The following is a 57,671-nucleotide window of genomic DNA, read 5'->3' on the forward strand; positions in this document are numbered from 1 at the left end:
TTTTTACCCAAGCTCAAAGACTTGCTCAAACTGCAATCACATCCTTGGCAAAGATGAATTAACACTAAAGATGCGCGAATGGACGTGTCCTGAGTGTCAGTCCAAACATGACCGCGATCTCAACGCCAGTATCAATATTTTAAATAACGCGACTGTTATTTTAACAGTCGCATAACCCCGCTCATTGGTCGGTGAGTTCCATCGCCAATTAAAAAAGTCTGTGGAGTCGTAGTCAGTCTAAGTCTCAAACGAGAGGTAGCGCATGGCATTGAAGCAGAAAGAAAATTTTAAATCTAGCTAGTTAGATATATTTAGTGAGATTTGAGTAATATTTTTGGAACGGTTTTATTAATAGGGATATTTTTAAGTAAATATTTATTTTGTAACTAACGAGTATTTTTTTGAAAAATACTTGTCATATCATCATTTATCCACAGCCATAAACATTTTGGTAATAAGCGCTTATAATAGGCTGTTGTAACCACTTAAAGGTTTAAACGTAACCATACGATTGGCACTTAGCTTTGGTATGTTATTGTCTCCCACAATAAAACAACGTTATCATCAACCGCGCTTGTCATACTTAGGTATAGTCAGTATTCGGTGCCTTTGTATTAATATCACTGTGGACCGATGACATACAAGCATGAGGGTTATCATGCACGCTCATTTACGGTGTACAATCATTTATAGGGCACTACATAACGGTGTGCACCTTTACATTTAGACTTTATAATAGGCTCGTTATATCTAATGACACCTATTGAAGTTCGTCGAACACCAATCGAATACCACGACGTGGTACATTATCGCGTTTAGCAACGGATTGCTTATAGTGAGCAAGGACGTCATTAAGTGAACCGTTATCTCCTCACCATATTTAATAACACCCTGTCATTGCGCAGGGATGACTGATATAAAAGGATCAATAGAGATGAATTATTATAAGGATGCTGACAGCACCGAAACCCAGGAATGGCTGGAAGCTTTTGAATCCGTCATTAAACATGCTGACAAGGATCGCGCTCAGTTTCTCCTAAAAGCGCTATACAATATGTCAGTACAAGAGGGTCTTCCGTTCAATCGTCTGGATACCGCTTATATCAACACTATCGCGGTTGAAGACGAGCCAATGTATCCCGGTGATTTGGCTATCGAACGCAAGATTCGGGCGTTGATTCGTTATAACGCTTTGGCGATGGTGATGCGCGCGAATAAAAACGATGACGATTTGGGTGGTCATTTAGCGACATTTGCTTCTAGTGCCACGCTCTATGAGACCGGCTTTAACCATTTTTTCCGTGCCGCGAGCGATCATTTCGGCGGTGACATGATTTATTATCAAGGTCACTCAGCGCCAGGTATCTACGCACGCTCTTATTTAGAAGGCCGCTTAACTGAAGAGCAGCTCGATAACTTCCGTCGTGAAGTGGGTGGTAAAGGCTTATCAAGCTATCCGCATCCGTACTTAATGCCGGATTACTGGCAGTTCCCGACCGTCTCAATGGGTATTGGTCCCATTATGTCGATCTATCACGCCCACGTGCATCGCTATATGGAAAACCGTGGCTTGCTTGAGAAGGAAGATCGCAAGATTTGGACCTTCTTGGGTGATGGTGAGACCGATGAGCCCGAAAGCTTAGGCGCCATTTCTCTTGCTGGCCGTGAAAAGCTGGATAACTTGATTTGGGTGGTGAACTGTAACTTACAGCGCCTTGATGGCCCAGTACGCGGTAACGGTAAGATCATTCAAGAACTAGAATCGGTATTCCGCGGCGCAGGCTGGCGGGTAATCAAAGTCGTTTGGGGTGGCAAGTGGGATAGTTTACTCGCCAACGATGACACTGGTGTGCTTAAGCACCGCATGGAAGAATCGGTCGACGGTGAGTATCAGTTATACGAAGCGCGCGACCCTGAGTTTGTACGCAAAGAGTTCTTTGGTAAATATCCAGAACTTGAGGAAATGGCTAATGAGTTATCTAATGACGATATTTCAAGCCTAAACCGTGGCGGTCATGATCCAATGAAAGTATACGCCGCCTTCAGTGAAGCCATGAAGACCAAAGGTCAGCCAACGGTTATTTTGGCCAAAACGGTCAAAGGGTACGGCTTGTCTGATCAAGCGCAAGCGGTTAACAAATCGCATCAAATTAAGAAGCTTGATCAAGATGGCTTGATGTATTTCCGCGATCGCTTTGACTTACCATTTACCGATGAGCAGTTAGAGACCCTACCATTTTATCGTCCAGCTGAAGACTCAGCAGAGATGAAATATTTAAAAGGTCGCCGCGAAGCACTAGGTGGTCATTTGCCCAATCGCCGCAGTGGACATATTCCCTTAAATATTCCTGACTTATCTATTTTTGACCGGATATTAAAAGGCAGTAATGGTAAAGAGCAATCGACTACTATGGTATTTGTGCGTCTGCTAGCAGCGATGCTGAAAAACAAAGACATTCAAGATCGCGTGGTACCTATCGTTCCTGATGAGGCGCGTACCTTTGGTCTAGAAGGTATGTTCCGTCAATTAGGTATTTACTCTGCTTCTGGGCAAAAATATACCCCAGAAGATAGCGAAGCCTTAATGGGTTATAAAGAAAGTATAGACGGCAATATGTTAGAAGAAGGCATCAACGAAGCGGGTGCGATGAGTACTTGGATTGCACTGGCAACCAGCTATTCTGTTAACGCGTTACCGATGATTCCGCTGTATATCTACTATTCAATGTTTGGTTTTCAGCGCGTTGGTGATTTGGCATGGGCCGCAGGCGATTGTCAAGCACAAGGCTTCTTACTAGGTGCAACCGCTGGCCGTACCACGCTTAATGGTGAAGGCTTACAACATCAAGACGGTCATTCACAAATTCTATTTAGTGTGGTACCGAACTGTGTCAGCTATGATCCTTGCTTTGGTTATGAGCTAGCCGTAATTATGCATGATGGTTTGCGCCGGATGTATGGTGAAGGCGAGCGCGTCTACTATTATTTGACTTTAATGAATGAAACCTATGAGCAACCTGCCATGCCGGAAGGTGCAGAAGAAGGCATCAAGCGCGGTATGTATCTGCTAGAAGACAATGGTTCAAGCCAAGTGCAATTATTGGGTTCTGGGGTTATTCTACGTGAAGTGCAAAAGGCGGCACGCATCTTACAAGATGAGTTCAATATCACCGCTAACGTCTGGAGCGTAACCAGCTTTAACGAGTTGACTCGTGATGGTATGGCCTGTGATGACTACAATCGTCTGCATCCAATGGATGCAGAAGTCGTACCATGGGTTACTGAGCAAATTGCCCCACACGAAGGTATCGTAGTCGCCGCGACAGATTATATGCGCAATTACTCAGAACAAATTCGCGCTTGGTTACCAGACAATCGTCCTTATACCACGCTGGGTACTGATGGTTATGGTCGTTCTGATACCCGTGAGCAGTTGCGTAGCTTCTTCAACGTTGATGCCGCTCATATCGTTGTGGCAACGCTTAAACGTTTGGCTGATGAAGGCGAAGTTGAGAAGCGCTTGGTCAAAGACGCCATCTCAAGCTTCGGTATTGATGCCGATCAACCACCAGCATGGCAGCAACAGCCTTATTATGATCATTTCCCAGATGCTCCAGCACCTGATAATGTCAGCCCGAATCCTGTCCCTGAGTTTGTCGGTGAAGACGATGACGAAATCAATAGTGAAGGCCGTGCTGAAGACCAAGCCGATGCTGATTTACCCAATGATGATGACGTCGCAGAATAAAACCTATAAGACAAGGCAATCGTAAGATAAGGAGAGTAAGGATGGACATTAAAGCCCCCGATTTGGGTGTCGATAGTGCCGAAGTCAGTGAGATTATGGTGCAGGTTGGCGACGTCATCGCAAAAGACGACAACATCATCTTGCTAGAATCGGATAAAGCCTCGGTCGAAGTGCCGAGCTCGGCTGCTGGGAAAATCACCAAGATTAATATCGCTGTTGGCGATCAAATTAGCGAAGGCATGGTACTTCTTGAGCTGGATAGCGATGCTGCTAGTGATAGTTCAAACAGCAGTGAAAATGCGGACAAAGACAATACAGTAGCGCCTAAAGCTGAAAAGCAAGAACAATCGAGTACCGATAAAGAGACTGAAGTTTCTGATGTCTCTACTGAGGGTGCTAAAGATGAACCAAGTTCGCCCAAACCTAATGACAAGCCTGCTCCTGGAGCTGGAAAAGCAACCACTCATGCGCTACCAGATTTAGGCGTAGATGAAGCAGAAGTGTCTGAAATTTTGGTTAGTGAAGGAGATATGGTCACTGCTGATCAGTCAATCTTGCTGATTGAATCTGACAAAGCTTCAGTTGAAGTGCCGGCTCCAGAAGCAGGTAAGATTGAAAAAATATTAGTACAGGCCGGTGATATGGTTACCAACGGTCAAGACTTTATCATTATCGTTGGTAGTAGCACAGAAGCTGACAGTAGCAATACTAGTAGCAGTACTAATAACAGGTCTGATGCTGATGAGTCTAAGGCCGCTAGCTCTGAACCAAAAGCCAGTACTGACAAAGCACCTGAGTCATCGCAAACGACTGGTGAGCCTAAGCAAGCAGCGGTTAAGTCGACGCCTGCGACCAATAATGCAGTTGCGAACACAGATGGTAATAAGCTGACTGAAGCTCAAGTTAATGAGAAATTAACCGACGTGTATGCCGGTCCCGCGGTTCGTAAGCTTGCTCGTCAGTTGGGTGTAGATATCACCCAAGTGACTGGCTCAGCGCTAAATGATCGTATCTTAAAAGAAGATCTTTTTGCCCACGTCAAAAACAGTCTGACTACCGAGCAAACGGCACCTGCTAGCAGTAGCGTAGTAAGCTCAGGCCTACCAAAACTGCCTGATATGAGTAATGTCGAGATTTGGGGTGAGACGGAAACGCAAGATTTAAGCCGTCTACAAAAAGTGTCGATACCGCAGCTCAACTACAATACTTATCTACCGCAAGTGACGCAGTTTGATTTATCGGACATCACTGAGACTGAAAAGCTACGTGGCGAGCTAAAAGGTGGCATGAAAGCACAGGGTATTGGTTTGACTATTTTAGCCTTTATTGTCAAAACAACGGCCTATGCGCTCACGCAGCACCCACGCTTTAACAGTCATCTAAGTGATGACAATACCCAAGTTATCTTGCGTAAAAGCGTGAATATGGGTATTGCAGTGGCCACGGACGATGGTCTGATTGTACCGGTTATCAAGAATGCGCAGGATAAAGGCATTAAGCAGATTGCCATTGAGATTGGTGAGTTGGCGGTAAAAGCTCGCGATAAAAAGCTAAATACTAAGGATTTACAAGGGGCTAGCTTTACTATTTCAAGCCAAGGTATTTTAGGTGGTACTGCGTTTACACCGTTAGTGAACTTTCCACAAGTGGGTATATTAGGGGCTTCAGAAGCCACTATGCAGCCACGCTGGAATGCGGACAAGCAAGTCTTTGAGCCGCGCCTTATGCTTCCTCTGTCCTTATCTTATGATCACCGTGTCATTAACGGTGCTGATGCTGCTGTATTCACGCGCTATGTTGCCAGCTTATTGGCGGATCCGCGCCGTATCTTACTATAAATTTTTCGGTAAAATTTGTTTGATAAAAGCTATTTAGCAAATTAATACTACTAAAAAGACTGTCTACGGATGGTCTTTTTTTATGGGTCTTATTTAGAGTTTTGAGTTACTGAAATCCTTAAATGAAAAACACAAAAAAGCCAGCATAGAGCCAGCTTTTTTATTCAAAATCTTTGGTTTAAAGTCATTGCTATCTTAGAACTGTTTAACAAAAGCAACGCCATAGACCCAAGGGCTGATATCTATTTCACCAATATCTGCACCATTCAAGCTGGCATCGGTTTTGATGTCCATATAGCGGGCATCAATCCGGAAAGCTTCAGTCGCCGCGAATGGGATATCAAGACCGATGTGGCCGGCTACACCAACGCTATCGTCAAGATCTAAGTCACCGCCAGTAGCGACTCTTTCTTTAAAGAAAGTCGTATAGTTCACACCCACACCAACAAATGGCTTGATGTTCATTGGCATGTTATAGCCGTCAAAATGATACTGTACAGAAAGGGTAGGTGGTAAATGCTGAGTCTTACCTCCAATTTTATTACCGCTAGCATCAGTTAGCGTAAAGTCATGATGAAAAGGAATAGCAGCCAGTAATTCGATACCGACGTTATTCGCAACAAAGTATTCACCAGTAAGCGTTGGACGAACATCACCGTCAACGTCAACAGAATAATCTGTTCCATCTACATTTACAGTACCATTATCGCTTTTAGGGTCAACATAGTGTGCACCAGCAGCAATTGACCAAGTACCAGCAGGGACAGCAAAGGCGGTAGTCATGGTAAGTGCAGCGGCAGCGGCTAAAACTAGGGATTGTAGTTTCATCATTGGTTCCTCAAAGTAATACAAGATTGTCAGTAAATATCAGATGGTGGATAACATCCGTTACTGATAGAAAAAGTTACAGTTATAATATAGCTCGTAACTTCTTAACCCTATTATAGTACAAATACCTTGTTAACAATAGTGAATTAGATATAAACAAGTAACATTGTTATAAAAATTTACAATAGAATAGTGCTTTGACATTTATATGGTGTTGTTTGGTTACTCTCTATATCAATTATGGTGTCGTCTACTTAATATTGAGGTTTAGTACGGAATTTAGGTAGTGTACTTTTGATGCTTGTAGGTAGGATTATAATAAGATTGATTTAATACCTATTACTGATGAATTTTTGGTGGTGTTTCAAAAAGTATGCTGGCATTAGACATAACCATAATTGATAAGTAGTACCCGAATGGAACAGCAATTTTTACATATTAGTTTTGGTATCACGGGGCTACTGTTGCTTGCTTTAGTCTACATTTACTACGCGATTTTTGCATAGTCATTACCACTGTAAATAGCCTATTATCACTAAGTATAAACATAAGAAACGAGACGTATCATAGGCATAAATTTATGCACAGTTGCCGATAAATTTATCATAAATAAATCTGTATTTTAATAACCGAGCCCTATTAACCACTCAATTGATATTATTGTCACGTGTCTGTCCTCACTTACTGTTTTAACTTCTCATGATCTAATTTCTACTCATACAATCACGGTGTTACACCGCATAGGTACGGCATGTTATTCCAATCTATACGGCGCCTGCGTCATTTTGTCTATAATATTTTACAAAATGATGACCATGACACCTTGTTCAGTCGCTACGTCGATTATTTTCTAATTTTTTTAATCATGACCAATGTAGCAGCAGTGATTGGGGAGTCTGTTGATCAGTGGTATTACCCTAATCAAAGCTACTTTACTTGGTTTGAGAATTTTTCTATCGTGGTGTTTTCCATTGAGTATTCACTGCGTTTATGGAGCGTAGCTGAAGCCAAGCCTGATAACACCACCTGGCGGCAACGTTGGGATTGGTTAAAAAGTCCTTCGGCGTTGATCGACTTAATAGCAATCGCCCCTGCATTTTTGAACTTCTTTGTCACTATCGATTTGCGCTTCTTGAGAATTTTGCGTCTATTTCGTATCCTTAAGCTCACGCGCTATTTTGCCTCCATGCGTATCTTATTGGTGGTCATTAGTAAAGAGAGAGGCTCGTTTCAAGCGGTTATTTTTATTTTAATTATCATGATTGTCACCGCATCTAGCGGTATTTATCTAGTGGAGAACCATGCCCAACCAGAAGAGTTTGAATCGATACCGAAAGCCATGTGGTGGGCGGTAGTTACCCTGACTACGGTAGGCTACGGGGATGTGACGCCGATTACCAACGCCGGTAAGATATTGGGGGCGGTTATCACGATATTAGGCGTGGGTCTAGCCGCGCTACCGGCTGGTATCCTAGCCACTGGGCTTGCCAATGAGCTTGCCCAGCGCCGTGATGAGCTCGAGCAGCAGTTTCGTGAGTTTTTGGTCGATGGTGACTTTGATTTGGTACAGAACCAGACCATGGTCGAAAAAATTCGGCGTGAGCTGGGGCTGGATAAAGAGCAGGCACAAGATATTGTGTTACAAGTACTGCGTGAGCAAGCACTCGAGCTGCGTGAAAAAGAAGTGCGAAAAAAGAATTTCTGCCCGCATTGTGGTGAGGCTTTAGACTAGGGCGTGTTGAACATTCGACCATGGCACTGACAGAGACTATTTTTTAGTCGATTCAAGATTAAAAATATCTAGTTTAGTCATTCTAAGCGGATAGTTTTAATGAAGTAGCGGCAGAAAAGAGTCCTGTCCAACTGCGAGCATAGCTCTTGTCTTGCGGACGGGCAAAGCAGTGCTTTGCTTACTCCGTCCTCAGGGCTGATGCTAAAATTGCCCCATACTGTGTAGCAAATCTAGCTAAGGCATCTGCATTATCGTCAATTTGCCTCTTGTCTGGAACCATTTTAGCTATCAGCAGTGCCTATTTGTGAATGTTCAACACGCCCTAAATTGATTTAGGTATAGTTGATTCAAAATAAAAAAGATACGTTTACAACAACGTACTACTGGCAGAAATTTCTCTTGCTTGCTGTGTGACTGCGTCACTCCAGAGGCTTCGAAAATTTCTCCCAGCCATACTGTGTTCGTTTTAAAGTGGCTCAACTATAAACCCCTTGTGGAACAGGCAAGGCACGGGCTAATTCGTGTGCAACTTCTTTTGCCGCCTTGGGTAACTCATTTGCGGAAAGAGGTAAGTTTTGCAGCGTTAGATGCCAGTCGTCAACTTCACGGCGCAAACTGGCTACCCAAACAGTGCTACAGTCACGTGGTAGCTGCTTTAAGTTCACTTCAAAAGCGCGATTGCCTTCATCATCGCTAAGATGGATCTCACCATTATCAACGGCTTTGAATGGTTGCCCAAAGTATGAGCTGGCAATTAAAGAAATATGGCTAATATGTGCCGGAATTTTATCTAAATAAATGCGGATTTGCTCTTGATCTAACGGCGCATGATACATAGCTTGCTCGCCGCGGTCTTTACCGTCTAGGCTATCGCCTTGATGCTTTACCGATTCGCTCTTATCGCGTAATTGCTTAAACCATACTAAGTCGGTTATGGTGCAATTATCATCATACAGTACGCAAGCTAGGTCGATATCAATCGCGCCTTGATTTTCTTTAAAACGCTTCAGCATACCTTTGGGTTCGGTCTTGGTAAATTCATAGTTTAGAGCAAAAAACAAGGTATCAGCCGTTAAGCCAAGCCCGTTTAAATTGTCTGAAAGCAGCGGTAATGAGGTGGTAGTAGTCGGCATAATAGTCCTTTTTAATTCTTAATATGCTTTTTAAGAGGTTTCTATAAGCGATTGCTATAGTCGATTTACTTTAAAAAAGAGACAGTGTGGCTAGGAGAAATTTTTCCCAACCACACCTGATTACTAACGTATCCATTTTATTCTGTATTAACTATATGCGTTATTTCTGTCAGAATATCTAAACAAATAACTATAATGACAGTTCTTCAGCTAATTCTATATCTAATACGACTTGATGAAGCAGCTGTGGTTTGGCATCTAATAGACCTTTACCAAAACCGCGTAACCACCAGACCAGCTGTGAGGTTAAATTGACGGTTGCATTTATAGTCAGGGTATCATCGGTATTTATCGTTACCGTTTGATCCTCGCTTAGCTTACTTTCAGTAAGACTCTTGCCGGCTTTTTTGGTAAATTGCAGCTCGATAGCTGTATTTTTGCCATGGTCGGGCAACTGGCTCAGTAGCGGATGGGTAAAGCCCATGCTGCCAGCGTCCAGATAGCGGTCGAGTTGGAAGTTATCAGGGGTCTGTGCGGTACTATCAAGTACTTCAACACTGGCAAATCGATGTAGAGCAAAGGTACGAATAATAATATCTGGATCATCGGTACGGGTAGCGAGCAAGTAGATAATGACCCCGCGTTGAATGATAGCAATGGGATTTAAGACATACTCGCTGGCTTGTGATTTATTGCTGCGGGTATAGCAGGCTCTGATTTGTAACTGATAAAACAGAGCATGGTAAATATTGTCTTTACTGTCCAAATCAATATGCGGCGCAATCAATGGCTGGGTGGCGGGTTCGATGCGTACTCTGTCAATCCATGAATGAGTTACCTTGCTATTCTTGAGCTGTCGCCGCGCCAAATCAAACCAAGGGAACAGCTCTCCTAAAATAACTGGCGGTAGCAGTTGGGTTAAGTTGGCTTCGACCATGTTAAAGGCGACCGCTTGTGATAGGTTCATATGCGGTAAGCTCTGCAAGGGCGCATCGTCTTTCCAGCGCCAGCCTTGCGGATTGGCATTGTTTTTTTCAATAGGGAAGCGCTTGGCCAGCGCATTTAAGTCTCTTTGAACAGTGCGTAAACTGATATCAAAGCCGGCTAATATGAGCTGCTCATAAACATGAGTAGTACCTACCCAGCGATTTCGCTGTAGCTGTGATAGCACTTGCCATTGACGCGCAGTAGTCGCCGCACCATGTCGACTATCAGGCGTGTCCTCAGAGACGTTATTAGCTGGAGTTGGCAGCGTACCAGACTGCTGCTCGTCATTAGATGGCTGGTTTTGGGGACTATCGGCGTCAGTATTTTGTACAGTCATTAAGAGATAACCTTTATGAAGTCAGTCCTAGTATCGAGTCTTTCTGTTTTTCTTTATATCTGTCAGGCTGATTGTCGTTTGTTTATCATCGCAGAAAAGGGCAGTAGCGTCTAGGGACTATTATTTAAAGTCCTGCTACTCAAAGTCCTATTGCCTAGAGTACTATTAAATCTACCCCAGTCATCAAATCATCACAACACAACAGTAGGGTTAAAAACCAAACTATATTTCTAAGTTATGGCTTTCTATATCGCCTTCTGTATGGTCCTTTGCATCCTCTCGCTCTTTTCTACTTTTATCTTTTTTTCTCTTATCCTCTTTTTTCTGTTTTTTAGCTTTGCGCTTGTTTTTGGCTTTTTTCTTAGATTTTTTATCATCAGCATCATCAGAGGTGTCTTGATTGTCATCCCATAGCGTCAAGCGGCTAAGAACCTTGCCAAACAAGGTTTCTTTGCGGTAGCGCTTTTTCTTAGTCATAGTGTCAATAGGCAACCCGGTCATCAAAGTTAGGGCTTCACTAAGAGTATTCACACCATAAATATGGAAGCATCCTGCCTCAACGGCATCGATGATGTCATCACGTAGCATCAACTGATTGACGTTGGCCATCGGTATGACCACGCCTTGTTGTCCGGTCAATTCTTGCTCACGGCAAGCATCAAAGAAGCCCGCTATTTTTGCATTGATACCGCCAACCGCTTGAACTTCACCCAGCTGGTTCATCGAGCCAGTAATGGCAAAAGCTTGATTGATCGGCACGTTTGCTAAGGCTGACAATAACGCGCAAGCTTCGCTAACGGTAGCACTATCGCCATCAATATGAGCGTAACTTTGTTCAAATGCTAAAGAGGCGCTAAAATTTAGCGCATGATGCTGGCTAAATAGCGCACGTAAATAGCTGGTCATAATCAGCATACCTTTAGCGTGTAAACTGCCGCCTAAATCGACATCGCGCTCAATATCGAGAATATCACCCGCACCTATATTGGGTTGAATCACTGCCGTTAGACGCGCTGGCATACCAAACTCACTATCCGCATAGCTGACCACAGTCAAAGCATTGACTTGACCGACCGCTTGACCTTGAGTGTTGATGAGCTGCTGGCCGTTTTTGAGCTCGTCCCAGTACAGGTCGCGTAAGTAGCCTGAACGCTCATCCATATCGGCAATGGCTTGGGTGACATGGTTGGCATCGACGATATTTTGATTATTGAGACGGGCATGACGATTGGATTCGTGTAGCAGCTTAATTAAGCGGTCACTATGTAGGCTTAAGCGGTCTTGGTCTTCCGCTTGCAAACTTAAATGTTCAAGCAGAGCCGTTTGAGCGCTACTATCAAACGGATAAAGGTTGGCGTAATCGATAATATCGGCCATTTTAGCCACTAGGGCCAGTTCATGCTCGCTGGTGCGAGTGACGTCATCATGAAAATCAGCGCGTACTTTAAACACCGCATCAAACTCTGGCTCTAGCTCTAACAGCTCATAGTATAAATCCGCTTCCCCTAACAAAATCACCTTAATATCAAGTTCTATCGGTGCAGGAGCTAAGGATAAGCTACCTGTTAAAGTCAGCATTTGCTCAAGGCTTGATAGCTTGATTTTGCGTGATTGTAGCGCACGCTTTAGCCCTTGCCAGGCATAAGGATGCTCAAGTAAATGGCTGGCTTCTAATAATAAATAGCCGCCATTAGCACGATGTAAAGCACCAGCACGAATCATACTGACATCGGTGGTGACTGTGCCAAGTTGGGTGATTTGCTCAACATGACCGAGCAAGTTTAAATGGGTGGGTAAGTCTTCAAAGATGACAGGTGCACCGTTTTTAGGCGGATGGCTGACCATGACATTGACGGCGTAACGGCTTGGTGTGGTTGCCAATACGGCTGCAATAAACTCTTCATCATCACCATTCACAATACGCTCAACGTGGGTAACCATATCGGCAAACATCGCGTCAAGACAATCAACGACAGACGGTAGCCTAGCAAACTGCTCACGAATAGGTGTGAACAAAGGCTGTAGCGCACGGCGGGCAATATTACGATGCAGTACTTCTATAGCGTCGTTGGCCTCATCTTCTAGCTGTTCTAATTCTATGGTCAGCTGATTGAGTCGTTTTTGCATATGATTCTTTTGGGCAAAATTATTGAGTTCAGCTTCATAGTCGTTGTTATGTTCAATATTTTTGCTAGAACTTTTCGCTTTATCTATGGTTGTTTGAGTGTTTGAGTGCTTATTACTAGCAGCCTTTTTAGCCTCATTATTAACCCAGTCGTCAACCGTATTGTTGCTTTCTGTTGTCAGTTGACTGGGGTGCACAAAGACCGCTTTATTATCAAATGGGCGAAAGGTCAGCGTCAAGTCATGCTGTTTACCCTCAGCATTTAGCGCCTCGTAAGCGTCACTTTCTTTTTGATGGGTATCGTTTTTTATGATTTCAATTTTGCTTTGATATTGATCACTACGAAAGCGCTGAGTTAGCCGTTTTTTGGCCTGTTGCCATAAGTTATTGACCTGCTGTTGCAACAGCACCGCTTGACCAGCAGGCAGACGCAGGGCCACTGGAGTCCGTGGATCAGTAAAATTGTGCACATAGACCCAATCATCAGGTGTCGGCGCGTCTGCGGCACTACGTTGTAGTAGGCGCCTTATAACGGTACGCTTGCCCAGTCCGTTCTCGCCAGCAGCAAACACATGATAGCCGCTAGCCTTGATATCGAGTGCGGTCTGTAGTGCCTTGAGCGCGCGCTGCTGCCCAAAGCCGATATCTAAATCTGGTGCAGTGCGCGTATCCCTCGGTAGCGTTTTAGAGTCACTATAGCGTTTGAGCCGATCAGCACTTATTTGGCAGCGTTGGTTCACTTCTACAAATATAGGATCAGGGGTAGGCGGCAAGGTTTGCTCAGTTTCAGTTAAGTCAACGGTGGAAGCTAGCATATTTTTATAATCTTTTGGGTTTTGAGTCATATATTCAGGGCTTTGAGTCATAATAGTATTTGGCTACTCGGTCAGATTTTCGTACATGGGCATATAGTGAGTCATCAAAAAATTAGGTATAGTAAATAGAATGATTGGTATCAAATAGCATAATTAGTATTAAGGTAAAAAAGTAAAAATAAACCGTTCATTGTTGGTTTTGAATAGGACTAATAAATAATAAATGACGCCTCTAAGTCGTATTTAAAATATTGTGTTGGTATGTCAAATAGAGGATCAAGCACCGTTTAGCATTATAAGTTTAGTACGACAAAAGACGAATAAGTCATTAATAACCACGAAGATAGTATAAGATGGCGGACATTGGCGCAATCTGCAACTATTCAACGCGCAGTCCTCATGATAAAATAGGCGGTTCACATGCCAAAACGGGATAACTTGTTCTATGTCAGCATCTGCTAAGTCTTCTGTCAACTCTACTAACAGGACGAGTCTCTCTAATATTGACCCGACTGGCTTTGTTAAGCTTAGCACGCAGTTGCCGATGCTTGCTGACATATTAGCTCAGTCAGTGCAAACGTTAGCGCTACCGCTAAGTGACACGCAGCAGCGCACGCTATTGTTGTACTTAGATAAGCTTTTATTATGGAATAAAGCGTATAATTTGACCGCTATTACCGATCCCGTAGAGGCGCTAACCAAACATGTCATCGATTGCTTGGCTATTATAGCGCATTTACCAGCTGGGACTTTGTTAGATATCGGTACTGGTGCAGGGTTACCTGCAGTAATTATCGGGATTTGTCAGCCTGAACGTCATTGTACGGCTTTAGACAGCAATCAGAAAAAGATACGTTTTATCAAACAGATCAGTAGTGAGCTTGGTTTGACCAATGTGCAACCGATTGCTGCTCGGATTGAAGCGCATGACGCTAAGTATGACGTGGTCACTTCTAGAGCCTTTGCCAGCTTGATAGATTTTGTAGAGGCAGGTCAGCCGCGCTTAGCAGATAATGGTTGCCTGTGTGCGATGAAAGGTAAAGAACCGACTTTTGAGGAGTTACAAGCGTTGGATCAAAACTGGCAGATTAAAACTATCAAGCTTAATGTACCGCGTTTAGAGGATAGCCGCCATTTGATTGAATTATCCCATAAAAATGTCTAAGCTATGGTCACCTTAACGGCCACAAAGCTATTAGTAGTCATAAAGCTATGGTCATTAAAGCTATTAATGTTGTCTATTAAAGGCCATTTTATTAAAGATTAAAATTTACGTTGGTGAAATAATAAATTATTCAGAATAAAAAGCGGCTTGAGTTAAAAAGTGAAATAAGTAACGAGCGTTATATTAATTAAATTGAGTGAGTGTATGGAAATCATAGCAATTGCGAATCAAAAAGGCGGCGTTGGTAAAACCACGACGGCGGTAAACTTGACCGCGAGTTTGGCCGCCAAGCGCAAGCGCGTACTACTGATTGACTTAGACCCACAGGGTAACGCCACTACCGGTACCGGTCTTGATAAAAATGACCTTGAGCTGACGGTTACCGATGTGCTACTTGATGGCGTATCGCTTCAAGACGCTATTGTCAAAAGTCCAGCAGGCTTTGATGTTATTGCTGCTAATCGTGAGCTGGCAGGTATGGACATTACTTTAATGGGTCAAACCAATAGCCACGAGCTATTGAAGACGGCTATGGCGGATCTAGTGACTGACCAAGTCAACGGTAAAACAAAGCCTTATGATTATATTATTATGGACTGCGCACCAAGTTTGAACTTACTGACTATTAATGCGTTAGTGACCACTGATGGGGTCATTATTCCGATGCAGTGTGAGTATTATGCGCTGGAAGGTCTAGCAGATTTATCACAGACGATTGAGCGTTTAACGGAGCTGAATCCTAAGCTGTATATACGCGGTGTGGTCAGAACCTTATTTGATGCGCGTAATACCTTAGCCAATGATGTATCCGCTGAGCTCGATGCGCATTTTGGCGATATCATGTACAAAACACATATTCCAAGAAATATCCGTTTGGCTGAAGCACCCGCCCATGGTATGCCGGTATTAGCGTTTGAAAAAAGCTCAAAAGGGGCACAAGCTTATCTAAAGCTAGCTGCTGAGGTCATTAAGCAAAGCCGGTAATAGTATTTTAAAAACGATAGATCAAAAACAGTATTCTGTAAAAAATATGCTAAAAATCGGTTAAACAACGATTAAACAATAAATTATTAAACAGCACATGTGTTAATCTTCGCATTTATTAATTAATACAGTCACCAATAAGCACTCATTAACAATCATTTGGCTTTTATTTTAGCGTTAGAGGATAGGTAATCATGGCGAAGAAACGAGGGTTGGCTGCCAATCGAGGTTTAGATGCCTTACTAGGGTCAATCAAAAAAGAAAAGAAAATTACCGCCTCTGCCTTACAAGATGATACGGTTGCGCATGATGACAGCTTACCGAATGTGGCCTCAGAGTCAATATCAGAAGTGACCTTGGACGCAAATAAGCCTACTAAAAGCAGTCGCGCAATTTCTCGCGAAAAAGCCAGTGACAAATCTTATGAAAAGCTTGCTAAAGAGGCTAGTGGTTCGAGCAGCCGTCCGCCACGATCGGCCCGTAACGGGACTAGGAACCGTAGCAGCGGTATAGACAATAGCGGCAATGAAGATCAAATAAGCTTAGTGCAAATAGAGGTGACGCGACTGCAAGCTGGTAAATATCAACCGCGCCGCGATATGAGCGAAACGGCTCTTGCAGAGTTGGCCTCTTCTATTGAACAGCACGGTGTCATGCAACCAATCGTGATTCGTCCCTTGCTAGCAAACGAAGACAAAAGCGCTGCGATCGTTACTCATGAAATTATTGCTGGTGAACGCCGCTGGCGTGCCGCAAAAATGGCCGGCAAAACGGTCATCCCAGCGATTGAACGTGCGCTATCCGATGAGCTGGCCATTGCGCTGGCATTGATCGAGAATATTCAACGTGAAGACTTATCTGTGATTGAGCAAGCCGCAGCATTACAGCGCTTTCATACCGAGTTTGGTATGAGTCATGCCATGATTGCTGAGGTTGTTGGCAAAGCGCGGACGACGGTATCGAACTTATTACGATTAAATCAGCTACACGATACTGTAAAAGATCATCTGGCGGCTAGTGCGCTGGATATGGGTCATGCGCGGACTCTGCTAGCGTTATCGTCTGAACAGCAGCCTATCATCGCTCAAAAAATTATTGATGGTAACTTAACCGTCCGTGAAGCTGAAAAACTGGTCAAATCAATCTTACAACCCGCTCCGAAGGCTAGCCGTACTGAGCAAGCACAGACTCATGATGCTGAGCGTTTAACTCAGCGTCTGACAGATGTGCTAGGGGCAGAGGTAAAGCTTAAACATAAAAAAGATGGTCAGGGTAGTGTCGAGATATTTTTTCACAATCAAGACGAGTTTGCTGCCTTAATCAAATATCTAGAAGCGCAGGTTTAATGTCTATTTGTCCGTCTGCTTTTATTAGCCTAATGTATTACTCACAATAATAAACAAGTCGCCATAACCCTCTGGGTTTTAAGCGATTTTGTACTATTGTTTTACCAGAATATAAAAGAGAGTAGTTGTTTATGTGGGAGTTGGTAAAAGCGGGCGGATGGCTAATGACGCCTATTGTTGTGTGCTCGATAGTTGCTCTGGTTATTATTATTGAGCGTAGCCATACCTTACAGTTCAATAAAGTCGCGCCGGCTAGATTACGCGACCAGCTGATTACGCGTTTGCGCGAAAACGGTGATATTGGGCGCACGCAGCTGATGAACGTCAAAGAAAAAACCGCACTGGGTGATATTCTGGCAATCGGTTTGCTCTATCGCCAATATGGTCTAGAGTCGATGACCATGCATATGGAGAATCGTGCCAGCGTACAAGTTCATCAGTTAGAAAAGAATATTAATATGCTGGGTACCATAGGTGCGATTGCGCCGCTGCTAGGATTATTGGGGACGGTACTAGGGATTATATCTTCGTTTTTGGCGATTACCGACGGTGCGATGCAGGATCCAACGTTGCTGGCAGCCGGTGTGTCACAAGCCTTGATCACCACTGCCGCGGGCATGATTGTAGCGATACCAGCGCTGGTCGCCTATCGCTATTTTCAGCGTCGTATTATTGATATTAATGCCCAGTTCGAGACTCAAGCAGGGCTTATGATTCAAGATTTATATGATTATCAGCTATTAGATAATGCTCATAAGCCATCCGTACCTATTTCCACTCATAATTCAGCATTGTATAGCGATTCAGACGATAGGCGCTTCAGTGACACAGTAGGTCTAGATTAAAATCCGACGGTTACTTTTTAATAGCTGCCTATTGATGCTGACAGTTGTACTAGACATACCCCATTAGGTATAGTCAGTACCAAATAAAATGGATACACATATGATTTCGTATAGCGGGTAAAAAGTTTTCTAGCTTGCTGTGCGATTGCGGTACTTTTCGAGCCTTCGAAAATTTCTCCCAGCCATAGTGTATTCGTTTTAAAGGCGCTCAACTATACATTGAAGAGACTGCTATGCGCTTTAGAAAACCTACCGTCGAGCCACTTGAAATTAATCTGACCCCAATGATTGATTGCTTGTTGTTTTTGATTATATTCTTGCTGCTTGCGACTTCGTTTAATCATTTTAGCCGCTTAAATATTATCCTCCCTGAAGCTGAGGGTGTGGCACAAATGGAGCAAAAGGACAGTATTGAGGTGGCTGTGCAAGAAGATGGCAGCTATCTGGTCAACGGTATTATTCTCGCTAGTAGTAGTGAGGCTGAACTGACCAACATGCTACAGCAAGAGGCGGGCACCAATCGTGACATGCTGTTTGTTATTGCCGCAGATGCTAACGCGACTCACCAATCGGTAGTGCGGGTGATGGATATCGCTGGTAAATTGGGGTTTTTAAATCTAAATATCAGTACAGTGGTACCACTCGGTCAGACTCTACCACAATAATTTTCGATTGGGTTTTATGAGCGATTCCGTGATTGAATCGAACTGTTCAAATACCACGTTATTCCAGCACAGATACCCTTGGTAACAAAATGCTATACTTTATCGCCCATTACTGCGGTTAACTGTCGTATTTAAACCGTTGATCAAAACGTCTTGTATCGCTGTTTTATACGCATGCTACTGACGTTATATACCGCCACGCTCTAAGTGTGAAAAACTCACGTATTTATATCCGAATTGAGGCTTTTATGAGCCAAGCTCGTCAATCTGACTCTACAAAGACTTCTGTTAAAAAAACACCAGCACCGCCACTTAGTCCACCTAAGCACAAGACCTTATTGCGTTTACTGAGCTATCTAAAGCCATACTGGTGGGCGCTGATGCTAACCGTTGTCGGTTTTGCCATCAATGCGGGAACCGAGATTTGGATTGCTAAATTATTGCAATATATCACTGACGCTATCAACCAAAACAACCAAAGCAAGCAAGATTTATTTCCATTCATTATTATTGCGCTATTCTTTGTGCGCGGTGTGGGTAGCTTTTTGGGTAACTACTATACGGCCTTAGTATCGCGGAATCTGGTTTATGAGCTGCGGGTGCAGGTATTTAATAAACTACTGCGCTTACCGAGTTCGTTCTATTTAGCCAACCCAGCAGGTACGATATCTTCTAAGCTTATCTTTGATGTGGAGCAGGTGACTGCTGCCAGTACGGACTCGTTGAAGACCTTACTGCGTGATGGTCTAACGGTCTTAGCTTTGATGGGCTTTTTGCTTTATAGCAATTGGCGTTTGACCTTAATTTTATTTTTAGTGTTACCGCCAATATTATGGCTGATTCGTATTGCCTCTAGGCGTTATCTTAAACTGTCAAAGGGCATCCAAGAAACTATGGGTGATGTCAGTCACATCACTAATGAGGTGATTGGCGGTTATCAGGTGGTCAAAAATTATGGCGGGCAAGCTTATGAAGCGAAGCGTTTTGACGCTACTTCAAAAAAGAACCTACGCCAGGGCATGAAGGTAGTCGTTACTAACAGCATTAATACGCCAGCGGTACAGCTATTGATGGCAATTGCAATGGCCGTAGTCGTGTGGCTTGCGCTACGTCCTGCAGTCATTGATAATATCTCAGCGGGTGAGTTTATCTCTTATATTGCGGCGGCGGGTTTGCTCAGTAAGCCGGTGCGCTCGTTGACGGATGTCAACCAAAAATTGCAAAAAGGTATTGCTGCTGGTGAGTCTATATTCGCGCTCATCGATGAGCCTGAAGAAGAGGACACAGGGAAGCTTAATCCGGCCCTATCAGGCGCGATTCATTTGGAGAATGTCAGCTTGGTCTACCCAGACTCGACTGTGGCCTTACAAAACTTTAACTTAGACATACGGGCAGGCGAAACCGTCGCGTTGGTTGGTCGTAGTGGTGCAGGTAAGTCGTCTTTAGTGAACTTACTAACGCGCACCCTGACGACTTCTTCAGGGAAAATTACGATGGACGGTATGCCGATTGAGGACATTACTTTAGAGAGTTTGCGTTCGCAGATTGCGATGGTCAATCAGCAAGTGGTACTGTTTAATACCACCGTATTTAATAATATTGCTTATGGCGGCCTAGCGCAAAAAACACAGGCTGAAGTTGAGCTTGCAGCTAAAGATGCCTTTGCTCATGACTTCATTATGAAAATGCCGCACGGCTATCAGAGTGAGATTGGGGCTGAAGGTTTGCAATTATCTGGCGGACAGCGTCAGCGTTTATCTATCGCTCGTGCTCTCCTAAAAGACGCGCCCATTTTAATATTGGATGAAGCCACCAGCGCGCTTGATAATGAGTCGGAATATTTCATCCAGCAAGCACTCGATAATGTCATGAAAAATCGCACGACCCTAGTCATTGCTCATCGCTTAACCACTATTGAATCCGCCGACCGCATCGCAGTGATGAATGGCGGCCAGATTGTCGAGATTGGTACCCATAGCGAACTGATGCAAAAGCAAGGTCATTACGCGCAGATGTATGAAAGAGATTTTGAGTAGCTTTTTGCTTTTGATAAAACGATTGAATAGCCAGTTATTAAAAGATTGTTAAGTAATAAACAGTCTTTTAAACGTCAGATAATTTAAAAGCTGCTAAGTAAAGACGCGTGGTCAAATTTCTAATAAATGACAGTACGATAATCCATAATTAAGCAATGATAGGTGAAGTGGTAGCCCATGAGCATTGAAACGACAATGACCCGTGCATGGCAACGTCAAGCTGCTTGGTTATGGCTATTGCTGCCTCTTAGCTGGCTATATGGTTTGATAATGATGCTGCGCCGTCAAGCTTACCAAACAGGGCTGTTTAAAAGCTATCGTGCTCCTATTCCTGTTATGGTAATCGGTAATATTACGGTCGGTGGCAGTGGTAAAACGCCACTAATTATAGCTTTGGTCAGTTATTTACAGCAGCATGGGGTAAAGGTCGGGGTCATTAGTCGCGGCTATGGTGGTGATAGTAGCAAAATGCCAGCATTAGTCACTGCAGATAGTGTACCTAGTGAAGTCGGTGATGAGCCGTGCTTGATTGTTAATATGACCGGCGCGGCGATGGCAGTATGCCCTGATCGTAAGCAAGCGATTACTCTGCTATTAGATGCGTACCCTGATTTACAGCTGATAATAGCGGATGATGGCTTACAGCATTATGCGTTGCAACGAGATATTGAATGGATTGTGGTAGATACGGCACGCGGTTTTGGTAATCAGCAGCTGTTACCGACAGGATTTTTACGGGAACCAATGTCGCGGCTAAAAAATGCTAATGTGATCTATCATGAAAAAACCAATAGCACAGTAACGCCTGCCAATCAAAAATATGGCCATCAATACTATCATCAATACAACGATCAGTCTTCAAATACGCGTTTAACCATGCAGTTACAGCCAGATAGCTTACAACTTTTATGGCAACCTTTGTTCCCTAATGTTCAACTAAACAGCACGGAGTCTGCTGATAAATCAGCACCGACTAAAGGCAGTCAAGTCCATGCGGTTAGCGGTATTGGCTATCCGCAGCGGTTTTTTGATACGCTCAGCACGCTTGGCTTTGACGTTATTCCGCACCCTTATCCTGATCATTATGATTTTAGCCTTGCTGAGCTGTTGCAATATACCCAGCAGCCAATCATTGTCACTAGCAAAGATGCGGTAAAAATAAAGACCCTAATAATAAATGAATTATCGTTAGAAGCCAAAACTAAGCAAGCGCTCAACGATGATTACAAAAAACTAATAAGTAGACTATGGGTATTGCCAGTAACAGCGGTGTTATCTGATGGTTGCTATCATGAACTACATCAGCAATTAACGACTTTGGGTATTCACATTGAGAGTGATAAAGAGAGCACAATAAGCACGCCTTAGAATTTTGTATAAGTTCTTAATATGAGCTATTTGTATGACTTATTATAGGAATTAATCATGTCGTCAGCACTAACTCCCGTAACATCAGTAATGCCCGCCAAAACTCATATTGTCATTCCCGCGCGTTTTAAAAGTACACGTCTACCTGGCAAGCCGCTATTGCACATTCACGGTAAGCCCATGATACTTTGGGTAGCTGAAAAGGCACAGGTCGCTCATTTTGCCGATGATATGTGTATTGCTACTGATGATGAGCGTATCGCTAAGGTCTGTATGGATGCCGGATATGAGGTAGTGATGACGCGTGCTGACCATGCCTCAGGTACGGATCGTTTGGCTGAGGTCGCTGCCATTAAAGGCTGGGCGGATCATGATATCGTGGTCAATATGCAAGGCGATGAGCCACTAATACCGCCGCTGCTATTAGAACAGGTCAAGACCTTATTGGTACAAGATAGCGATAGCGTCATGGCGACTTTATATGAACCTATTGATGATTACCATACCTTTATGCGTCCATCGGTAGTTAAAGTGGTTAGTCAAACTCATAACCATCAGCAGCGCGCGCTTTATTTTAGCCGTGCGCCTATACCTTGCGATCGTGATGTAGCACTGGCTATGGAAAGCAAGAGTCAGGGTTTATCAATAAAAGAGCTATCACAATTGCCACCGCCAAAGCATGCCTATCGACACTTAGGGTTATATGCTTACCGGGTTAGCTTATTACAGCAGTTTGTCCACTGGCCACAAACGCCACTTGAGATGCTTGAGAGTTTAGAGCAATTACGGATTTTAGAAAATGGCGGTAATATTGCTATCGCTGCGGCCGCGCTTCAGTTACCAGCAGGCGTGGATACTCAAGAAGATTTAGACCGTTTAAATGCTATGAGCTTAACTGAATTTCAAAGCGATATACAATAAATAGCCTAAATATAAGTTAAGCTAAGCTATGTTCTTAAAATAAGTTTTAAAATTATTACGAAATTCCAAGTGCCTATCAAGTTATGGAGCAGTAAGTGTGAGTGACATGACAGATGCAACGAGTATGACAGATAGTATCTATTTTGCGCCGCTATTACCGTGGCAGCAACACCTATGGACACAGCTTACCAATCGAGTATTAACACCGCCGCAGTCGTTACCGCATGCACTGTTAGCTGCTGGTATGCAAGGGATGGGCAAACGTGCGTTTGTTTGGCGCTTGGTGGCGTGGTTATTATGTCGCGAACGTAGCAGTCATCCCTTGGGTGCCTGCGGCGATTGCGAAAGCTGTCAATGGCTAAGATCTGGTACTCATCCAAGCTTGCAAGTGTTACCTATTATCACTATGCCAATCAGTGCCGACCATGCTAATAGCAGGGAAGCATCAAGCAGTACTACGAAAAAGAGTAAATCAAATAAAAAGTCTGCAAAATCAGTAAGCAATGCCGCGCTGACGATAAAGGTTGATGACATCCGTGCATTGCAGCCTTTTATCTATCAAGGCGGGCGAGGGATGCGAATTTGTGTGTTAGACCACGCCGAGCAAATGACCATTGCCGCCGCTAATGCGTTGTTGAAGACCTTAGAAGAACCGCAAGCGCAAGTCCATCTTTTTCTTATTAGTGATACCCCTGCGCAGCTCCTACCCACTATTAAAAGCCGTGTCCAGCAGCTGGCACTGCAATCTATTGATGCCAAGGTCGCGCTGGAGTATGTCACCCAAGCGTTGGGTAGCACTGTCAATCGTGAAGCTGTTGGTAATGAGGCGATTGAACAGCTGTTACAATTGGCAAATGGCGCGCCTTTAGCCGCTATCGATTTAGCTCAGGCGCCATGGTATAGCAAACGCGCACTGTGGTTAACCACGTGGCAAGCGCTACGTAGTGGCAAACGTAGTAGTGTGGCAGCAAGCGACTATTGGCAAAACCAGCTCAGTATCGCAGAATTTATCAAGCTGTCCGAGCTGATGTTACTCGATATCCGGCGTGTTTGTTTGGGGCTTAACGCGGTTCAAAAAGATGTCAATTTGTTAGCAGCACTAAAAGACTATCAACCTTCCGATAGCGCGTTAGAGGCATTAGCAATTAGCTTACAACAGACGAAAATGTCACTACAACAAAATGTGCAAGAAAAATTTGGCTATGATAAGCTAATGCAAGATTTGACGCTTCTATAGTTTAGTGTTGATAATCTAGCCTCTATAACCGAATACTGCGTAATCTAAATAAAAAGCCAGATTACAATTTTATATTATTAGTCTAAATGCTGTTAACAAAGCATTTAGATAAAAAAGCATTTAGAAATACATTTAATTTGGGGAGCTGATCATGGCAATGCCAGGACGTGGCGGGATTGTTATCTGTCATATTGCAGATGTCGCAACGTTATATGCCAGCTACTTATCTTTTGTAAGTAATGGTGCCTTGTTTGTTCCCTCTAACCGCGTTCAGCAGCTGGGCGATGAGGTGTTTATTGCTGTTACGCTACCCAATTCCAGTGAACGCTTACCGATGAATGGTAAGGTGGTTTGGATCAATCAAAAAGCCCAAGCCAGTCGTCCAGTAGGTTTTGCCGTACAGATGGGCACTGATGTCGCAGGACAAAGAATCAAGAACGAAGTTGAACGCTTATTGGCCGGTAAAATTGATGGTTTGCAGTCTACTTATACTATGTAATACCATTGCCAAAGAGTAAGCTAAGAGTGTCAGACTCGTTAAGCCTACTCATTGTAATGCCTGCACTTGTCTTCTTTAGTTTTTGGCAATGGTATATATTATATCGTCATAATATTCTGGTAGTAGCTCCCTTTAATAACGTGGGGGCACATACATATCGTCCGGAATAGGCTCGCGATAGTACTCATCATCACGTTTGCGATCTGGCAATTCCACCTCTTCACGCGGCACCTCTTTATAGGGTATCTGCTCAAGCAGATGAGCGATACAGTTTAGGCGCGCACGTTTTTTACTATTACCCTCAACTACCCACCACGGCGCTTCGGGAATATGGGTACGCTCAAACATGGTCTCTTTCGCCTTAGTATAATCCTCCCAGCGTCGACGAGATTGCAAGTCCATTGCCGACAGTTTCCACTGCTTGAGTGGGTCATGAATCCTACTCATAAAGCGCGAATGCTGCTCATCATCGGTGATCGAAAACCAATATTTCACTAAGCGGATACCAGAGCGTACTAGCATGCGCTCAAACTCGGGCACCGACTGAAAAAACTCCTCGTACTGCTCATCGGTACAAAATCCCATTACTCGCTCAACGCCAACACGGTTATACCAGCTGCGATCAAACAGCACGATCTCGCCAGCTGCTGGCAAGTGGGCAACATAACGTTGAAAATACCACTGCGACTGCTCGCGCTCTGTTGGTGCAGGTAGAGCCGCTACTCTACAAACTCGTGGGTTTAGTCGCTGGGTAATGCGTTTGATCGCGCCGCCTTTACCGGCAGAGTCACGGCCTTCGAATATTACTACGATACGCTCACCGCGATCAACCACCCAATCTTGTAATTTAATCAGCTCACGTTGCAAGCGTACCAGCTCTTGGAAATACATACGGCGATCAAGCCGGTCTTGCTCGGTCATCTCAAAGCCATCAAAACGAAAATCGCGTATATAATCATCTACTTCGTTTTCAAGCTCTTCATCATAAGTATCGATTAAATCTTCATGCATTTTGCGGCGCAGCTCATCATTAAAAATTTCTTTATCCATCCGCTCAATGAAGTTACTTTGTTCAGCTGAGCTGAGCTCGCTACGTTCTTGCGGCGTTAGAGATTTTGGGTCAATTGTTGAAGGTATCCTCGCCATAGTACACTCCTTATGAGTCAGTTCAGATTCATTTGTTATTGTTGCTACTTACTTTAGCACATCTAATCTTGAGCCTAAAAATCTAATCTTCAGTCAAAACAAGCTATAGTCAATCTAATTCAAAAACGGCACGTTGCTACAAGCGTAGTCCTTTTATAGCGTAGTCCTTTTATTTTGGATCGGCTATATGCTTTATGATTTATTATTCATTCTATCAATTATTTCTATTTCTTTATGAGAACAATCCTAATTAATAGTCAAAAAATTACCCTCTAATCAATCGATTAAAGGGTAATTTTTATAACTCAATCAGATAAAAACTAGATGCTATTACTTCTCTAAGATGCAAGTCACGCCTTGGCCACCAGCGGTACAAATAGAGATAAGGGCACGACCTGAGCCTTTTTGATCCAGTAATTTAGCAGCAGTGGCTAAAATACGACCGCCAGTTGCGGCAAATGGATGTCCGGCAGCGAGTGATGAGCCATTCACGTTTAGCTTGCTACGGTCAATAGAGCCTAATGGCGCATCAAGTCCCAAGCGCTCTTGGCAGAAAGTGTCATCTTCCCAAGCGGTTAGTGTTGATAACACTTGTGAGGCAAACGCTTCATGAATCTCATAAAAATCGAAGTCTTGTAAACTAAGACCCGCACGCTCAAGCATACGCGGTACCGCGTAAGCTGGGGCCATCAGTAAGCCTTCTTTATTACCAGATTTACCAATAAAGTCAACAGCGGCCGTTTCTTGATGCACGATATAAGCAAGAGGCTTAAGGCCGTGCGCTTCTGCCCATTCATCATTAGCCAATAGCACACACGAAGCACCATCCGTTAATGGGGTAGAGTTAGCCGCAGTCATGGTTGGATTGGCATTCTTTTTACCAAACACCGGCTTGAGTTTACCCAGCTTCTCAAGGGTAGAATCTGGACGCAAATTATTGTCTCGAGTCAGGCCTTTATAGGGCGTGATTAGATCATCAAAGAAGCCTTCATCATAGGCACGTGCTAAGTTTTTATGGCTATTAAACGCCAGCTCATCTTGATCTTCACGGCTGACATTCCATTCAAGCGCAGTGATTGCTTGATGATCGCCCATTGATAGCCCCGTACGTGGCTCACCATTTTGTGGAGAATCGATTAAGTCTTTTGGATTAAGGCCCATCAGTGCTTGCAAACGTTGCTTATTATTTTTAGCAGCGCCTAGCTTAATAATGACTTTACGTAGACCGTCGCCGATAGCGATAGGGGCATCTGATGTGGTGTCAACGCCGCCAGTAATGGCTGAATCAATGATGCCAAGCGCAATTTTATTAGCAGAGGCAAACGTTGCTTGTAGACCGGTGCCGCAAGCTTGTGAGATGTCATAAGTCGGGGTATGCGGATCTAGAGCGGTATTGAGTGCCGACTCACGGGTTAAGTTGATGTCGCGGCTTAGCTTCATTACTGCACCAGCGACGACTTCGCCCAGTTGCTCGTCTTGCAAATTATAGCGTTCAATCAGACCATTAAGCGCGGCAGTAAGCATATCAATATTGCTAGCATCGGCATACGGGCCGTTTGAGCGAGCAAATGGAATACGGTTGCCACCTAAAATAGCGACGCGATGCTGGCCTGAAACGAGTTTGGTACTACTGGTCTTTTTAGCTGCGGTACGCGTTTTTTTGACTGCGGCTTTGTCGGATTTTTTATCACTGTTGCTTTTATCAGTGCTAGATTTTTTGGGGTCAGCCTCTTTTTCTGCTGATTTTTCGTTACCTTTTCCAGTTGATTTTGTAGCTGTATTTGAGTTAGCAGTGGTATCAAAAACGTTCATATCGTCAGCGTCATCTTTTTCAGTAACGTTGTTTTCTTTAGCATCGTTATCGAGGTCAGCAGCTTGTGAATTGGCAGTAGTATTTAATTCATTGAGCTCTTTAAGTTCATTAGACTCATCAATTAAGTCCTCTTTAAGCTTGGCTTTTTTCTGCGCTTGTTCTTCAGTTTGACTGTCTGTTTTATCACCATCCACTAATTCGCCCTCAGTATCGACAATATCAGTTGCCTGTTTGAGCTCAGCGATAGAGTCATAATACCCATTGCTCTCTTTATCGTTGTTCTTAGTTTGGTTACTAGTGTTTTTATTGTCAGTTACTGTGTTGTTCTTTTTGACAACAGTGCTTTCAATGACAGGGCTATTCTTTTCGTTAGTCATAAAATTGTCCTTAAAATATATAGATGAAAATGTAATAGGAAAACAGCTGCGATAAGTAAAACATGCTATTAATATATAAGATGGTAGCTGTTTATGATAATAACTTTTACCGTGTTATTGTATGTCTTTAGCAAGTCAGGTAACGGTTACTTACTTTTGGATAGAGTTTCAGTACACAAACAGGTTGGTAACGATTGTTGACATTGAATCAGAGTATATTCGATAATATATTGTTATCAATACGTAAAGTAATTATAACTTATAGGTTTTATCTTAACATAAGCGTTAATTTTTTAAATATAGAGAAGGTAACTGTCTGGTCTATAGATTGTTGTGGGCTACTGGTTTGTCGACAGATCTTTATAGAGATTACTGGATTTTGGACTTGTTTACGACGGGCGTGTATAGTTAAGACAGTTTTATAGCTATTTATTAAATACCAATAACTTTTAATAATTATAATGGTTATGAGTCTTTATACATAAGCTCCTATAATAAGTGCCTATATTAAATAATAAGTGCCTATGTTAAGCGCTTAAGCGCACTGTTGGGCACGTTGTTAGGCGCATTATATTTTTTGTTTACCCTTATTTAATTTAACCGCTAACTACAGGAATATGTTATGTCAGACCGTTATGGTGATTTTGTTCAGTCTTCTCTTGGCAAAAAAGTTGCGAAAAACTTAGGTTTACCCTTACCAGTAAATCTTGATCGTTTCGAAAGTGGTCAGCGTCTGGTTCGAGGCAGCGTACTCGTTGGTTCAGCCACGGGTGACGATAAGCGTATCAGTGAATCAGTAGCTCGTATTTTTTCGGATCTACATGCAGAAGTATTCGTTAATAGCTCTGATAGCATCAAGGACGCTCTCGCCGATGCGGATATTGAAGCAAAAGCCAACACTGGCGGCGATGATAAGTTCAAAGTATTATTATTTGATGCCAGCAATATCAGTAACGCTGATGAGCTTAAACAGGTTTATGAGTTCTTTCACACGGTTGCACGCCGCGTTGAGAGATCAGGTCGCGTCATCATTATCGGTCGTCCGCCTGAAGCTATTGATGATATCGAAAATGCACTTGCCCAGCGTGCCCTTGAAGGCTTTGTGAAGTCTGTCGGTAAAGAATTTAAACGCGGTATTACGGCGCAGCTTATCTATGTCGCTGAAGGCGCTGAGCAAAACCTTGACTCAACGCTACGCTTCTTTACTTCAGCGCGCTCAGCTTATGTCTCAGGACAAGTGGTACGTGTTGGTAAGGGCAAGACCTTTGATGTCGATTGGACGCAGCCGCTAGGTGGAAAAACCATGCTGGTCACTGGCGCAAGCCGCGGTATTGGTGAAGCAATTGCCCGGTTGTTGGCTCGTGAAGGCGCTCATGTGATTTGTCTGGATGTTCCGCAGCAGCAAGCTGACTTACAAAAAGTGGCTAGTGAGATTAGTGGCTCAGCATTGATGCTCGACATCACTAATGAGGATGCTGGCGAAGAAATAGCGGATGCTGCTGAAAAACGTGGTGGTCTTGACGCTGTTATTCACAATGCTGGCGTGACTCGTGATAAGACGCTCGCTAACATGGATGAGAAAAAGTGGGATATGGTCATCAATATCAACCTTGCTAGTATTGCTAAGCTTAATCATTACATGCTTGCCAATGATGTTTTAAAAGATGACGCGCGTATTGTTTGTGTGTCGTCAATCTCAGGAATTGCCGGAAACCCTGGCCAGACCAACTATGCGACCTCTAAAGCAGGGGTTATTGGACTGGTCGATGCGACGGCTAAACAGTTAGAAAACAATGCAAAAGGTATGACCATTAATGCGGTGGCGCCAGGCTTCATCGAAACGCAAATGACCGAAGCGATTCCATTTGCGATTCGCGAAGCTGGTCGCCGTATGAATTCAATGAGCCAAGGGGGATTGCCGGTAGATGTTGCCGAAACGATTGCATGGTTTGCTTCACCTGCTTCGGGTGGACTAAACGGCAATACTATCCGCGTTTGCGGTCAAAGCTTATTGGGTGCTTAATTGTCATTTATCTGTAACCATGAGCTCGAAATAGCTAGATATTATCAACACATAATGAGTTGTATTTATAATATATAAATAATTCTAAATATTTGATTTTAATAGTTATTTTTAATTCAGCTCACATATGCTTACGAAAAAATTACTAATAAATTGTAATAAAGCTGCCCAAGGGTGGCTTTTTTATGATAAAAACACAGGCCTAACAAGCTAAATTAGCGGTTGTCGTTTTTATATTCGCTTATTTTTGTATTCGCTTATACCGTTGATTGGACTTATCGTGTTATCCATCGTTTAATAAAATGCTGTAATATAGCCACTCAATAGCCCATGGATGCGCTAAGAAAATTTGCTCAAGCCTCACTTAGGATAGATTTATGTCAGATAAACACTATGATGCGTTGCCAAAAACGCATACCACCTACGCCAATATTATCAAAAGCTTATTGCCTATTGGTGATAACGCTAAAGTCGGTAAAGATGAGTTGCCACAAGCGACTTACTATGTGGACGATCTGCACATTGATCAGAGTAACCTCCAAGATTACCGTAAAATATGCGGTTTTGCTGATGATGGAAAAGTGCCTGTCACCTACTTCTCGGTGCTGTCACAGGCGCTGCAAATGAACATGATGGTCAAAGAACCGTTCCCCTTTGCAATGTTAGGTCTAGTACATGTGGACAATAGCGTCACACAGTATCGTCCTATTGGTGAGCGTGAGACCGTTGCGATGTCGGTGACGTTTGATAATTTACGCGATCACGCCCAAGGTCAGCAGTTTGATTTTGTCACGACTATCAAGTCACATGAAAAGGTGATTTGGCAAGGGACATCGACCTATTTGTCACGCAGCAAAAAACCTGACAGCAGCGTGAGCACCAAAAGTGCACCGCGTCCGGTGACTGTCAAGCCGATGGTAGATGAAGAAGGGGTGCATAGCATCTTTGAAGTGCCTGAAGATATTGGTCGTCGTTATGCCTTTGTTTCTGGTGATTTTAATCTTATTCATTTACATCCCTTATCAGCGCGCGCGTTTGGGTTTCCTAAAGCTATTGCGCATGGTATGTGGTCAAAGGCTAAGTGTTTGGCGATGATGGGCGAGTTACCGGATGCTTGTACGGTTGAAGTGTCATTTAAATTACCTATTTTCTTGCCAGCAGAAGTGGAGCTAATCGCTGAGCCGGTAACGGAACTTGAGAACGTAGAAGACAGCTGTAATTTTGGTTTATATAGCGCTAAAAATGATAAACCGCATCTTGCAGGTGTTATTAAGCTGCTTGATGAAGATGAGTAGGCACCGATATAAATACTAATATAGATACTAATATGAGTATTTATATTGGTATCTATAACTGTCAACCTTTACTTAACCACCCTATTTAACTACCAAAATTATGACCATGACTTCACACAAAGATTCTACCAGCCTCCAAAGTTCTACCAGCACAACTGTCCCTAATAGCTTATCAGCTCCAGCGTCTACTACTGATCAAGTAGCCGCTAGCAATACTGCTTCTGATGCTGATAAGATAGAGCACAGCAAGGATATCGATGCTGATAATGGTATTGACCTTGCGGCCGTTCTTGAGCCTTATTTTCGTCCTGATGAACAAACTATTGTATGTGGTGCGCTCGATAATGACAAAGTTACCGCTTTGGCGAATGCCGGGGTTGAATTAGTGATTAACTTGCAGCCTGATGATGAGCTAAACTTTGACGAGGCCGCTGCTGTTGAGCAAGCTGGCATGTACTATCAGCAGTTGCCAATAAGCGGCACTAATGATTTGAAGCAGCTAAAAATATTAGCATTTGATAGTGTTTTGCGCCAATATCATGGCAAAAAAGTAGCTATGCACTGCGGAACTGGTAATCGCGTTGGAGCAGCTATGGCACTACGAGCAGGCTGGCTACGTGGGCGCAAGATGGAAACTGCAATGGAGCGTGGACGTAGTCATGGTCTGACGATGCCACAGCTGACACAAGAAGTTCATAACCGTTTGTTAGTGCCACGCTAAGTAGTTAGATATATATTAGGTATGCAGCAGTTATATTGATCTAGGGAACGATAAAAATATAGTTTTTTTTAAAAATAACAGGCGACCAGTAGGTGGCCTTTTTTTATATCAGCAGGGCCTAGTTTTAGGATTTTATTCTAAGGCTTTCACTATTCTAATCAGCACTAGCAATTAGATAAATAATAAATAAGAGGCAGTCATGACAGACCGCAATAAAACCAATCGTCCTAAAAATAACGGTCATAAGGACAGCACTGCGATCAATCCTAAAATTCAGCAACGCATGCAACAGCTATTAACAGATTTGCAGCTTGATGATGCGCCAGCTGGTGGCTCATTGGTGATTTATCAAGCCGGTAAATGTATCGCGCAGGCCAGTGTTGGCATGGCGCAGGCAGAGTTACCGTGGCGGCTTGATACCTTGTCTCTAAACTTCTCTACCGGTAAAGGGGTGCTGGCAACATTAGTGCATGTTTTAGTGTCACAGCAGCTGTTAGATTATGATCTGCCGATTGCCAAATATTGGCCGATATTTGCTGCTAATGGCAAAGCAGATATCACTTTGCGCGCGGTTATGTCGCATCAAGCCAATCTATTTGCGATTACTACTATTGATGCTGATAGTGAGACATTACTTGATTGGGATGAAATGGTCGCTAAAGTCGCGGGTATGCCGAGGACTCAGCCCGATAATGCTGGGGAATATAATAGCGACTCGTATGCCAGTGGCTCATATACCAGTGCTTATAGCGCCTTGGTTTATGGCTGGATATTGGGCGGTTTGATAGAGGCAGTTACGAATATGTCGCTTGCCGCAGCGCTACGTCATTATCTAACTGAGCCATTAGGTATTGCTGATAGCTGCTACTTTGGTGTGCCCGCTGATAAAGTAGATGATGTGGCAAAATTGGTTAAAAACTTTCATGCGAAAAAGCAAGACAGCCCGCAACACCGTAGCAAACGTCATAAACCTGTTCTAAAAGCTGAATCTGCGCAGACGCTCAGTACTTATGCCAAGCTGACCAGTTATAACTGCTGGCAACAGCAAGCAATGAGCCGCAAGATAGCACCGGTAGAAGCCAAGCTAAATACAACGCAAATAAACCGTCTGTACTTTGATCATAACCAGCTCAATTTAAAAAACTATAAAGCAGCATTAATTCCTAATGGTCAGCAGGCCATTGACTATTATAGACCGCAGACCTTACAAGCGGTCTTACCAGCCGCTAATGGTGTTGCTTCTGCACAAGCACTGGCTACTGTCTACGCGATGCTGGCAAATGGTGGCAAGTGGCAGGGGAGGACACTCATTGACAGCGCAACATTTTCGCAGTTATCCGCGCCACAAGTCACAGGTATGGACGCCGTCATGCCAAGTAATATGGACTGGCGCTTGGGTTACCATCGTCTCTTTCACCTTTGCCAAGATGAGCGTCAGGTACAGGGAATCAATACCAGTGAGCCAGAAGGGTTTGGGCATATGGGCTACAACGGTTCAGTAGCTTGGTGTGATCCAGCGCGACAACTGTCATTCGCTTTTGTGCACAATTTTGACGTCACTATGCTTAATGATATCCGACAGTTTGCGCTGACGGAAGCCTTGCTGAAAGTGATAGATACAGAGACGCTCGATTGATGACAGACATTAATCGTGCGCCTTTTTTGGTGTCATTTTCAATAGCCATGGTGCACTTAAACCATGGACGAAAATAGATGCCAAAATCACGATAGAGCACACCACCCACAATTTAATCGCATCCTCTTCGCCAAAAAATCCTTGATTGAGTGCATAAGATAAATAATACAAAGTCCCAATACCGCGGATGCCTAGAGCAGAAATAGCGTATTTCTCGGTATGGTGCATATTAAGCCCTGATAGCGCGAAGATACCGCCAACTGGACGTATTAGTAATAAAAACGTAAAGCTAATGATATAGACTCGCCACGTTAGCTCGACTCCAGATTGTAAGCCTTGACCAATAAACATGCCGAAAGTTACTAGTACTAATGACATCAGCAGCCCTTCTGACTGTTCAGCGAAATCATGCAATTTTTGATGATAAGTATGCTCACACTCCGAACGACGGAACGTAAACGCGGCGACAAACACCGCAATAAAACCATAGCTGTGCACCAATTCGGCCAGTCCGTAAGCCAGAAACGTCAGCGCAATCACCACGTAACCTTGAGAGATGGTGGTCTCGTTCGTGTGTTTTGAAAATACTATTTTCGCTAGGATTTTACCGACAATGATGCCCGCCACTACCCCTGCACCAATTTTCCACAGTACATCATGGGTAAACCACGACCATAACATCTCGCCATCAAAGCGCTTTCCTTCGCTGTAGGCTTCTGCTATTTTTATCGCCAGATAAACAAAGGGAAAAGCTAAGCCATCATTTAGTCCTGCCTCTGAAGTTAAAGTGAAGCGCGGCGTATCCTCACTGCCGGTATTAGGTGGCCCTACTTGAATGCTGGAGGCCAGCACTGGATCGGTAGGCGCAAGTACCGCACCTAACAAAATCGCGGCGCCCATGCTGAGACCAAACGCGTAGTAGCCCAAAAATGCCATCGCGAAAATACCAATTGGCATAGTGATGAGCAATAGCCGTACGGTTGGTCGCCATAATCGCCAAGATAATGGCGTATCAATCTTGATACCGGCACCGACTAGGGAGACTAACACCACAATCTCGGTGAGCTTTTCGATAATCATACCATTTTTAAGTGGATCTAAAAAAGTTAGTGTTATCCAGAAATAGCCTACTATAATCCCTAAAGTTACTTGTAACATGGGCAAGGAAATAGGGGCACGCTTAAATACAATAGGGAATAGTGCGCCAAATAAGAATGCGATACCGCAGATTAATAAAAATAAATTGTAGTTTTCAGCCATAAGGTTTGTGCACACGGGTATGTGAATTTTAATGGGAACAAGCGCTTAGAACAGCGTTTGTTAAGACTTATAGTCAACTCCTAATAAGCCACTTATCATGACAATAAAATAGGTATATTTCCGCAAAAAATAGTTATCAAATCGCCAGCTACGTTGTTTTTTGGTGAAAAAAAAGCCTGCTCAAGGCAGACTTCTTATTTATTTAGCATTCAGATCCAATAAAATGACCGTTATAACAAAATTATCCTAACGCTCGACTTGAGTCACATCGCGCACCGCACCGGTATCAGCGCTGGTAGTCATGGCGGCATAGGCACGTAAGGCAGGTGAAACATGACGCTGGCGATGAGTAGGCTTCCAGGCATCACGTCCACGACTTTCCATCTCTTCGCGGCGCGCGGCTATATCAGCATCACTTACTTGCATGTTAATGGTACGGTTAGGAATGTCTATATGGATGATGTCGCCCTCGTGAACCAGACCAATCGCGCCGCCTTCAGCCGCTTCAGGGCTAGAATGGCCAATGGATAGGCCTGAGGTACCACCAGAGAAACGACCATCAGTGAATAGCGCGCAGGCTTTACCGAGGCCTTTAGCCTTCAGATAAGTAGTCGGGTAGAGCATTTCTTGCATACCCGGACCGCCTTTTGGGCCCTCATAACGGACGATAACCACGTCACCGGCCACAATACTATTGGCTAACACGGCCGCTACCGCGTCGTCTTGGGATTCAAATATACGCGCGCGTCCGGTGAAGACTAAAATGCTTTCATCGACACCGGCAGTTTTGACCACACAGCCACGCTCCGCGATATTACCGTAAAGGACTGCAAGACCACCATCTGCGGTATAAGCATGCTGGGCACTACGAATACAACCTGACTCACGGTTAACATCGAGGTTCGACCATTCTTTTGATTGTGAGAAGGCTTCAGTGGTACGGACGCCGCCTGGTGCTGCGATATATCGCGCCCGCGCCTCGGTATTGTCAGGATTCATAATATCCCATTTATCAATAGCAGCTTTCAAAGTTGGACTATGAACCGTCGGCAAATCAGTTTTGAGCAAGTTGATACGGTCAAGCTCGGCCAATAGCGCAAAGACACCGCCAGCGCGATGTACATCTTCCATATGATACTTTTGCGAGGCAGGGGCAACCTTAGCCAGACAAGGTACATTGCGACTTAAACGGTCAATATCAGGCATCTTAAAGTCGACTTCTGCTTCATTAGCGGCGGCAAGCAGATGCAAAATAGTATTGGTCGAGCCGCCCATGGTTATATCTAAGGTCATCGCATTTTCAAAGGCCGCTTTAGTAGCGATTGAGCGCGGTAGGACTGAATCATCATCTTGCTCATAGCGACGTTTGGCAAGCGACACAATAGTACGTCCCGCTTCTAAGAACAGCTCGCGACGTAGTGAGTGAGTCGCCAACAGCGAGCCATTACCCGGTAATGCCAATCCTAATGCTTCGGTCAAGCAGTTCATAGAGTTGGCAGTGAACATACCAGAGCATGAACCACAAGTGGGACAGGCTGAGACTTCAATAGCGGCGACATCTTCATCACTGATACTCTCATCTGCCGCATCCATCATTGCATCAACAAGGTCAAGCTTACGAATGGTACTGCCATCACTGTCTTCATTATTATGACTTTTTCCGACCGTACTGGCGAGAACTTTACCCGCTTCCATTGGGCCGCCCGAGATAAAGATGGTAGGAATATTAAGACGCATGGCGGCCATTAACATACCGGGGGTGATTTTATCGCAGTTAGAGATACAAACTAGGGCATCCGCGCAATGGGCATTGACCATATATTCCACAGAGTCAGCAATCAAGTCTCGGCTGGGCAAGGAGTACAGCATACCGCTATGTCCCATAGCAATACCGTCATCGACCGCAATGGTATTAAACTCTTTCGCAATGCCACCAACACTCTCAATCTCGCGCGCGACCAGTTGTCCTAAGTCTTTAAGATGCACATGACCGGGCACAAACTGGGTGAATGAGTTAGCAATCGCAATAATAGGTTTGCCAAAGTCACCATCAGTCATGCCTGTGGCGCGCCATAGTGCTCGCGCACCTGCCATATTACGACCGCCAGTAGAGGTTTTTGAGAGATAATCCATACAATGTTCCTTACAGTTAGGCGAGGTGTATTAAAACTTTCACCTTCAGATGTGACGTTGATAGTGTGCTTCTTATAGAGAGTGAGTACTAGTGAATAATACTAAGTCGTTACCATACCATTAGATATAGATAACTGAAAATAATCAGCCGATAACTATAAAGCACTTAAGTATAAAACCCTACTCAAGACGTTCTAAAATCGCTGTTTCAAACCAAGGCAGTTCGGCTTTATCAGCCTCTAGTTTGGCAATGACGGCTAATGCATGAGTCGCTGGCAAGAACTGATAATCAGAGCTGGGCTCAATAGTAAATAACTGCTCATTGCCTTCGGCTTGCTCATCAATACTGATTAGCGTCTGTTTGTCATTTTTGTGCAGCACATCAATACGACCAAAAAACTGCCAGTCTTTAAAAGCCGCAGTGACCGCTTCTTCTGCGCCTTGGGTATAAAGCTGTTGGGTGCTTTTGCCAGTATTGGTCCAATGTAGACGTACCGCTAATTGCAATGCTTCGCTAAACACTACCAATGAGCCAATAACTTTTACATGCCAAGGGCTTGCCAATAAGTCGCCTGTAATGCCAATAATTTTGGCAGCGGCAGCGGCGGTCATTGGGGTGTTAAATTGTGCGAGTAACGCTGGTGTTAACGGATGTGCCTCTTTAACACTGTCATCCAAACTATCGTAGTGATATAAAAATAGCATCGGTAATTCTTGGGTCACCGTTCTCTTACTGATTTTACAATTATGAATGCGCCAGCTAATAGCAGGATCTGTCAATGTCTGCGCCAATATAATAGCGTTGGGATCGATAGTTTTGCTATTGCTACTGTCGACAGCAGGTTTTTGCGGCTCACTACTAGAGGTAGCCGTTTTTATAGCATTAGGTGGTTCTATATAAGTGTCAGTATTTTCTGATAATTGAGTGGGCAAGGCAGTCAAATCCGTAAACGTAACGTTAGAAACATAGGGTATTAATATAACATTTAAACCACGCTACTCGCTAATAAATTAATGCGCTCAAAATATGAGCATTGTTATTGATAATATGAGATTCATTATTTGTAGCGTTTGAATGAAAATTTTTAGTAGTCAACTTACTTCGTTGTCTCAGCAACTTGTACTGTCAGCGGATTTCGTCCACTATATTGTAGACACCGTACTTAACAGCAATAACTGTCAAATGCTATTATCAAATAGCCAAATTATCAAAACTTAAGGAATAAAATAATGAGTCAAGCCAATCAACAAATCACTTATGATGATAACAACATTTTTGCCAAAATGCTTAATGGTGATATTCCGTATCATAAGGTATATGAAGATGATAAAACGCTCGCCTTTATGGATATCATGCCACAAGCAGAAGGTCATGTACTGGTCATTACCAAGCAAAAAGCGATTGATTTAGGTGACCTTGAGCCCGAGTATGCCGCTGCGGTATTAATGACGGCCAAAAAAATCATGCAAGCGCAGCGCCAAGTGTTTGAGCGTGAGGGCATTATTCAAATGCAACTCAATGGCGCACAATCAGGACAAACCGTTTTTCATTATCATGTGCATCTTATTCCGAGCAGTATTCATGAGCTGGGACGTCACGCAGTTACGCAAGCGGATCATGAAGTGCTTGCTGATACCGCTAGAAAACTTGCTGCTGTGATTGCTGCTTAATTATACGTTGTTTGGTTCATTAATCACTTAAATTATGAATATGATGATTGATATTTAGATTTAAAGTCATTGTTTTTCAAATCGATAAAGAGGCAGCTAGCAAGTTGCCTTTTTTATTGCTTGGTAATATTCCTGTAATGAACGTTAAAATAATGTTACAAGATAGCGATAATTCTGGGGTTTATAGAGGGTTTGTGGTAAACATTACCCTTATTTGGGCACTTGCTTGCCCTATTTTTTGACTTTTCCTGTTGTGAGGATTAGGTTCTTGTGCTGTCAGAAAGACATGCCTATTTTTTCTGAGGGGGTCTCTGGTAAGGGATCGCTTTAAAGGAAACTGCTTTTTTGATACTTTTAAGAGACAGCTGTTATGAAGAATAAGTTACCTCGCTCTACTATTTTATTGCCGGTATTTGTGCCGGCGGCTGTCATCATGCTTCTATTAATGATTGGCACTGCTGTTAACCCTGAAGCGGCTGGCGAGCTATTCAGTACCGTGCTGAATTTTACCACCAATACTTTTGGTTGGTTTTATATGCTGGCCGTGGCACTGTTTTTGATGTTTATTATTGCATTGGCATTTTCGCCTTATGGCAGTATTAAGTTAGGTCCCGATCACGCTGAGGCTGAGTATAAGTTCCTCGAGTGGTTTGCTATGTTGTTTTCGGCAGGTTACGGGATTGCTTTGCTGTTCTTTGGAGTAGCAGAGCCGGTAATGCACTTTGCCAGTCCGCCACTCTCTGATCCACAGACCATCGAGGCTGCCAAAGAAGCGATGCAAATTGCTTATTTCCATTGGGGCTTTCATATTTGGGCCATCTACGGGGTGGTAGGGTTATCACTGGCGTATTTTGCCTTTCGTCATGGTTTGCCGCTGTCGATACGCTCGACGCTATATCCGTTAATCGGTGATAAAATCTATGGTCCTATCGGCCATACCGTCGATGTGTTTGCGATTGTGGGTACCATGTTTGGTATTGCTACCAGCTTAGGTCTGTCGGTATCGCAAATTAACGCGGGCTTAAACTATCTGTTACCAGATCTGATTCCAGTTAACACGACGGTACAGGTCATCGCTATTGCCTTAATTACAGCAGCGGCCTTGGTATCAGTATTAGCGGGGATGGATAAAGGCGTGAAGCGCTTGTCTATCTTAAATATGGTGTTGGCAACTGCACTGATGTTTTTCGTATTTATCGTCGGTCCGACCATATTTATTCTCAATGCCTTTATGGAAAATACCGGCAGCTACTTGGGTAATATTGTTGAGCGTACCTTTAGTTTGCAAGCTTATGAAAGCAGCGATTGGATGGGCAGTTGGACGTTGTTTATTTTTGCATGGACGATTGCCTGGGCACCATTTGTTGGTCTGTTTATTGCCAAAATTAGCCGTGGTCGTACCATCCGTGAATTTGTGTTTGGGGTGATGCTGGTACCTACCTTCTTTACCTTCTTTTGGTTTTCGGTATTCGGTGATACCGCCCTGCATATGATTATGGTAGATGGTTATACCTCCTTAATCGCTGATGTACAAAATAACCAAGCGATTGCGTTATTTAAACTATTAGAAAAACTACCCTTTACTGAGTTTGTCTCTTCATTAACCATTTTATTGATTATTACCTTTTTTGTGACTTCATCAGATTCAGGTTCACTGGTCATTGATTCATTAGCCGCTGGTGGTCATAGTGATACGCCATGGTGGCAGCGGACGTTTTGGGTAGTGACTGAAGGGGCGGTGGCATCAGTGTTACTGCTTGCCGGTGGCCTGACTGCATTGCAAACAGCCGCTATTGTCAGTGCCTTACCCTTTGCAATTATTATATTAATCTCGATGTTTGGGATGTGGCGTGCGTTACGGATTGAGGGACATCGTAACCAGAGCCTTGGCAATGATAATAGAATACCACCGCATCTACTCAAACCCTCGGCATGGCGCGAGCGTATTGACTATATGACTGATAAGCCCACTAGTGATAAAGTCTTAAGCTATATCAAAGAGGTGATTATGCCCTCAATGATAGAAGTGTCGACTAAGTTTTCGGAAACCGGCTGGACGACTCATGTCAATTACGATGCGGTCAATAATCGCGCCGTCCTTGAGTTACAACGTGGTGATGATGTCGAGTTTTGGTATGAAGTGCGTTTATCTGAACATGATGCACCAGATTACTACACGGAGGATAAAGCTGATGAATTGCCACAAGAGCATGATCATCGTGCTGAAGTCTATCTACGCCGCGGTGGTCAGACCTATGACTTATATGGTTATCAGTCCGAGGCAGTCATCAATGATATTATTGATCAGTTTGAGAAGTATTTACACTTCATAAATGTCTCACCAGATACTTTACCGTGGCGTATGCAAGAGCATGATGACGATATTACGCTAGAACAGGGCAGTGTGTTTGATAAATAAATATAGCCAATATTAAGTAAAATGGATAAGTATATGGTTTCTTATAGCTGGTAAAAATTTTTCTAGCTTGCTGTGTGACTACGTCACTCCAGAGGCTTCGAAAATTTCTTCCAGCCATACTACATCTTTTCTAAATTAGCTTAAATATATCAAGGTTAAAACTTGCAATATACGTACGAATGCTTAGAATAACGGCTTGTTTTCATTGCAAATCAAGCCGTTTTTTATGTTTATAGATATTTCAAATACTTCTGTTTCGCAAGTAAAAAATAATAGTGACCATCCTTTATTGCAGCCGCTAAAAATTGGCGGCTTGACAGTCGAAAACCGTCTCATAGTTGCCCCGATGGCAGGGGTTCGGAGTTTATCAAGCTAGTTGTCACCATAAGCCGGTTTAAGCGGCTTTTAATTTATCCTGTTTCTGCTCTTTTACTGGGTTCAATGTCGTCGGCCCAACTGGTGAGCAGTTTCTAACCTCTTTTGAGCCCCAACGTATAGGGTTTTCAGCTTTAGCGAGATCCATCGTCATCTTACGCTGAGCTAATATCTCAACATCTTCACCCGTGTGGCGCTGATTGGGGGTCACAAAGCGAAGCTGACTGTGCTTATGCTCATAATTATACCAGCGAGTGAATGTAAGTACCCATCGTCTTGCATCATTCAGGCTTTCAAAGCCTTGTGTTGGCCAATTAGGGCGATACTTACAGGTTTTAAACAGCGACTCTGCAAACGGATTATCATTACTTACCCTCGGTCTACTATAAGAAGTAACCACACCAAGCTCATACGCTTTCATACGCATGGTTTGTGCTTTCATGGGTGCGCCATTGTCTGAGTGTAATACCACACCCGTGTGTAGCGCATTTTCACTGATTAACGTACGCTGTAGCAGCTCGGCTGCCAGTGTTCCTGACTCGTGATCATGCACTTCCCAACCGACAATCTTACGGCTATACACATCCTCAATCATGTACAGATAATAAAACTGCCCGCGAACAGGGCTTGGCAAATAAGTGATGTCCCAGCAGAACACTTGGCAGGGTCCTGTCGCCGTGAAGGTCTTTGGTGCCTTTGATACTCGAGGGGCAAGACTGCGACCTCGATGATTGAGTTGTTGGTGTTGCTTAAGTACCCGGTAAAAAGTGGACTCTGAACCATAATACAACCCCTCATCAAGCAGTGTCGGTACAATCTGGGTGGGCGGCAAGCTTGCAAAGCGTGGCAGGTTACACACGGCAATGATCGCGGCTTGCTCAGACGCGCTTAGCTTGTTCTTCGGTACGGGACGTATGGCATCTAATCGCTTGTCCCAGCTCACCTGACCCGCGCGGTACCAGCGCCGATAGGTACGTAAGCTAATTCCAACCTCTTCACAGGCAAGGTTAATTCTAGCACCTGACTGATTCGCGTCTTGTATCCACGCTAGATATTGTTTGCGCTCTGGCAGCAAGGTCAGTCGTCCTCGTGCTCCTCCCAAAACGCATCCAACTTTTTTCTGAGCACCAGTAAAGCGGCGGTTTCAGCCAACGCTTTCTCTTTTCGGGCAAGCTCGCGTTGTAGCTGTTTGATGTGTTTGCGATCCGTCTGCTGTTGACGCTTATCTTTAAGGCTTTGTTGTTTGCTGCTACTAAAGCCTTTTAGGGCGTCGCTACGCCACGCTTTGATTTGTTCGCTATAGAGTCCTTTACGGCGGCAGTATTCACTGAGTTCGGCTTCGCTTAGACTGCCGGTTTCAATGACGGTGGCAAGTTTGGTCGCGCTTGACCAGTCATTGGGGGTTCTCTTGTTTCCAGGCATGGGCTGACCTTGTTGTCGGGCTTGGTTGCGCCAATTATACAAAGTTTGTAGCCCAATGCCTTCATTTCTTGAGACTTCGGCGATGGATAGGTTCAAGGGTGGTTGTAGTTTGTTTAATATCGCCTGTTTACGTTCTTCACTATAGCGTGGCATGATGAGTCCTTGATGCCCCCATTTGGATTGTTTTTTTAGGGGTGACAACTATCCTGCCATAGGGGGGGTTACCGACAATCCATTCCGAAAGTTATGCAAATCGTTTGGCGCCGGTCATGCCGTTAGTGAAATGATTATCGCTGATACGGCGCTTTATGCCCGTAAAAAGTCCTTATATCGCGCTAACTTTGATGGCGAGATAGCGCCCATTTCAGCACAAATAGCGGGCGCTGATCCGGATAAACTTGCTGAAGCTGCTCGTTATCAAATCGATAATGGCGCGCAGATTATTGATATTAATATGGGCTGTCCGGCCAAAAAGGTCTGTCGTAAGCTAGCAGGTTCAGCACTACTACAAGACGAAGATTTGGTCGCGCGGCTGCTTGATGCCGCAGTGAATGCGGTCAATGCTCCAGTCACCTTAAAGACGCGATTGGGTTATGAGAATGGCCGCGAAAACATTCTACGCGTTGCCCGCCGCGCCGAACAGGCAGGCATTGCCGCGATTGCCATTCATGGTCGCACTCGTGAGGATATGTATAACGGTGAAGCGCGCTATGAGCTGATACGCGAAGTTAAGGACAGTATCAGTATTCCAGTGATTGCCAATGGTGATATTGACAGTCCGCAAAAAGCCCAGCGCGTTTATGAGCTGACCGGTTGTGATGCAGTGATGATAGGGCGCGCGGCCCAAGGTCAACCGTGGCTATTTCGTGATATTAGACATTTTCTGCAGACGGGTGAGATGTTAGATGCACCCAGTGTCAGCGAAATTAAAGAGATTGTGCTGACTCATCTACAAGAGCTCTACGACTTTTATGGAGAGTATTCTGGCTGCCGAATTGCTCGTAAGCATATTGCATGGTATACCACCGGCATTCCTAATTCTAATGCCTTTCGGCAAGCGATGTATAGTGAGGAAAGTACCGCCGGACAATTTCAAGTGGTTGAGGCTTTCTTGATGAACCATGAGTAACAATAGGGCAGATTTGATAGCGTTCTATTACCGCTTAATAGTCTTTACCTGAAAGCATGACTATATTTGTTTCCCTAATTATTGACAGTATGTTTTTGCTATTCTGAAGTTGCATACACATATCCAACATTAATGGAAATATAATAAATAAAAAGGATTTTTTATAGCGACCCCCTCAAAAACGTTAATCATTAAATAGCAATATGGGTAAATTTTCTTCGGCTACTTATTCTCTAGCGCCTGCGATTAATGTCAGTATTCAATCTATAGGCTATCGTATATTTCCAAGCACCCGTGGTGGGTAAACTACTGATAGAAAACCGAACCTTGCTCAGCGTGCATTCGCCAGAATTCTTCCTGGCGAGTATCACTAGATAGGTTTTTATCAATATCAACATAAAAAACTAATGGTCATATAAATGAGTAGGGCGGTGTGACTGTTTGGTGCTCCATCAGTAGTGACAGCTCCCTAACTTGCATTTATACGGACGCATAATTAAAAGTTTAGCCCAATTGTTACAGCCTTTATTTTAGTATGGTCGGATCGGTGATTTTTTGGTATAAATTTCTTTAACATAAGGCCCGTTTTATAGGAGTAATGGGTGGTTCCTTAGTGAGGACTCGAAGCTTTGGCTGTAGCCCAAGTGATTTCAATGGGTGTAGGCTATTGGATTGCATCAGTGTACATCTGAGTGTACTTAATGAGCTTGGCTTGATGGTTTTTTGACTAGATTATCAGGTATATTTTTGAGTGTGGACGGCATGGTAGGAAGTAAACTGTCGGCTATAGCCCAAGTGTTTACGGTGTTTCTTAATTTTAACTTTGCTCTATACCAACAATAATACCAACATCAGGTTTGAAGATTGGTTAAATCGGCTTGTTTTAGGGTTCGCCATGATGGTGAGGGTATCCCCATTTTTGGGGTGTGAACTTCTTAACTCCCACCAATGATGGTTATCTGCTCAAAAGTAGCTGTTTTCTGAGTTTGGCTCCTACATAAGGAACCAAATTGACAGCCGTACAACTACTGGTTACGGTTCAACCAGTAGTCCTCAACATATTTAAAGAATAGCTTTTGCAATGCATTCATGAACATCCCAAAATCTGCTAATGGTATTGTAATAGTACAATTCTCATCTTTTTTGGTTTTATTGTTATGTCTAGTATCAGAGAAAGCAACTTCAGTATTAAATATAAAACTTACCTTTGCATGTGCAACTGCATTTCTAATATGACTAACATAATCAATTCCTTCAGAATCAGTCGTGTAGTCAGATTCAGTTTTTGCATCATTTTTTATCGTATTAACGACTTCATTTAGTTTATCAAACTCAGATTCAAACCTACTTTTAATCTTTTCTTTTGGGATTACTAACATGGCGTATAGAGCCATGAGCATACTTCCTTGATTGTCAATTCCAATCGTAGTTATACTTTCTTGAACGTATTTATCCTGAAACTCAGCATTCTTATAATAATCACTATTTAAGAAGTCCAAATTTTTCAGCTCTAAAAGAAATGAAACTGTTATATAACTTTGAATAAGTAAATTATCTTCTTGTGTTATGGTCATATCCTGATTCTCCCTGAAAACAGTTAGTTTATTACAAACACTCTAAGGAAAGGTGGGGTAGTTTTATTAATAGTGCTTAAAATCTACCCTGTAAAACTCTATTATCGAACATAAATCTTACCAGTGGCAGCAGCGGAAATTAAGCCAGTGCGACGTTATTAATATTAATGGCTAATTATCGTTCAGTCGCCTACTGGTCATGGATTTATATCTATTTCAGTGTCACAGTTTCTTACGGTATATTCTATTGATAGGGTCTTTTTTTCTTTGAACCTATTCTTGCTCCATAAATGATGAAGTGTACTAACCATGAAAAAATTAGATATGGAGTAAAAAGTATTAAGAATATTCCGAAACCTTCTACGATACGATTCAAAATATAGTCTTCAAAATACGACTCACCTTCCTGTACTATCGCATTGAATGCTACTTCATCTTCTGGATTGACAAACTCTATTCGTCCTTCTGTTAGAAGATAAGGAAGAATATTGCGCATATCCTCATACTCACAGTGAACATCTTTATTTGACCATATGTAACAACTATTTGTTTCTAGCATTTTACTGTCTACTAAACTACTTACATCTAGCATCCCACCATCAATAGTCTCAAAAAAAATCTTCATCGGAATATCAATATCATATAACCCCAAAAGCCTGTCTGTGGGATAAACAAAATACCTCAATTGTTTGTGAAGTTTTTGTCTGGAAGTGTTTATCATTGCAGAGCAATTAGCTTCACTCACACTACATTGTACAAACTGCCCTCTCTCATGAAAAACATCTTGTTGTCCTAAATAAAGACTAAAAGCCAAAGTTGGAACGGCTAAGACTATTGATAACCGAATATACTGTTTTTGATTCAAATCAACCTCGTAGATATTTTTTTAATTTCAAATAATTATGCTAACCCACCTTCTCAAAACCAATCTAACTTTTTGATATTTAAAATAATAAATTAGGATAGTTTTTGGTTTTTTAATCGCATTATCAAATCCCGAGACTAATATAGGACTTTCTGGATTTTCCCTAATTTCTTGAAAGCTTTTCTTATCTAATTTCTTAGCTCTATTATAGAAAGTACCAACGGTATCTTTAATTTGTGTCGCTACAGTTCTTTCGTTACTGGCTAACCCACTAAACGATATAGCGCTGCTGCAAAGTTGACGAGCAATCAATCTAAGTTCTTCCAATTTAGCTGTGTTGTCGTCTTTTAATGGTTTCATCATCTCACTATCTAGATGAACAAGGTTTTCCCTATATTCTTCCAGAAGAACTAAGATTTTTGCGGCCTCATTCGACATTATTTCACTGCGTTTTTGATTTCTCCATTGGTAGAATATAAATAAAGCAATCAATCCTGTGATGAAGGGCGCAATAGCTTTCCAGTCCCAGCTACAAAAATTCATCTATAAATCCTACACCAAGTATAATTTCCATTAGAGTCTCAAATTTATAGTTTTTTAATTATTAGAACTATGATACTTCTCCACTGCCACAGTTCTTAGGTTCTCTACCAAGTCTAACATTAAATCTTTATCTCCCTGTCTGGTTAAGAAAGATAATAGATGGTTAGCTGTATACTCCTTTAAACCACCTACTGCATCATTATCCAAAGCATCTACAAGGAAAGCGCCAAGTATTATTTTTTGCCTCGTTAACTTTTTATCAAGCTTCTGTTTCTCCCTATTTATTTTAAGTTCAAGCTCATTAATCTTCTGCTGTTCTTTTAAATCATTACCACCAAGTAAGCTCATATCATCTCCTTAGATTATCAAATTATTTACTCACCTGACTATAGCAAGTTCGCCAGTATCTAACAATCTACTATGATATAGTTATTTGACGGATGTTTGCGTCCCACTGACTAAGTGCGAGTTTTCGACTTTACAAATGTTTATCCCTAACGGTCACACATTTATAAAATCAAAACATCGGCAGGGGTAAACCCCCACACCCCCAATACTACGAAAATATGTAGTACTAAAAATTAAAAATATGAGTATATAGAAATGGCTATTTTCATCGCATCGACTAAATCCATATCACGAGGTAATGGACAAAGTGCGGTTGCCAGTGCGAGCTATCGCGCTGGTGTTGAGTTAGAAGATAAGCGCTACGATAAGACCCAAGATTACTCAAAACGACATGGGGTGATGAGTGCAGATATTATTTTGCCGTCAGCGTTGGCTGCTGCCAACGCTGCTATTGATCGCAGCGATTTAAGGAACAAAGCAGAGCTTGCCGAGAAAAGAAAAGATGCGCGAGTGGCTAGAGAATGGCTGGTTAATCTACCGCATGAATTGAGTGAGCAAGACCGTAAGGCGCTAGCGCATAAGTTCGCCCAAACCCTAGCCGATCGTTACGGCACGATTGCCGATTGTGCTATTCATCAACCCACACAAAAAGAAGTTGATCGAGGGGCAGACCCTCGCAACTTCCATGCTCATATCTTATTGAGGATTTGCAGGACGAATATGAAAGGACGAGTTATTCTCGTGGAAATAAAGACTTAATGACATGGACAAAGGGTATGAGTATTAAGAAGGAGTATCATCAAGCGTTATATGGTGATATTAAAGTACCTGAGCCTTTAGAGATTGATGTCAAAGTTGTTGTATCCGATAATCAACTTGAGCCTACAACAACTAAGACAGAGACCCCCAAACTACAGCGCTTTTATGCGCCTCGTCCATAAAAGGTTATACGTGTAATAAAATTATGACGGCTTATTTAAACATTCGATAAGCATCACAACCTTTTTGAAAGCCGTTATCGCAAGACTTACCAAACCACTCCGTGGCAGTAACCTTACTTTTGCGAACCCCTTTACCCTCATAGTACATTATTCCCAGAAAAAGCTGAGAGGCAGCATCTCTTTGATTGGCTCCTTTTCTAAACCACTTCGCAGCCTCAGCATAGTCCTGTCGAACACCCTTGCCGTTATAGTACATATATCCGAGTGTGTATTGAGAGCCGGAATTCCCTTGATTAGCAGCCTTTTCATGCCACTTATGTGCTTTAAAATAATCCTGTTTAACATCCTTACTACTATAGTACATATACCCAAGAATAAATTGAGCGCTAGCATCCCCTTGATTAGCGGCTTTTTCATACCACTTCACAGCCTCAGCATAGTTCTGTCTAACACCCTTGCCATCTTGGTATATTACAGCAAGCTTCAATGCCGCCATAAGGTTCTCTTGATTAGCGGCTTTTTCATACCATTCAACTGCTTTAGCGCTATCCTGAAGCACGCCATTACCAAGAAAGTACATTAAGCCTAAAACGTATTGAGCGTTAGAATTGCCTTGATTGGCAGGTCCTTCATACCATCTAAATGCTTTAAAGTAATCCTGTCTAACCCCTTTACCCTCATAATACATCTCTCCAAGCTTCACTTCAGCCTTGGCATTGCCTTGGTTAGCTGCTTTTTGAAACCATTCAAATGCTTTAGTATTATCCTGAGGTACGCCATTGCCTTCTCTATATACAAATCCAAGATTGAGTTGAGCATCAGCATTGCCTTGATTAGCTGCTTTTTCATACCACTCAAACGCTTTTGCATAGTCTTGGCGAATACCTGAACCTTCTTCGTACATAGACCCTAGTATATTTTGAGCCTCAATATGTCCTTGGTTGGCTGATCTTTGAACCAGTTTAAACGCTTTAATATTATCCTGAGGCAACCCCTTGCCAAGGGAGTACGTTAAACCTAGCATGTATTCAGCATCAGCATTGCCTTGATTAGCTGCTTTTTCATACCACTCAAACGCTTTTGCATAGTCTTGGCGAATACCAGTGCCAGAAGAATACATTGCTCCAAGTTTTAATTGAGCGTCAACGTTGCTTTGGTTAGCTGCTTTTTGAAACCTTTCAAATGCTTTAGTATCATCCTGACGAACGCCAGTACCATTAGTAAGCATTGCCTCAAGATTAAACTGAGCTTTAGTGTTGCCTTGGTTAGCTGCTTTTTGAAACCATTCAAATGCTTTGGTATTGTCCTGAGGTGCACCTTCGCCCTTGTAGTACATTACTCCAAGATTATATTGAGCAGAAGCATTACCTTCATGAGCTAACCGTTGGTTTTGGGTAAAGTCCATCGCTATAGCTGATAGAGACAATAACGTTGTTACTAAAAAGGTTATCAATTTGCGTATGACTGAGTTTTGCAGCAGTGACATGGTATGTCTCTATTTATGAATTTGGAAGATTATGAAGTTACTCTCATGTTAGCAGATCTATTTTTTAGCACTCGGCTCGGCGACTTTTTTACCCTTAAAATCATTTGTCATAATCTAATTTATACACTTAAAATGTTATCTAATTGAAAAACCGTCAATTGGATAACGAGATTTAAAAGCAATGTTAGTTAAGCCATGTGGACCACGAGCAGCTAAAATCAATGTAAGACAATATGAAAAATAGTATCTTGCATTAGTTGCATCCAAGGCTCTTTCTCTATACTCAATATCAAATGAGTCTAAATTAGCAGCTTCCTCACATACCAATACAATAAAGTTTGGTTTAGATACTTCTCTATTTAAGATTATTCCATTTCTCAATCCATTTTTAGGTAAAACACCTTCTTTTTCTAGAGTCTTTCCAGAAAACAAAATTAAGCTATGTGACATTTGCTCCCTTTGCTTTGCATTACTATTCTCTAGAATATCACACCATTCAGACATCGATTTTGAGCCAACATCATTAGCATATTTGTACTTCTTCAAAGTAAGCACTATATAAACAACAATACCAGCAACAACTAAACCAATCGACATTTTCTATAATTCCTATATTTTGTGTAAATAAAACCAAGCTAACGCAATTAAGCGTGGACACAGATTGCGTTAGCTTGCTGAATTAAGTTGATTTGTTTTAACGATCATATTGCCTTCTGACATAAGTTCTATTTATCAGTCCCAAAATTCATCGGTGACTTTAAGGTATACCCCAACGGAACCAGTTATTTCACCCTTTAAACCTATTAACAGACCACTTAAAATAGACTGATATAATGGAACCATTTTAAACATACTATCCGTATTATCAAATAGATCCACTACTTTAGTATTTTTTAGCCAAATATCCGCCATAATATCCAAAACATGCTAGCCATTATAATCATAATGACTAATAACCACTTGGCCCAATAAGGGAGGAGCGGTTTTTTATAGCCCAAATTATTTAATTGGCTATCGACCCCACGTTGTAGGCTTTTAAAGTTTTGCTCTTCTGGGGTGGTTTTGACCCGGTTTTTTATTAGTCGCTCAGAGTCTTCTAGAACTTGCTCTCTATCAAAGCTAATTGCTCCGTTAGGAATGCCTTGTTTGCTAGCAATAGTATTTAACTTTTGCTGCTGCTTGACTTTAAGCTCGGTCTCATAAGCATCAATACGTATTTTGGCTGCATCCATGCTGATATTCTCATCAGCAGCCAAGGCCTTAATCGCCATAACTAGATTGTTTTTTTCGATCATCATGATGATCTCTTTTGGCAGTTTGGCGCTGACGGGTTTCGAGTTAGGATCAGAATTAAACATGGTTGTCCTTTATTTTTGTTTCTATTGTCTGCGGGTGTCAAAACGCTATACTTATAATACGGTTTATTATAGCAACTTTATATCGTAACGTTATGACGGCAACTTTACGCCTACAATTTTATGACCGTGCAAATTTCAAGCAAAAAAATACCGCAATCACAGTGATGATGGCGGTAAATGGTTCTTATTGATCATAAAGTATTAATTCATCAAGAGTCAGTGATGACTTACAGGTCTTTCCAGCGTTGGATAGACTCTTTGATGACTTCTTTGGCCTCAGCTACATCACCCCATGATTCGACCACAGTAGTGCCTTTTTTCTTTAAGTCTTTATAGTGGCTAAAGTGAAAATGTAGTTGTTCAATAATTTGCTTTGGTAAATCTTCTAAGCTGTTGTAAGCGTTACCGTTGTTACGATCATCGGCTGGCACGACCACAATTTTATCATCAACTTCGCCATCATCAACAAACTTCATGACACCGATAACTTTGGCTTTTAAGAAAATACCCGTGGTTAATGGCTGCTCAGTAAGGATCAAAGCATCAAGCTCATCACCGTCTTCGTCAAGCGTTTGCGGAATGAAACCATAGTTGCATGGCTTAGCAAAAATCTGTGGGTCAATACGATCAAGCTCGAACACAGCCAGCTCGCGATTCCATTCAATTTTATGACTGCTACCGGTCGGGATTTCAATAACTACGTTGATAATACCGCCATCTACGTCGCCTGCATCTAAAATTTTATTAAAATCTGCCATAAAGGGTTCCTATTTGCTTTTGTTATTAAAGGTTAGAGAGTGGTATGAATATCTATGAAAGCACGGTGAGGTTATGACCGCGCTTAATTTGTACTGACCGCGATTATAACAAGTTTGGTTTAATTTTTCTCGCTATGCTTAAGTCTAAGCGCGCACGATATTATGCAAAATAAGACTCAAGTTATGGCTGCTAATACTGTATATAGAATACGCGACTCTCAACTTAATAGGGGCTATCGTAGGCTGGCGCTTTTAGCCCAGCCAATCGTAACAATTTGCTAAAAACGCTGGGCTAAAGCCACAGCCTACGCCAAAAATTATGGGAGTTGAGAGTGGAGTATAGAATATAAGAAAGAAAACAGTTTCAAAACCGCTATTTTGACGCTATTGGACGCAATTCGATTAGCCCAGCATGACGCTGAGCAACATTGTCAATCAACTTTTGGGTGACTTGCTCATAGCTTAGTTGCTCGGCCCCTTTTTTATTTTTTTTATCCATTGCATCCTTCATGGCGGTAAAGTCAGCGAGTCGTAGCATCTGCATACCGGCATAGCCGCACGGGTTGATGGCGTTAAATGCGGATAAATCACAATCTACGTTCAGCGCGATACCGTGATAGCTAAAGCCATGCTTAATCTTAAAGCCTAGCGAGGCAATTTTACCTAGCATAATGGCACTGTTATTATCAGCAGCAGCAGCTGGTGTTTCAGGTTTATCACCACTATCAATCTTGCTATCAATATTGGACATATCAGCATACGAGCTATTGTATAAATATACGCCTGGCGCATCACGGCGTGCATGGGCGCTTATATTTGTATCAGTATTAGCACTGAAATTAGCACTGGTATTAGCAGATGAGTCTAGTGCACCTGATGATTGATTATTTAGGCAGTCATTGACCACATCCTCGATAGCTTGCTCCGCATGTGTAACTAGATTGCGTACACTCCAACCCAAACTGTGTAAGTCAAACAGCCAATAAATTACCAGTTGCCCGTGTCCGTGCCATGTCACTTGCCCACCCCGATCGGTCTTGATAATAGGGGTGTCAGTATGTTGTAAGATATGTTCTTCTTTGCCTGCTTGCCCTAAGGTGTAGACGTCATTATGGTCGACTATCCATAGCTCATCGGGAGTCCGCAAGCCTTGCTGTTTTTTTAAGGCGATACGTTCTAAGGTACGCTGTAGCATGGCATGATGGGTGGGATTATAATCAGCAGCTATCAGCGATTTACTAATAAGGCTGTCATTAATAAAGTGATCATTAACTTTTCGCTCTGTGTTTGCTATTGAGTTTGGCATTAGGGTCGCCGTATTATGTTTTTAACAGTGATGAAACGGATTGATTACTATCATTGAGTTTAGCAGTTTTTAAACCCATCACTCAAATTTAAATTGAAGCCCAGTAAAGACTGATACTGAAAATATGATTACTAAAGATATGGCTATTAATAAAGCAGTTATTAAAGACCCCTTACTAAAAAGTCGTCATTAAAAAGCTGTCATTCAAAAACGGTTACTAAAAAATGCCCTAATAATAGCCTAGCGACTAAAACTTGGCGGCGTTCATGTATACAAACCCACCAGTTAGCCAAACGTGCTTTTCATTCGCCATTCAATACGCTACATTGAATAGTGATTAATGGATTTATCTCCAGACTTAATGCTTAGGCATCACTACTAAAGTACCTTACGATAAATATAGAGTTTTGTTTTAAGTATACGCGACTCTCAACTTAATAGGGGCTATCGTAGGCTGGCGCTTTTAGCCCAGTCAATCGTAACAATTTGCCAAAAACGCTGGGCTAAAGCCACAGCCTACGCCAAAAATTATGATAGTTGAGAGTGGGGTTTTAAGTATATAATTTTGACTCTAGGACGCATGACAAGGACGACACATGACAGCCAATAACGAAATTAATAGTACTCAAAGCAGCAGCAACCAAAGCAGCGACAATCAAACCACGAGCGATGCTGACCATTCGCTTAGTACCATTACCACTACCGAGCAGCTAAAGGCTCAGTTTTCGCGCTTGCAAGCGCTGAGCCGTACCCAGCCTATAGTTGATTGGGCGACTCGAGAGACTCAATTAGACAATCTAGAAATGATGCTCAGTGACAATCAAAAAGATATCGCTCAAGCCATCAGCGCGGACTTCGGCTATCGTAGCGAGTCAGAAACCCAGTTTGCAGAACTATTCCCAAGCTTTGCCGGTATCAGTCACGCTAAAAAGAACGGTAAAAAATGGATGAGAACTCGGCGTGTAGGCACCTCAGCACTTTATATGCCTGCTCATAACGAAATTCAGCCGCAGCCACTAGGCGTGATAGGTATTATGGTGCCATGGAACTATCCGCTATATCTAGCGATAGGACCGATGATTGATGCGCTAACGGCGGGCAATCGAATTATGATTAAGATGAGCGAGGCTGCGCCCCAATTTGCAGAAGCCTTTGCAGAAGCGGTTGCGCATTACTTTTCACCGGATATGGTGAGTGTGGTGCTGGGTGAAGTCGATATCGCCGAAGCTTTTAGCAAACTGCCCTTTGACCATTTGCTCTATACCGGCTCTACTGAAGTGGGCAAAAAAATCATGGCTGCTGCCGCCCCCAACTTAACGCCAGTTACGCTTGAGCTTGGCGGTAAGTCGCCAGTGATTGTACTGGATGATGCCAACCTTGAAGCTGCGGTCAATCGGGTGATGATGGGTAAAACGCTTAATGCTGGTCAAACCTGTGTCGCGCCTGATTATGTCCTAATTCAGCGCCAGCATCATCAGCGTTTTATTAGCTTAGCAAAAGAGTGGATGCAAGAACACTATCCTAATATTGGCGATAACCCAGACTATAGCCATATCATTAACAACCAACAATTTAAGCGAGTACAAGGCTATCTCGACAGCCTACCAGCTGAGGGCGTACACCCGCTAACCGATGTTGAGTCTAACGTTGAGACACGTTTGATGCCGCCGCTTATCGTGACGGAACCTGACCCAACCAGTAAGCTGATGCAAAATGAGATTTTTGCACCAATTGTACCCTTGATGCATTATGAGACTCTGGATGAGGCCATTGACTTTATTAATGCGCGTCCACGGCCATTGGCGCTATATGTTTTTGGTAAAAATGATCATGACATTGACCAAGTACGTACGCGTACAGTATCAGGCGGTGTCGCTATCAATGAAGTGCTCCTGCATTTGTTACAGCATGACCTACCGTTTGGCGGTGTTGGTGATTCCGGCTTTGGCACCTATCACGGTCAAGCAGGTTTTGAGCGCTTAAGTCACATGAAGCCTGTTTTTGTACAAGCCAAAATTAACGGTATGAATTTGCTCTTGCCGCCTTATGGTGCACTATTTAAAAAAGGCATGGCGCTAATGTTAAAATAAAGCCTGTGGAGTAATCCTTTCTTCCCATTTAAATAGCGCTTATTATGACAGGCGCTATTTTTTTTGATCGCTATTTATCATAAATTGTTATTAAAGTCAGAATTTGTATTTATACACGTACTATCAACTAAAAGTGGTATTTAGTAATTGATAAATAAGTATTTGTTATCAGTCGCATAAATCGCTACACTTCGTAGTAAGGCTAAAGGATAGCAATGATAAGTTTAAATTAACTGTCTACCATAACTTCTAGTCATAAAATTGGGTAATCGTAGAGTTGAGTGTTAAGAAAACAACCGCCGCAGCTCAATAAAAAATAACAATAAATAGGATATGCTATGCGCCAATGGATTGCATTAAGCTTACTGTTGATAAGCTCGTTGTTGTTGTCCCTAACCACATCGGCGGCCTCGACCACAACATCGGCTTGCGAGAATCCAATTAAGTTTGGCGCGCTAACATGGGAGAGTGGGCAGTTTACAACTGGTGTGCTCAAGTATATCGCTGAGAGCGGTTATGGCTGTACTGTTGAAGAGGTTCCGGGAGCTGGGCCGGCGTTAGAGACTGCCTTATCGCAAAATGATATTCAAATCATTGGCGAGCAGTGGGTAGGGCGTTCGCCTATCATGGAGCAAGCCATCAAGGACAATAAAGTGGTGGTGATTGGTGATACGCTTAAAGGCGGTGCCACTCAAGGCTGGTACGTTCCTAAGTATGTAATGGATGAAAACCCAGGTCTACGCCGCTATCAAGACTTGCCAAAATATGCTGAGCTGTTTAAGGATCCTGAAGACCCAAACAAATCTCGTTTTATGAACTGTCCATCAGGCTGGGCGTGTGAGATTTTCAATACGCGCTTGCTCAAGAATACTGGTTTGGACAATACCTTTAATAATGTCCATCCCGGAACCGGTGCTGCCCTTGATGCTGAGATTGCATCAGCTTTTGAGCAGCGTAAACCCTTATTATTCTATTATTGGCAGCCGACAGGCTTGATTGCCAAATATGATTTTGCACCCATAGAATTCCCCACTTATGACGAGGCTTGCTGGCAAGACTTACTGCTGGTTAACGGTACCTCAGATTGTATATCTGGCGCTCCAGTATCACCGCTCAAAATTGCAGTATCGACGCCATTTCTTAAGGCCAATCCTGAGCTATCTGAGGTATTCAAAAAAGTACAATTCACTGCTAAGGAGCTGAATGGCGCTATTCTTGAGATGACTGAGAGTAAGCGCAGTGGCGATGAGCAAGCGCTTAATTTTTTGCGTGATAATCCGAATGTCTGGCAAGACTGGTTATCTGAAGACGCGGCAACCGCTCTTGCTGCCAAACTGGGTATCAGCCTGACAGCAGATGGGGCGGGTAATACCAGCATCAATTCACCGCTTAATACGGTCACACCGTCTGACAATATCTTAGGTCTGTCATCAAACTTTCCCTCGTGGTCGCTTGAAACCCCTCTTAATGAGTCATTGGCCAGTGTAGTAAAAAATTATGGTGATGTTTTTCGCAGTATTAGTACCGTCGCCTTGAAGTATTTGCTGCTGCCCATTGAACGGTTTTTAACCTTTGTTCCACCGTGGCCAATCATTGCCTTAGTAACCGTGTTAGCTTGGTTTGGGGTGCGTAAGATATGGTTTGCACTGGCTTGTGGTGCCGGACTGTTTTTGATTGGCGCATTTGGACTATGGGGCGCATTGATTGAAACTCTAGCGCTATTGATGGTATCGGTCTTAGTGACCGTGGTCATTGGTATTCCCATTGGTATTGCCATGTCGGGCAGCAGATTGCTACGCAAAGTTATTACACCGATACTCGATGTGATGCAGACTATGCCGGGCTTTGTATACTTGATACCGGTGCTGATGCTATTCGGCATTGGTAAAGTGCCGGCGCTGTTTGCCACTGTTATTTATGCCCTGCCGCCACTCATTCGTTTGACGACATTAGGTATTACCCAAGTGAATCATGAGATGATTGAGGCCGGACGCTCATTCGGCAGTACTCATTGGCAATTGCTGATTTGGATTAAGCTACCGCAAGCGCTACCAAGTATTATGGCGGGTATTAATCAAGCGGTAATGATGTCGCTGTCGATGGTGGTCTTAGCCTCTATGATCGGTGCACCAGGTCTTGGTGAGGATGTTCTACAATCTATTCAAACCCTAAATATCGGTCAAGGCTTACAAGCAGGTACCGCTATCGTCATTGTAGCGATTATTATTGACCGTATTACCCAAGCTTTCGGACAAGGTAAACGCGCACGCCAAAAAACCATTAAGGCAGGTAGGAGACAGATTGGTTAAAGAGCGGTCTAGAGTCTCACAAACCACTTACTGTAAAAACCAATCACTATAAAATCGCTGCTAA

The 57,671-nt window shown here is 43.0% G+C and carries 44 protein-coding genes and 1 pseudogene (1 of these 45 cut by a window edge); 26 read left to right on the forward strand and 19 right to left on the reverse strand.

The genetic code is table 11. The features are described 5' to 3' along the window. From U1P77_RS02935 to U1P77_RS02945, 3 genes are all read left to right on the forward strand, one after another. Positions 1-175, forward strand: partial view of an RNA-guided endonuclease InsQ/TnpB family protein gene (locus U1P77_RS02935; protein WP_321155911.1) — the 3' portion only. 980 nt of this gene lie to the left of the window's left edge; 175 of the gene's 1,155 nt are visible here — the last part of the coding sequence; its start codon lies beyond the left edge, outside the window; it ends in the stop codon at positions 173-175. A 759-nt stretch (positions 176-934) separates the two neighbouring features. Further along, on the forward strand, positions 935-3,748 hold the full coding sequence (gene aceE / locus U1P77_RS02940) for a pyruvate dehydrogenase (acetyl-transferring), homodimeric type (protein WP_321155912.1): 2,814 nt from the start codon (positions 935-937) through the stop codon (positions 3,746-3,748). Between the two features lie 41 nt (positions 3,749-3,789). Continuing rightward, entirely contained in the window at positions 3,790-5,586 is a 1,797-nt protein-coding gene (locus tag U1P77_RS02945) for a 2-oxo acid dehydrogenase subunit E2 (protein ID WP_321155913.1), read from the forward strand. Between the two features lie 195 nt (positions 5,587-5,781). Here U1P77_RS02945 and U1P77_RS02950 read toward each other — a convergent pair whose 3' ends face one another. Continuing rightward, positions 5,782-6,414, reverse strand: a complete 633-nt coding sequence (locus U1P77_RS02950) for an OmpW/AlkL family protein (RefSeq protein ID WP_321155914.1) — start codon at positions 6,412-6,414, stop codon at positions 5,782-5,784. Positions 6,415-7,165: 751 nt separating this feature from the next. Here U1P77_RS02950 and U1P77_RS02955 point away from each other — a divergent pair. Then, complete coding sequence (locus U1P77_RS02955; RefSeq protein WP_321155915.1) at positions 7,166-8,146, forward strand: ion transporter; 981 nt, start codon at positions 7,166-7,168, stop codon at positions 8,144-8,146. Positions 8,147-8,622: 476 nt separating this feature from the next. Here U1P77_RS02955 and U1P77_RS02960 read toward each other — a convergent pair whose 3' ends face one another. The 3 genes from U1P77_RS02960 to U1P77_RS02970 form a co-directional block, all read right to left on the reverse strand. Next, complete coding sequence (locus U1P77_RS02960) at positions 8,623-9,279, reverse strand: TerD family protein (RefSeq protein ID WP_321155916.1); 657 nt, start codon at positions 9,277-9,279, stop codon at positions 8,623-8,625. A gap of 190 nt (positions 9,280-9,469) precedes the next feature. Continuing rightward, positions 9,470-10,603: a helix-turn-helix transcriptional regulator gene (locus tag U1P77_RS02965; protein ID WP_321155917.1), complete on the reverse strand. Its 1,134-nt coding sequence runs from the start codon at positions 10,601-10,603 to the stop codon at positions 9,470-9,472. A gap of 222 nt (positions 10,604-10,825) precedes the next feature. After that, on the reverse strand, positions 10,826-13,573 hold the full coding sequence (locus U1P77_RS02970) for an AAA family ATPase (protein ID WP_414479034.1): 2,748 nt from the start codon (positions 13,571-13,573) through the stop codon (positions 10,826-10,828). A gap of 415 nt (positions 13,574-13,988) precedes the next feature. Here U1P77_RS02970 and rsmG point away from each other — a divergent pair, with 415 nt between their 5' ends. From rsmG to U1P77_RS03020, 10 genes are all read left to right on the forward strand, one after another. Next, positions 13,989-14,708, forward strand: coding sequence for a 16S rRNA (guanine(527)-N(7))-methyltransferase RsmG (gene rsmG / locus U1P77_RS02975; RefSeq protein ID WP_321155918.1), 720 nt, complete (start codon positions 13,989-13,991; stop codon positions 14,706-14,708). A gap of 204 nt (positions 14,709-14,912) precedes the next feature. Then, entirely contained in the window at positions 14,913-15,692 is a 780-nt protein-coding gene (locus U1P77_RS02980; RefSeq protein ID WP_321155919.1) for a ParA family protein, read from the forward strand. 194 nt (positions 15,693-15,886) lie between these two features. Beyond that, positions 15,887-17,038, forward strand: a complete 1,152-nt coding sequence (locus U1P77_RS02985; protein ID WP_321155920.1) for a ParB/RepB/Spo0J family partition protein — start codon at positions 15,887-15,889, stop codon at positions 17,036-17,038. A 131-nt stretch (positions 17,039-17,169) separates the two neighbouring features. Next, complete coding sequence (locus tag U1P77_RS02990; RefSeq protein WP_321155921.1) at positions 17,170-17,883, forward strand: MotA/TolQ/ExbB proton channel family protein; 714 nt, start codon at positions 17,170-17,172, stop codon at positions 17,881-17,883. Between the two features lie 233 nt (positions 17,884-18,116). Next, complete coding sequence (locus U1P77_RS02995) at positions 18,117-18,548, forward strand: ExbD/TolR family protein (protein ID WP_321155922.1); 432 nt, start codon at positions 18,117-18,119, stop codon at positions 18,546-18,548. Positions 18,549-18,796: 248 nt separating this feature from the next. Continuing rightward, positions 18,797-20,584 (forward strand): lipid A export permease/ATP-binding protein MsbA, encoded by a 1,788-nt coding sequence (gene msbA / locus U1P77_RS03000; protein WP_321155923.1) that lies wholly within the window; start codon positions 18,797-18,799, stop codon positions 20,582-20,584. A gap of 177 nt (positions 20,585-20,761) precedes the next feature. After that, positions 20,762-21,952: a tetraacyldisaccharide 4'-kinase gene (gene lpxK / locus U1P77_RS03005; RefSeq protein WP_321155924.1), complete on the forward strand. Its 1,191-nt coding sequence runs from the start codon at positions 20,762-20,764 to the stop codon at positions 21,950-21,952. 57 nt (positions 21,953-22,009) lie between these two features. Continuing rightward, a complete protein-coding gene (kdsB, locus tag U1P77_RS03010; RefSeq protein WP_321155925.1) occupies positions 22,010-22,873 on the forward strand; it encodes a 3-deoxy-manno-octulosonate cytidylyltransferase in 864 nt (287 codons plus the stop codon). A gap of 106 nt (positions 22,874-22,979) precedes the next feature. Further along, positions 22,980-24,110 carry a DNA polymerase III delta subunit-related protein gene (locus U1P77_RS03015; RefSeq protein ID WP_321156594.1) on the forward strand — a complete coding sequence of 377 codons (1,131 nt, stop codon included), beginning with the start codon at positions 22,980-22,982 and terminating at the stop codon, positions 24,108-24,110. A gap of 151 nt (positions 24,111-24,261) precedes the next feature. Then, a complete protein-coding gene (locus U1P77_RS03020; protein ID WP_321155926.1) occupies positions 24,262-24,609 on the forward strand; it encodes a PilZ domain-containing protein in 348 nt (115 codons plus the stop codon). A gap of 132 nt (positions 24,610-24,741) precedes the next feature. On the opposite strand, the gene ppk2 is transcribed toward U1P77_RS03020, so the two are convergent. Both ppk2 and U1P77_RS03030 read right to left on the reverse strand, forming a co-directional pair. Further along, positions 24,742-25,755, reverse strand: coding sequence for a polyphosphate kinase 2 (gene ppk2, locus U1P77_RS03025; protein ID WP_321155927.1), 1,014 nt, complete (start codon positions 25,753-25,755; stop codon positions 24,742-24,744). Between the two features lie 330 nt (positions 25,756-26,085). Beyond that, on the reverse strand, positions 26,086-27,945 hold the full coding sequence (locus U1P77_RS03030; protein WP_414479035.1) for an acetyl-CoA C-acetyltransferase: 1,860 nt from the start codon (positions 27,943-27,945) through the stop codon (positions 26,086-26,088). A gap of 622 nt (positions 27,946-28,567) precedes the next feature. On the opposite strand from U1P77_RS03030, the gene U1P77_RS03035 reads away from it, so the two are divergent. The 4 genes from U1P77_RS03035 (at position 28,568) to U1P77_RS03050 (ending at position 33,620) form a co-directional block, all read left to right on the forward strand. Continuing rightward, a complete protein-coding gene (locus U1P77_RS03035) occupies positions 28,568-29,968 on the forward strand; it encodes a 3-oxoacyl-ACP reductase (protein ID WP_321155928.1) in 1,401 nt (466 codons plus the stop codon). Between the two features lie 377 nt (positions 29,969-30,345). Continuing rightward, positions 30,346-31,263, forward strand: coding sequence for a MaoC family dehydratase (locus U1P77_RS03040; protein WP_321155929.1), 918 nt, complete (start codon positions 30,346-30,348; stop codon positions 31,261-31,263). Between the two features lie 100 nt (positions 31,264-31,363). Further along, the gene (locus U1P77_RS03045) at positions 31,364-31,984 is read left to right on the forward strand and encodes a protein tyrosine phosphatase family protein (RefSeq protein WP_414479036.1); all 621 of its coding nucleotides are present in this window, start codon (positions 31,364-31,366) and stop codon (positions 31,982-31,984) included. 199 nt (positions 31,985-32,183) lie between these two features. Beyond that, the gene (locus U1P77_RS03050) at positions 32,184-33,620 is read left to right on the forward strand and encodes a serine hydrolase domain-containing protein (protein ID WP_321155930.1); all 1,437 of its coding nucleotides are present in this window, start codon (positions 32,184-32,186) and stop codon (positions 33,618-33,620) included. A 9-nt stretch (positions 33,621-33,629) separates the two neighbouring features. On the opposite strand, the gene U1P77_RS03055 is transcribed toward U1P77_RS03050, so the two are convergent. From U1P77_RS03055 to U1P77_RS03065, 3 genes are all read right to left on the reverse strand, one after another. Beyond that, positions 33,630-34,880 (reverse strand): cation:proton antiporter, encoded by a 1,251-nt coding sequence (locus tag U1P77_RS03055; protein ID WP_321155931.1) that lies wholly within the window; start codon positions 34,878-34,880, stop codon positions 33,630-33,632. Positions 34,881-35,126: 246 nt separating this feature from the next. Continuing rightward, the gene (gene ilvD / locus U1P77_RS03060; protein ID WP_321155932.1) at positions 35,127-37,013 is read right to left on the reverse strand and encodes a dihydroxy-acid dehydratase; all 1,887 of its coding nucleotides are present in this window, start codon (positions 37,011-37,013) and stop codon (positions 35,127-35,129) included. Between the two features lie 180 nt (positions 37,014-37,193). Next, a complete protein-coding gene (locus tag U1P77_RS03065) occupies positions 37,194-37,946 on the reverse strand; it encodes a hypothetical protein (RefSeq protein ID WP_321155933.1) in 753 nt (250 codons plus the stop codon). Between the two features lie 297 nt (positions 37,947-38,243). Between U1P77_RS03065 and U1P77_RS03070 the strand changes: the two genes are divergently transcribed. From U1P77_RS03070 to U1P77_RS13500, 3 genes and pseudogenes are all read left to right on the forward strand, one after another. Then, positions 38,244-38,684 carry an HIT family protein gene (locus U1P77_RS03070; RefSeq protein ID WP_321155934.1) on the forward strand — a complete coding sequence of 147 codons (441 nt, stop codon included), beginning with the start codon at positions 38,244-38,246 and terminating at the stop codon, positions 38,682-38,684. Positions 38,685-39,054: 370 nt separating this feature from the next. Then, the gene (locus U1P77_RS03075) at positions 39,055-41,103 is read left to right on the forward strand and encodes a BCCT family transporter (protein ID WP_321155935.1); all 2,049 of its coding nucleotides are present in this window, start codon (positions 39,055-39,057) and stop codon (positions 41,101-41,103) included. 226 nt (positions 41,104-41,329) lie between these two features. Further along, positions 41,330-41,461 (forward strand): annotated as a pseudogene (locus U1P77_RS13500) (tRNA dihydrouridine synthase DusB); the annotation flags it as partial. A gap of 36 nt (positions 41,462-41,497) precedes the next feature. Here U1P77_RS13500 and U1P77_RS03080 read toward each other — a convergent pair. Next, a protein-coding gene (locus tag U1P77_RS03080; protein WP_321155460.1) for an IS3 family transposase occupies positions 41,498-43,053 on the reverse strand; the annotation gives its coding sequence in 2 pieces (ribosomal slippage) (positions 41,498-42,588 and positions 42,588-43,053; 1,557 coding nt in all). 22 nt (positions 43,054-43,075) lie between these two features. Here U1P77_RS03080 and dusB point away from each other — a divergent pair. After that, the gene (dusB, locus tag U1P77_RS03085) at positions 43,076-44,029 is read left to right on the forward strand and encodes a tRNA dihydrouridine synthase DusB (protein WP_321155936.1); all 954 of its coding nucleotides are present in this window, start codon (positions 43,076-43,078) and stop codon (positions 44,027-44,029) included. Positions 44,030-45,054: 1,025 nt separating this feature from the next. On the opposite strand, the gene U1P77_RS03090 is transcribed toward dusB, so the two are convergent. The 4 genes from U1P77_RS03090 to U1P77_RS03105 form a co-directional block, all read right to left on the reverse strand. Beyond that, positions 45,055-45,603 carry a HEPN family nuclease gene (locus tag U1P77_RS03090; RefSeq protein WP_321155937.1) on the reverse strand — a complete coding sequence of 183 codons (549 nt, stop codon included), beginning with the start codon at positions 45,601-45,603 and terminating at the stop codon, positions 45,055-45,057. 244 nt (positions 45,604-45,847) lie between these two features. Next, positions 45,848-46,468, reverse strand: coding sequence for a hypothetical protein (locus U1P77_RS03095; RefSeq protein WP_321155938.1), 621 nt, complete (start codon positions 46,466-46,468; stop codon positions 45,848-45,850). Positions 46,469-46,495: 27 nt separating this feature from the next. Then, entirely contained in the window at positions 46,496-47,011 is a 516-nt protein-coding gene (locus tag U1P77_RS03100; RefSeq protein WP_321155939.1) for a hypothetical protein, read from the reverse strand. Between the two features lie 54 nt (positions 47,012-47,065). Next, positions 47,066-47,359, reverse strand: a complete 294-nt coding sequence (locus tag U1P77_RS03105) for a mobilization protein MobS (RefSeq protein ID WP_321155940.1) — start codon at positions 47,357-47,359, stop codon at positions 47,066-47,068. 255 nt (positions 47,360-47,614) lie between these two features. Between U1P77_RS03105 and U1P77_RS03110 the strand changes: the two genes are divergently transcribed. Together U1P77_RS03110 and U1P77_RS03115 are read left to right on the forward strand one after the other, a co-directional pair. Then, positions 47,615-48,118: a MobA/MobL family protein gene (locus tag U1P77_RS03110; RefSeq protein WP_321155941.1), complete on the forward strand. Its 504-nt coding sequence runs from the start codon at positions 47,615-47,617 to the stop codon at positions 48,116-48,118. Positions 48,119-48,135: 17 nt separating this feature from the next. Further along, entirely contained in the window at positions 48,136-48,300 is a 165-nt protein-coding gene (locus tag U1P77_RS03115) for a hypothetical protein (RefSeq protein WP_321155942.1), read from the forward strand. Positions 48,301-48,331: 31 nt separating this feature from the next. Here U1P77_RS03115 and U1P77_RS03120 read toward each other — a convergent pair whose 3' ends face one another. The 5 genes from U1P77_RS03120 to U1P77_RS03140 all read right to left on the reverse strand — a co-directional run bounded on the left by U1P77_RS03120 (position 48,332) and on the right by U1P77_RS03140 (position 53,196). Further along, entirely contained in the window at positions 48,332-49,786 is a 1,455-nt protein-coding gene (locus tag U1P77_RS03120; RefSeq protein ID WP_321155943.1) for a tetratricopeptide repeat protein, read from the reverse strand. Positions 49,787-49,921: 135 nt separating this feature from the next. After that, complete coding sequence (locus U1P77_RS03125; protein ID WP_321155944.1) at positions 49,922-50,383, reverse strand: hypothetical protein; 462 nt, start codon at positions 50,381-50,383, stop codon at positions 49,922-49,924. A gap of 296 nt (positions 50,384-50,679) precedes the next feature. Next, positions 50,680-51,144, reverse strand: coding sequence for a hypothetical protein (locus U1P77_RS03130; protein WP_321155945.1), 465 nt, complete (start codon positions 51,142-51,144; stop codon positions 50,680-50,682). A 227-nt stretch (positions 51,145-51,371) separates the two neighbouring features. Continuing rightward, positions 51,372-51,902: an inorganic diphosphatase gene (locus U1P77_RS03135; RefSeq protein ID WP_201553926.1), complete on the reverse strand. Its 531-nt coding sequence runs from the start codon at positions 51,900-51,902 to the stop codon at positions 51,372-51,374. A 373-nt stretch (positions 51,903-52,275) separates the two neighbouring features. Continuing rightward, positions 52,276-53,196: a lipoyl protein ligase domain-containing protein gene (locus tag U1P77_RS03140; RefSeq protein ID WP_321156597.1), complete on the reverse strand. Its 921-nt coding sequence runs from the start codon at positions 53,194-53,196 to the stop codon at positions 52,276-52,278. Positions 53,197-53,804: 608 nt separating this feature from the next. Between U1P77_RS03140 and U1P77_RS03145 the strand changes: the two genes are divergently transcribed. Continuing rightward, positions 53,805-55,298 (forward strand): coniferyl aldehyde dehydrogenase, encoded by a 1,494-nt coding sequence (locus U1P77_RS03145; RefSeq protein ID WP_321155946.1) that lies wholly within the window; start codon positions 53,805-53,807, stop codon positions 55,296-55,298. Between the two features lie 338 nt (positions 55,299-55,636). Then, complete coding sequence (locus U1P77_RS03150; protein ID WP_321155947.1) at positions 55,637-57,607, forward strand: glycine betaine ABC transporter substrate-binding protein; 1,971 nt, start codon at positions 55,637-55,639, stop codon at positions 57,605-57,607. Positions 57,608-57,671: the final 64 nt, after the last annotated feature.

This window comes from Psychrobacter sp. LV10R520-6, assembly GCF_900182925.1.
In the GTDB taxonomy this organism is placed as follows: Bacteria; Pseudomonadota; Gammaproteobacteria; order Pseudomonadales; family Moraxellaceae; genus Psychrobacter.

Bases quoted from the DNA above. Each gene is read 5' to 3' on its own strand.
- aceE (WP_321155912.1), top strand. From the start codon at position 935: ATGAATTATTATAAGGATGCTGACAGCACCGAAACCCAGGAATGGCTG.
- U1P77_RS02945 (WP_321155913.1), top strand. From the start codon at position 3,790: ATGGACATTAAAGCCCCCGATTTGGGTGTCGATAGTGCCGAAGTCAGT.
- U1P77_RS02950 (WP_321155914.1), bottom strand. From the start codon at position 6,414: ATGAAACTACAATCCCTAGTTTTAGCCGCTGCCGCTGCACTTACCATG.
- U1P77_RS02955 (WP_321155915.1), top strand. From the start codon at position 7,166: ATGTTATTCCAATCTATACGGCGCCTGCGTCATTTTGTCTATAATATT.
- U1P77_RS02960 (WP_321155916.1), bottom strand. From the start codon at position 9,279: ATGCCGACTACTACCACCTCATTACCGCTGCTTTCAGACAATTTAAAC.
- U1P77_RS02965 (WP_321155917.1), bottom strand. From the start codon at position 10,603: ATGACTGTACAAAATACTGACGCCGATAGTCCCCAAAACCAGCCATCT.
- U1P77_RS02970 (WP_414479034.1), bottom strand. From the start codon at position 13,573: ATGACTCAAAACCCAAAAGATTATAAAAATATGCTAGCTTCCACCGTT.
- rsmG (WP_321155918.1), top strand. From the start codon at position 13,989: ATGTCAGCATCTGCTAAGTCTTCTGTCAACTCTACTAACAGGACGAGT.
- U1P77_RS02980 (WP_321155919.1), top strand. From the start codon at position 14,913: ATGGAAATCATAGCAATTGCGAATCAAAAAGGCGGCGTTGGTAAAACC.
- U1P77_RS02985 (WP_321155920.1), top strand. From the start codon at position 15,887: ATGGCGAAGAAACGAGGGTTGGCTGCCAATCGAGGTTTAGATGCCTTA.
- U1P77_RS02990 (WP_321155921.1), top strand. From the start codon at position 17,170: ATGTGGGAGTTGGTAAAAGCGGGCGGATGGCTAATGACGCCTATTGTT.
- U1P77_RS02995 (WP_321155922.1), top strand. From the start codon at position 18,117: ATGCGCTTTAGAAAACCTACCGTCGAGCCACTTGAAATTAATCTGACC.
- msbA (WP_321155923.1), top strand. From the start codon at position 18,797: ATGAGCCAAGCTCGTCAATCTGACTCTACAAAGACTTCTGTTAAAAAA.
- lpxK (WP_321155924.1), top strand. From the start codon at position 20,762: ATGAGCATTGAAACGACAATGACCCGTGCATGGCAACGTCAAGCTGCT.
- kdsB (WP_321155925.1), top strand. From the start codon at position 22,010: ATGTCGTCAGCACTAACTCCCGTAACATCAGTAATGCCCGCCAAAACT.
- U1P77_RS03015 (WP_321156594.1), top strand. From the start codon at position 22,980: ATGACAGATGCAACGAGTATGACAGATAGTATCTATTTTGCGCCGCTA.
- U1P77_RS03020 (WP_321155926.1), top strand. From the start codon at position 24,262: ATGGCAATGCCAGGACGTGGCGGGATTGTTATCTGTCATATTGCAGAT.
- ppk2 (WP_321155927.1), bottom strand. From the start codon at position 25,755: ATGGCGAGGATACCTTCAACAATTGACCCAAAATCTCTAACGCCGCAA.
- U1P77_RS03030 (WP_414479035.1), bottom strand. From the start codon at position 27,945: ATGACTAACGAAAAGAATAGCCCTGTCATTGAAAGCACTGTTGTCAAA.
- U1P77_RS03035 (WP_321155928.1), top strand. From the start codon at position 28,568: ATGTCAGACCGTTATGGTGATTTTGTTCAGTCTTCTCTTGGCAAAAAA.
- U1P77_RS03040 (WP_321155929.1), top strand. From the start codon at position 30,346: ATGTCAGATAAACACTATGATGCGTTGCCAAAAACGCATACCACCTAC.
- U1P77_RS03045 (WP_414479036.1), top strand. From the start codon at position 31,364: ATGACCATGACTTCACACAAAGATTCTACCAGCCTCCAAAGTTCTACC.
- U1P77_RS03050 (WP_321155930.1), top strand. From the start codon at position 32,184: ATGACAGACCGCAATAAAACCAATCGTCCTAAAAATAACGGTCATAAG.
- U1P77_RS03055 (WP_321155931.1), bottom strand. From the start codon at position 34,880: ATGGCTGAAAACTACAATTTATTTTTATTAATCTGCGGTATCGCATTC.
- ilvD (WP_321155932.1), bottom strand. From the start codon at position 37,013: ATGGATTATCTCTCAAAAACCTCTACTGGCGGTCGTAATATGGCAGGT.
- U1P77_RS03070 (WP_321155934.1), top strand. From the start codon at position 38,244: ATGAGTCAAGCCAATCAACAAATCACTTATGATGATAACAACATTTTT.
- U1P77_RS03075 (WP_321155935.1), top strand. From the start codon at position 39,055: ATGAAGAATAAGTTACCTCGCTCTACTATTTTATTGCCGGTATTTGTG.
- U1P77_RS03090 (WP_321155937.1), bottom strand. From the start codon at position 45,603: ATGACCATAACACAAGAAGATAATTTACTTATTCAAAGTTATATAACA.
- U1P77_RS03100 (WP_321155939.1), bottom strand. From the start codon at position 47,011: ATGAATTTTTGTAGCTGGGACTGGAAAGCTATTGCGCCCTTCATCACA.
- U1P77_RS03105 (WP_321155940.1), bottom strand. From the start codon at position 47,359: ATGAGCTTACTTGGTGGTAATGATTTAAAAGAACAGCAGAAGATTAAT.
- U1P77_RS03110 (WP_321155941.1), top strand. From the start codon at position 47,615: ATGGCTATTTTCATCGCATCGACTAAATCCATATCACGAGGTAATGGA.
- U1P77_RS03115 (WP_321155942.1), top strand. From the start codon at position 48,136: ATGAGTATTAAGAAGGAGTATCATCAAGCGTTATATGGTGATATTAAA.
- U1P77_RS03120 (WP_321155943.1), bottom strand. From the start codon at position 49,786: ATGTCACTGCTGCAAAACTCAGTCATACGCAAATTGATAACCTTTTTA.
- U1P77_RS03125 (WP_321155944.1), bottom strand. From the start codon at position 50,383: ATGTCGATTGGTTTAGTTGTTGCTGGTATTGTTGTTTATATAGTGCTT.
- U1P77_RS03130 (WP_321155945.1), bottom strand. From the start codon at position 51,144: ATGTTTAATTCTGATCCTAACTCGAAACCCGTCAGCGCCAAACTGCCA.
- U1P77_RS03135 (WP_201553926.1), bottom strand. From the start codon at position 51,902: ATGGCAGATTTTAATAAAATTTTAGATGCAGGCGACGTAGATGGCGGT.
- U1P77_RS03145 (WP_321155946.1), top strand. From the start codon at position 53,805: ATGACAGCCAATAACGAAATTAATAGTACTCAAAGCAGCAGCAACCAA.
- U1P77_RS03150 (WP_321155947.1), top strand. From the start codon at position 55,637: ATGCGCCAATGGATTGCATTAAGCTTACTGTTGATAAGCTCGTTGTTG.